The organism is Corynebacterium sp. UMB10321 (genome assembly GCF_030228725.1).
Lineage (GTDB): Bacteria > Actinomycetota > Actinomycetes > Mycobacteriales > Mycobacteriaceae > Corynebacterium > Corynebacterium pseudogenitalium.
In genome coordinates this window covers 1-57,329 of record NZ_JASOZC010000004.1, presented here as the reverse complement: position 1 = coordinate 57,329, position 57,329 = coordinate 1, and the positions used below count along the sequence as shown (strand labels likewise).

The 57,329-nt window shown below is 63.5% G+C and carries 48 protein-coding genes, 1 tRNA gene and 2 pseudogenes (1 of these 51 running past the window's edge); 23 read left to right on the top strand and 28 right to left on the bottom strand.

Going from position 1 to position 57,329, the window contains the following annotated elements; all coding sequences use genetic code 11:
• From QP752_RS05630 to QP752_RS05620, 3 genes are all read left to right on the top strand, one after another.
• Positions 1–465, top strand: partial view of an MFS transporter gene (locus tag QP752_RS05630; protein WP_070363350.1) — the end only. 768 nt of this gene lie to the left of the window's left edge; 465 of the gene's 1,233 nt are visible here — the last part of the coding sequence; the start codon falls outside the window, past its left edge; its stop codon occupies positions 463–465.
• A gap of 503 nt (positions 466–968) precedes the next feature.
• A complete protein-coding gene (locus tag QP752_RS05625) occupies positions 969–2,135 on the top strand; it encodes an ATP-binding protein (protein WP_070479061.1) in 1,167 nt (388 codons plus the stop codon).
• Between the two features lie 98 nt (positions 2,136–2,233).
• The gene (locus QP752_RS05620) at positions 2,234–2,890 is read left to right on the top strand and encodes a rhomboid family intramembrane serine protease (RefSeq protein ID WP_284804800.1); all 657 of its coding nucleotides are present in this window, start codon (positions 2,234–2,236) and stop codon (positions 2,888–2,890) included.
• Positions 2,891–3,178: 288 nt separating this feature from the next.
• Here the strand turns inward: QP752_RS05620 and QP752_RS05615 are convergent, their stop codons facing one another.
• Positions 3,179–4,582: a hypothetical protein gene (locus QP752_RS05615; RefSeq protein ID WP_284804798.1), complete on the bottom strand. Its 1,404-nt coding sequence runs from the start codon at positions 4,580–4,582 to the stop codon at positions 3,179–3,181.
• A 171-nt stretch (positions 4,583–4,753) separates the two neighbouring features.
• Here QP752_RS05615 and QP752_RS05610 point away from each other — a divergent pair, with 171 nt between their 5' ends.
• A complete protein-coding gene (locus QP752_RS05610) occupies positions 4,754–5,641 on the top strand; it encodes an endonuclease domain-containing protein (RefSeq protein ID WP_284804796.1) in 888 nt (295 codons plus the stop codon).
• 124 nt (positions 5,642–5,765) lie between these two features.
• Here QP752_RS05610 and crgA read toward each other — a convergent pair whose 3' ends face one another.
• Genes crgA through QP752_RS05570 form a run of 8 tightly spaced genes read right to left on the bottom strand, consistent with a single transcriptional unit; the run spans position 5,766 to position 15,246 of the window.
• Complete coding sequence (gene crgA / locus QP752_RS05605) at positions 5,766–6,035, bottom strand: cell division protein CrgA (protein WP_070363346.1); 270 nt, start codon at positions 6,033–6,035, stop codon at positions 5,766–5,768.
• A gap of 52 nt (positions 6,036–6,087) precedes the next feature.
• Positions 6,088–8,142 carry a Stk1 family PASTA domain-containing Ser/Thr kinase gene (pknB, locus tag QP752_RS05600; RefSeq protein WP_284804794.1) on the bottom strand — a complete coding sequence of 685 codons (2,055 nt, stop codon included), beginning with the start codon at positions 8,140–8,142 and terminating at the stop codon, positions 6,088–6,090.
• Entirely contained in the window at positions 8,143–9,666 is a 1,524-nt protein-coding gene (locus QP752_RS05595) for a serine/threonine-protein kinase (RefSeq protein ID WP_284804793.1), read from the bottom strand. It abuts the gene before it with no gap.
• Positions 9,663–11,120, bottom strand: coding sequence for a penicillin-binding transpeptidase domain-containing protein (locus QP752_RS05590; RefSeq protein ID WP_256008380.1), 1,458 nt, complete (start codon positions 11,118–11,120; stop codon positions 9,663–9,665). The genes QP752_RS05595 and QP752_RS05590 overlap by 4 nt, the downstream gene beginning before the upstream one ends.
• Entirely contained in the window at positions 11,117–12,469 is a 1,353-nt protein-coding gene (locus QP752_RS05585) for an FtsW/RodA/SpoVE family cell cycle protein (protein ID WP_070975486.1), read from the bottom strand. Before QP752_RS05585 ends, QP752_RS05590 begins: the two co-directional genes overlap by 4 nt.
• A gap of 2 nt (positions 12,470–12,471) precedes the next feature.
• The gene (locus tag QP752_RS05580; RefSeq protein ID WP_070975487.1) at positions 12,472–13,860 is read right to left on the bottom strand and encodes a PP2C family serine/threonine-protein phosphatase; all 1,389 of its coding nucleotides are present in this window, start codon (positions 13,858–13,860) and stop codon (positions 12,472–12,474) included.
• The gene (locus QP752_RS05575) at positions 13,857–14,312 is read right to left on the bottom strand and encodes an FHA domain-containing protein (RefSeq protein ID WP_070975488.1); all 456 of its coding nucleotides are present in this window, start codon (positions 14,310–14,312) and stop codon (positions 13,857–13,859) included. The genes QP752_RS05580 and QP752_RS05575 overlap by 4 nt, the downstream gene beginning before the upstream one ends.
• A gap of 28 nt (positions 14,313–14,340) precedes the next feature.
• Positions 14,341–15,246, bottom strand: coding sequence for a DUF3662 and FHA domain-containing protein (locus tag QP752_RS05570; RefSeq protein ID WP_070479048.1), 906 nt, complete (start codon positions 15,244–15,246; stop codon positions 14,341–14,343).
• 159 nt (positions 15,247–15,405) lie between these two features.
• On the opposite strand from QP752_RS05570, the gene QP752_RS05565 reads away from it, so the two are divergent.
• Positions 15,406–15,489, top strand: a tRNA-Leu gene (locus QP752_RS05565).
• A 428-nt stretch (positions 15,490–15,917) separates the two neighbouring features.
• Here QP752_RS05565 and QP752_RS05560 read toward each other — a convergent pair.
• Positions 15,918–16,313 carry a hypothetical protein gene (locus QP752_RS05560; protein WP_070975491.1) on the bottom strand — a complete coding sequence of 132 codons (396 nt, stop codon included), beginning with the start codon at positions 16,311–16,313 and terminating at the stop codon, positions 15,918–15,920.
• Between the two features lie 512 nt (positions 16,314–16,825).
• Between QP752_RS05560 and QP752_RS05555 the strand changes: the two genes are divergently transcribed.
• The 4 genes from QP752_RS05555 to QP752_RS05540 are packed head-to-tail and all read left to right on the top strand — an operon-like array spanning position 16,826 to position 21,204.
• Positions 16,826–17,419: a hypothetical protein gene (locus QP752_RS05555; RefSeq protein WP_256008379.1), complete on the top strand. Its 594-nt coding sequence runs from the start codon at positions 16,826–16,828 to the stop codon at positions 17,417–17,419.
• Positions 17,419–18,417: a S66 peptidase family protein gene (locus QP752_RS05550; RefSeq protein ID WP_284804788.1), complete on the top strand. Its 999-nt coding sequence runs from the start codon at positions 17,419–17,421 to the stop codon at positions 18,415–18,417. The genes QP752_RS05555 and QP752_RS05550 overlap by 1 nt, the downstream gene beginning before the upstream one ends.
• 9 nt (positions 18,418–18,426) lie before the next feature.
• Positions 18,427–19,893, top strand: a complete 1,467-nt coding sequence (locus QP752_RS05545) for an MFS transporter (RefSeq protein ID WP_284804787.1) — start codon at positions 18,427–18,429, stop codon at positions 19,891–19,893.
• Complete coding sequence (locus QP752_RS05540) at positions 19,894–21,204, top strand: copper oxidase (protein ID WP_284804785.1); 1,311 nt, start codon at positions 19,894–19,896, stop codon at positions 21,202–21,204.
• Between the two features lie 23 nt (positions 21,205–21,227).
• On the opposite strand, the gene QP752_RS05535 is transcribed toward QP752_RS05540, so the two are convergent.
• Complete coding sequence (locus tag QP752_RS05535) at positions 21,228–22,532, bottom strand: multicopper oxidase domain-containing protein (RefSeq protein ID WP_284804782.1); 1,305 nt, start codon at positions 22,530–22,532, stop codon at positions 21,228–21,230.
• A 127-nt stretch (positions 22,533–22,659) separates the two neighbouring features.
• Here QP752_RS05535 and QP752_RS05530 point away from each other — a divergent pair, with 127 nt between their 5' ends.
• Genes QP752_RS05530 through QP752_RS05520 form a run of 3 tightly spaced genes read left to right on the top strand, consistent with a single transcriptional unit; the run spans position 22,660 to position 24,904 of the window.
• Positions 22,660–23,496: a hypothetical protein gene (locus tag QP752_RS05530; RefSeq protein ID WP_141742254.1), complete on the top strand. Its 837-nt coding sequence runs from the start codon at positions 22,660–22,662 to the stop codon at positions 23,494–23,496.
• Positions 23,497–23,552: 56 nt separating this feature from the next.
• Positions 23,553–24,209 (top strand): metalloregulator ArsR/SmtB family transcription factor, encoded by a 657-nt coding sequence (locus tag QP752_RS05525; protein ID WP_083290936.1) that lies wholly within the window; start codon positions 23,553–23,555, stop codon positions 24,207–24,209.
• Entirely contained in the window at positions 24,206–24,904 is a 699-nt protein-coding gene (locus tag QP752_RS05520) for a metalloregulator ArsR/SmtB family transcription factor (RefSeq protein WP_284804781.1), read from the top strand. Before QP752_RS05525 ends, QP752_RS05520 begins: the two co-directional genes overlap by 4 nt.
• Here the strand turns inward: QP752_RS05520 and QP752_RS05515 are convergent.
• Positions 24,876–26,036 (bottom strand): globin domain-containing protein, encoded by a 1,161-nt coding sequence (locus tag QP752_RS05515; RefSeq protein ID WP_070479037.1) that lies wholly within the window; start codon positions 26,034–26,036, stop codon positions 24,876–24,878. The two genes, QP752_RS05520 and QP752_RS05515, sit on opposite strands and share 29 nt — an antisense overlap.
• 78 nt (positions 26,037–26,114) lie before the next feature.
• On the bottom strand, positions 26,115–27,542 hold the full coding sequence (locus QP752_RS05510; protein ID WP_284804778.1) for an ATP-binding protein: 1,428 nt from the start codon (positions 27,540–27,542) through the stop codon (positions 26,115–26,117).
• 75 nt (positions 27,543–27,617) lie between these two features.
• Here QP752_RS05510 and QP752_RS05505 point away from each other — a divergent pair.
• The 4 genes and pseudogenes from QP752_RS05505 to QP752_RS05490 form a co-directional block, all read left to right on the top strand.
• Positions 27,618–28,859, top strand: a pseudogene (locus QP752_RS05505) (glutaminase); the annotation flags it as partial.
• Complete coding sequence (locus QP752_RS05500) at positions 28,851–29,273, top strand: SRPBCC domain-containing protein (protein WP_255366105.1); 423 nt, start codon at positions 28,851–28,853, stop codon at positions 29,271–29,273. The pseudogene QP752_RS05505 and the gene QP752_RS05500, both read left to right, overlap by 9 nt.
• A gap of 314 nt (positions 29,274–29,587) precedes the next feature.
• Complete coding sequence (locus tag QP752_RS05495) at positions 29,588–31,297, top strand: bifunctional 3-(3-hydroxy-phenyl)propionate/3-hydroxycinnamic acid hydroxylase (RefSeq protein WP_284804776.1); 1,710 nt, start codon at positions 29,588–29,590, stop codon at positions 31,295–31,297.
• A 97-nt stretch (positions 31,298–31,394) separates the two neighbouring features.
• Positions 31,395–32,045 (top strand): DUF6198 family protein, encoded by a 651-nt coding sequence (locus QP752_RS05490; RefSeq protein ID WP_284804774.1) that lies wholly within the window; start codon positions 31,395–31,397, stop codon positions 32,043–32,045.
• Between the two features lie 63 nt (positions 32,046–32,108).
• On the opposite strand, the gene QP752_RS05485 is transcribed toward QP752_RS05490, so the two are convergent.
• The 7 genes from QP752_RS05485 to QP752_RS05455 form a co-directional block, all read right to left on the bottom strand.
• Positions 32,109–33,506, bottom strand: a complete 1,398-nt coding sequence (locus QP752_RS05485; RefSeq protein ID WP_070363329.1) for an MFS transporter — start codon at positions 33,504–33,506, stop codon at positions 32,109–32,111.
• Positions 33,507–33,537: 31 nt separating this feature from the next.
• Entirely contained in the window at positions 33,538–34,239 is a 702-nt protein-coding gene (locus tag QP752_RS05480) for a putative quinol monooxygenase (RefSeq protein ID WP_070363328.1), read from the bottom strand.
• Positions 34,236–35,303, bottom strand: a complete 1,068-nt coding sequence (locus QP752_RS05475) for a VOC family protein (RefSeq protein ID WP_284804772.1) — start codon at positions 35,301–35,303, stop codon at positions 34,236–34,238. The genes QP752_RS05480 and QP752_RS05475 overlap by 4 nt, the downstream gene beginning before the upstream one ends.
• A 15-nt stretch (positions 35,304–35,318) precedes the next feature.
• On the bottom strand, positions 35,319–35,879 hold the full coding sequence (locus tag QP752_RS05470) for an aromatic-ring-hydroxylating dioxygenase subunit beta (RefSeq protein WP_256001448.1): 561 nt from the start codon (positions 35,877–35,879) through the stop codon (positions 35,319–35,321).
• A 36-nt stretch (positions 35,880–35,915) separates the two neighbouring features.
• Entirely contained in the window at positions 35,916–37,307 is a 1,392-nt protein-coding gene (locus QP752_RS05465) for an aromatic ring-hydroxylating dioxygenase subunit alpha (RefSeq protein WP_070363325.1), read from the bottom strand.
• 359 nt (positions 37,308–37,666) lie between these two features.
• Positions 37,667–39,958: a hypothetical protein gene (locus QP752_RS05460; protein WP_284804770.1), complete on the bottom strand. Its 2,292-nt coding sequence runs from the start codon at positions 39,956–39,958 to the stop codon at positions 37,667–37,669.
• A gap of 33 nt (positions 39,959–39,991) precedes the next feature.
• Entirely contained in the window at positions 39,992–40,567 is a 576-nt protein-coding gene (locus QP752_RS05455; protein WP_070479017.1) for a TetR/AcrR family transcriptional regulator, read from the bottom strand.
• Positions 40,568–40,617: 50 nt separating this feature from the next.
• Between QP752_RS05455 and QP752_RS05450 the strand changes: the two genes are divergently transcribed.
• Positions 40,618–41,787, top strand: a complete 1,170-nt coding sequence (locus QP752_RS05450; RefSeq protein WP_070363322.1) for an alpha-amylase family protein — start codon at positions 40,618–40,620, stop codon at positions 41,785–41,787.
• A 13-nt stretch (positions 41,788–41,800) separates the two neighbouring features.
• Here the strand turns inward: QP752_RS05450 and QP752_RS05445 are convergent, their stop codons facing one another.
• Positions 41,801–42,328, bottom strand: coding sequence for a hypothetical protein (locus QP752_RS05445; protein ID WP_070363321.1), 528 nt, complete (start codon positions 42,326–42,328; stop codon positions 41,801–41,803).
• Positions 42,329–42,369: 41 nt separating this feature from the next.
• Positions 42,370–43,690 (bottom strand): annotated as a pseudogene (locus tag QP752_RS05440) (M20/M25/M40 family metallo-hydrolase).
• A gap of 51 nt (positions 43,691–43,741) precedes the next feature.
• Between QP752_RS05440 and QP752_RS05435 the strand changes: the two are divergent.
• Both QP752_RS05435 and QP752_RS05430 read left to right on the top strand, forming a co-directional pair.
• Positions 43,742–44,329 (top strand): TetR/AcrR family transcriptional regulator, encoded by a 588-nt coding sequence (locus QP752_RS05435; protein WP_070479015.1) that lies wholly within the window; start codon positions 43,742–43,744, stop codon positions 44,327–44,329.
• Between the two features lie 14 nt (positions 44,330–44,343).
• The gene (locus QP752_RS05430; RefSeq protein WP_083290935.1) at positions 44,344–44,967 is read left to right on the top strand and encodes a TetR/AcrR family transcriptional regulator; all 624 of its coding nucleotides are present in this window, start codon (positions 44,344–44,346) and stop codon (positions 44,965–44,967) included.
• A 5-nt stretch (positions 44,968–44,972) separates the two neighbouring features.
• Here QP752_RS05430 and QP752_RS05425 read toward each other — a convergent pair whose 3' ends face one another.
• Positions 44,973–46,265: a dicarboxylate/amino acid:cation symporter gene (locus QP752_RS05425; RefSeq protein WP_070363318.1), complete on the bottom strand. Its 1,293-nt coding sequence runs from the start codon at positions 46,263–46,265 to the stop codon at positions 44,973–44,975.
• Positions 46,266–46,349: 84 nt separating this feature from the next.
• Positions 46,350–47,420, bottom strand: coding sequence for an ROK family protein (locus QP752_RS05420; protein WP_284804768.1), 1,071 nt, complete (start codon positions 47,418–47,420; stop codon positions 46,350–46,352).
• Positions 47,421–47,553: 133 nt separating this feature from the next.
• Here QP752_RS05420 and QP752_RS05415 point away from each other — a divergent pair, with 133 nt between their 5' ends.
• Positions 47,554–49,245: a DUF885 domain-containing protein gene (locus QP752_RS05415; RefSeq protein WP_070363316.1), complete on the top strand. Its 1,692-nt coding sequence runs from the start codon at positions 47,554–47,556 to the stop codon at positions 49,243–49,245.
• A 4-nt stretch (positions 49,246–49,249) separates the two neighbouring features.
• Here the strand turns inward: QP752_RS05415 and QP752_RS05410 are convergent, their stop codons facing one another.
• Complete coding sequence (locus QP752_RS05410; protein WP_070363315.1) at positions 49,250–50,275, bottom strand: AbrB family transcriptional regulator; 1,026 nt, start codon at positions 50,273–50,275, stop codon at positions 49,250–49,252.
• 25 nt (positions 50,276–50,300) lie between these two features.
• Between QP752_RS05410 and QP752_RS05405 the strand changes: the two genes are divergently transcribed.
• The gene (locus QP752_RS05405) at positions 50,301–51,047 is read left to right on the top strand and encodes a TSUP family transporter (RefSeq protein WP_252931184.1); all 747 of its coding nucleotides are present in this window, start codon (positions 50,301–50,303) and stop codon (positions 51,045–51,047) included.
• Between the two features lie 7 nt (positions 51,048–51,054).
• Positions 51,055–51,645 carry a TetR/AcrR family transcriptional regulator gene (locus tag QP752_RS05400; protein WP_168156206.1) on the top strand — a complete coding sequence of 197 codons (591 nt, stop codon included), beginning with the start codon at positions 51,055–51,057 and terminating at the stop codon, positions 51,643–51,645.
• A gap of 16 nt (positions 51,646–51,661) precedes the next feature.
• On the opposite strand, the gene QP752_RS05395 is transcribed toward QP752_RS05400, so the two are convergent.
• Positions 51,662–53,125, bottom strand: a complete 1,464-nt coding sequence (locus tag QP752_RS05395; protein WP_070479009.1) for a basic amino acid/polyamine antiporter — start codon at positions 53,123–53,125, stop codon at positions 51,662–51,664.
• A 53-nt stretch (positions 53,126–53,178) separates the two neighbouring features.
• Between QP752_RS05395 and QP752_RS05390 the strand changes: the two genes are divergently transcribed.
• Positions 53,179–53,862: a Rib/alpha-like domain-containing protein gene (locus QP752_RS05390; protein ID WP_070479007.1), complete on the top strand. Its 684-nt coding sequence runs from the start codon at positions 53,179–53,181 to the stop codon at positions 53,860–53,862.
• Here QP752_RS05390 and QP752_RS05385 read toward each other — a convergent pair.
• Complete coding sequence (locus tag QP752_RS05385; protein ID WP_070479006.1) at positions 53,828–56,020, bottom strand: ATP-dependent RNA helicase; 2,193 nt, start codon at positions 56,018–56,020, stop codon at positions 53,828–53,830. The genes QP752_RS05390 and QP752_RS05385 overlap by 35 nt on opposite strands.
• Positions 56,013–56,579, bottom strand: a complete 567-nt coding sequence (locus tag QP752_RS05380) for a sugar O-acetyltransferase (RefSeq protein ID WP_070363310.1) — start codon at positions 56,577–56,579, stop codon at positions 56,013–56,015. Before QP752_RS05380 ends, QP752_RS05385 begins: the two co-directional genes overlap by 8 nt.
• Positions 56,580–57,329: the final 750 nt, after the last annotated feature.

Here is a 57,329-nt window from a genome sequence, read left to right as displayed (position 1 = left end):
ATGCCCATCGCGTTCTCCGGCTTCATGACGGTCGTGACCCTCGGCTGCGGCGTCGGCGTCCAGATGCTCGGCCGTGTCATCGATACGAGTAGGTCCGCCCGCGCGTCCGCCGTCGCGATGGCCGTGATCACCGTCGGCTGCATCCTTGCCGCCGAGGCGTCCCGGTCGCTGTCGCTGCCAATCGGCGTTGCGGCTGCCGCCATCATGGGCGCCGGCTACGGCCTGGCCCTGGTCGCCGGACTTTCCGAGGTCCAACGCATCGCCAACGCCGACGAACTCGCCGGCCTGACCGCCGTCTACTACTCGGTGTCCTACACCGGCTTCTTCATCCCGATGGTCTTCAGTGCCGCCGCGCCCGTCGTCGGCTTCACCACCCTGTTCGTCATCGGCACCATCCTCGCCCTGTGCTGCCTGATCAACGTGGTCCTGGGCTGGCGCGCCCACCTGCCCGGCCCGACCTGGTAGGCGGCTGCCCCGGCTCTCTGCCGCCTCCGGCCCTCAAATCTGCTCGTAGCGTGCGCTTCAAAGCGTGCGATGCTGGTCGCACATTTCCACCCACCCCGGCCGATTTTCAGCGACCAGCGTCGCACTCCTTGAACACCTCGACCGGAACGGATTACAGCAAGCAGCGCGCTATCTCCACAGCGCCATTCATGATCAACCAGGCTTGTAATCAGCCTCGGCGCACCTCACACCTGCTCGTAGCGCGCGCTTCAAAGCGTGCGATGCTGGTCGCACATTTCCACCCACCCCGGCCGATTTCCGGCGACCAGCGTCGCACTCCTTGAACACCTCGACCGGAACGAATTTCAGCAAGCAGCACGGCCCCAGCCCCCAACCCCCAGCCCCAGCACACCCGTCTATCCTGAAATATCCATAAAGATGTGCCCAGATGCGAAAAATCAGATACGGGGACATCTGGGCACATCTAGCCGGATATTTCACACATTTTCGATTATTGTGAACCCATGGACCAAACACTGAACCCGTATTCGCCAGGTGCCGGCTTGCGCCCACCTGCACTAACAGGGCGCGAAGCGGAGCTCGAGCTTGTCGAGGCGATCATCACAAGGACCCGCAGCGGATTGCACAATCGCGGCGTCATCCTGAGTGGCTTGCGTGGAGTGGGAAAGACGGTGCTGCTGAATGAGATCGCATCGCGAGCAGAAAATGCGGATTGGCTGACGGTGCAGCTTGAAGCAAGCGCTGACCGGTCAGGGGCGCTGCGGGTTCGGAAGCGTTTGGCCCGTGAACTGGCGTTGAGTGCTCGGAAGGTGTCGTTGCGTAAGCGGTGGAAGCACTTCAAGGATGCACTGCCCGCGATTGCTTCGTTTGCATGGCATGTCGGCGGTATTGACGTCGCACTGGAAGTACCTGCTCAGGCGGGCATTTCTGATTCGGGGGATATCGGGATGGATCTCGAGGAACTTGTGCTGAGTGTCGCAGAGTCCGCGCAGAAGGACGGGAAGGCGATTGCGTTTTTTATTGACGAGATGCAGGACCTTGATGCGGAATTGATGTCGGCGGTGATTACCGCGCAGCACCAGGCGGGCCAGCGTGGTTTGCCGTTTTATGTGTTCGGGGCGGGCCTACCTACGTTGCCTCAGAAGCTGGCGGAATCTCAGTCGTACGCGGAGCGTCTGTTCGAGTACCGCAAGATTGGTCCATTGTCAGATAGCGCGGCGGCGGCCGCACTTGAGGATCCGGCTACCAGGCAAGGGGTGCTGTTTACAACAGCAGCGTTGCGGAATCTTGTGGACGCCGCTCTGAATTACCCCTATTTCCTTCAGGAGTACGGGAAGGCGATCTGGAACGTTGCTCCTGCTTCGCCGTTTACCGAAAGTGATGCGCAGCTTGCGGTGGCGGAAGGCAATGCGGCCCTTGACGCCGGGTTCTTCCCGAGCCGTTGGGAGCGTGCGACGCCTGGTGAGAAGCGCTATTTGCAGGCGATGGCTGCGCATTCTGCGAAGCAGGTTCCCACGAAGGACATCGCGGATTCGCTTGACGTTTCGGTGAATTCGTTGAGTAGTAACCGGAAGCACTTGATTGAGAAGGGTCTCATTTTTGCCCCTGACCACGGTGTTGTGCAGTTCACGGTCCCTGGAATGGCGGACTATATCAAGCGTCTCTCCTGAAATATCCACAAAGATGTGTCCAGATGCGAAAAATCAGATACGGGCACATCTCACCGGATATTTCGCAATAATTGCAGGCCGCCCCGTACCGTAGCCGTATGCAATTCGTTCGCTCACTCTTCCGCGGCGCGCCCGCAACCGCGCTGATCACCGTCGTCTGCCTGGGCGTTTTCGTGATTACGGCGCTCCAGTCGCACTCGATTAGCAACGTGGTGTGGGGCTCCAGCCTCGCTGAGAACATGGTGCTCTTTGGCCCATTTATCGACGCCCCCTCCGCCACCCTCCGCACCCTCCTGGCCGGCTTTCTGCATGTGGATATCTCCCACGTAGCCGTGAACATGATCACGTTGGCGTTGTTGGGCCCGCAGCTGGAGCGTCGCCTGGGGACTGGGCCGTATTCGCTGCTGTACGTGGCGGGCGTGTTGGGGTCGTCGGCATCCGTGTTGGAGTGGAACTACGACGTGCCCACGGCCGGCGCGTCCGGCGCCCTCTACATGCTGATGGGCGTGCTGCTCGCCCTGTCGATGCGCCAGAAGGTCAACGTCCGGGCGCCGTTGGCCCTGGTCGGCGCGAATCTTGCTTACTCGGTGCTGTCCCCGGGTATCAGTCTGTGGGGGCACCTTGGCGGTTTGGTGGTGGGCTTGTTGGCGGGCTGGCCTGTGACGTCGGTGAAGAAGCGCGTCAGGTGGCTCGCGTCCGTTCTGGCGGTGGTGGCCGCTGTGGCTGCTGTGGCGTTTGTGATTGGTGTTGCCTAGTTTTTCACACGTTATCCCCAAGTTTGTACACCGGTGGAGAACTCCACAGACTTGTCCACATTGTGGATAAACACAACCGTGTAATTTCTAGAACACCGCTAGAACATGTCAGCGATTCACAACAAAAAACGCCTGGCGAATGGGCATCATTGCAGCTCATTACGCCAGGCGCTCGATGTGCGAATAGGTTGTGCACAGAGTTATCCACAGGTGTGGATAACGGTCCTCTCCACAGAACCACCCACAACCTGTGGATAACTTGGCACTACGAATTACACACAATGCTCCCTAGAAGGTGCCCTTCAGCCAGCGGCCGAAGTCGGACACGGTCACGTCGCGGGAGTCGACGTTCTGGTCGTTCCACTGGGAGACGTCGCCGGCCAGGCGGCTGGTCTGGGTGACTGTCATGTAGTTGTGCAGGCGGCCTTCCTTGGTCTTGCCGTCGCCGAAGCTGAACGCGCCGAGCAGCATGTCGTCACCGGCATTGACCGGGTTGGACAGCGTCACCTCGAAGATGCGCGCGCCCTTCTTGGCGTTGTAGCCGAGGTCACGGATGTGCGAGCCGTTCGCGCCAGTCGTGGTGATCAGGCGGTCCACACCCTTCGGGCCGGACTCGGTACGCACCTCAACGCGGAACGTCAGCGCCGGGAACTCCGCCCAGTAGCGCTCGGTGCCCACGTTCTTCACGCGCAGCGCCACGGACCCAGCAAAGCCGGAAGCTTTCCAGGAGCTCGTCGTGAAGTATGGCACCAGGTCGAGCGCAGGTGCCTCCGCATTATCGACGACCTCTTCGATCTCAGTGTTCTCCTCCGACGTCGCCTCATCCGACTCCTCATCCGTGATCACCGCGGCGGTCTCGCCGTCGATTTCCACGTTGGTCACATTGGCTTCATCGTTGTCGTCGATGGTGGTGACGTCGTCAAGATTCTCACCCTCGGTGATTTTCTGCACGTCCTCGTTGTACGCCGGGTTCGGGTTCTCTACCGTGTCAGTGACCTGCGCGCCGCGGTTCGGTGCCCACGAACCTGCAGGTGTGGAGTAGTTCTTCACGCGAACCTCGTTCTTGATCGGCATGTTTGCGACCCACGCTGTCGGCGTCGCCCACGTGCCGTTCGGGCGGCAGCGCTGCTGCGTGCCCGTCATGGTGACGGTGCGGAAGCCGTACGTCGCTTCGCCCGTGTTGCCCGCCGGAACCTCGTACGGCCCGATCTTCTGGCCGACGTTCCAGCTCAAGCTTCCCGACACCGACCAGCCCAGCATCTTCGCCAGCGAGTAGCCGATGTTGCCCTGCAGCCCATCCTTCGAGCCCGACCCACCAATGTTGATCGTCTCAGTCTTCGACCCGTTGACCGACGCCGAAATCGTCTGCGTCCGCGCCAGGTCCTGCGTCAGCGGGATGGTGTTCTTGGTCAGGTTGGTCGTCGAAATCGTGCCGACCGGCAAGAAGTTGTCCTTCACCTTGTACACGATGGTGCGGTAGTCCTCAGTGGAGTTGCACACTGGGCGCGGGTTGAGCACGTTCGCCTTCAAGTGGTCCGATCCCCTGTAGGTGTGGATGATCGGCAGCGCATCATTGGTCGCTGGGGTTTCGGGGTACGACTCCTCAAGCGTCTGAGCCGTGGCTGGGGTCAGCGTACCGGCAGCTAATGCCAAGGCCGCTACAACGCCCGTCATGGAACGAATAAACCGCATGACTATACCTTTCATAAGGTGACAATAGTAAAATAGCAGGTCAGGGCCTTTCTGGCCCTGTTTCTATGTGTACACCTTCTGTGCGCGGATTGTTCAACAATCCACCCCCGTGCCACCCCGCTACCGAACACCTGTGGGGAACCTGGCGGCTTTCCTGTGCGTCTAAACCTCATGTTGGAAAACACTGAACTTTTCGCATCCATCGTGGACACGCGCACGCTCCGTCACCGTCTGCACAGCCCCGAGTACCGACGCCTCAACCGGACGCAATGCATCCCGTCGCGCACCTGGGGGCAACTCAATGCCTGGCAGCGGCACCTCGTCCGCGCTTATGCCACCGCCCGCGCCATGACCAAAGGCTGCCTCGTAGGCAGGACCGCTGCCCGCATCCACGGCATGTGGGTCATCAGCCTCACCGAAGAGATCCAAGAAGTAACGACGCCCAGCCGCCGCGGCCCCGCGAAACACCTCGTGGAGCCCGATGTCCGCTACCGCACCTCCGCTCTCACCGCCGCCGAGGTCACTACCGCGTACGGCATCCGCCTTTCCACACCTATCCGTACCGCAATCGATATCGCCCGCTACCACGGGTTTCAGGAAGGCCTCATCGCTATGGACTGGCTGCTCTCCATCGCGCACGTGGAGCGCAGCGACATCCTGCTGCACATCGAGCGCATGGGCCGCGTCCGCAACTGCGGCGTGGCGCGCGACGCCGCCCGCGCCGCGGTCTACAACGCCGATTCCCCCATGGAGTCCCTCGCCCGCGCCGAGTTCCTCCTCCGCGGCGTCACCGGCTGGAAGTTCCAGGCGCCGGTGCAGCGCTACCGCGTCGACTTCCTTTTCGACGACTCCGTCATCCTCGAACTCGACGGCGACACCAAACACGCCTCCGACCCCCGCCGCAGCCTCCTGCAGGAGCGCAAACGCGAACGCGAGCTAACCAACCAGGGATACACCGTCCTACGGTACGACTTCACGGACGTGCTCCACCGCATGGACGAGATCCTCGCCCGAATCGAGCTGGAACGGGCCCGCGCAAAGGGCCGCGCGGCCCGCTAAAACGCACGTCAAAACGCAAATGGTAGTAACAGGATGGTAGTAATCCCCGAAATCGGGCCCAAAATCGGGATTACTACAATCCTGTTACTACCATCTACGAAAAATCCCGGAAAAACGCCAGAGGCTAGCGCCACCCCATGGTCATGAGCAGGCCGAGGATCATGCCTGCGAAGCCGATGCCGTAGTTCCACGGGCCGAGCTCGGCGAGGAATGTCAGCTGGTCGCCGGCGATGTAGTAGAAGATAATCCAGCCGAGGCCGAGCAGCATCAGGCCAAACATGATGGTCTTGTACCAGATCGGGGTGCCGCCGGTGTTGATCTTGACCGGGGTGCGGGACACGCCAGTTGGGGTTGATACGGGGCGGTGGTCCTTGGTGATTTTTGCCTTTGGCATTATGTCAGTCCTTTACAAGCAAGTGCGGTGGCTTTTCCAGCTATCAGGGTTTTTACCTTATCAGGCGTTCGGCGGTGAACTGCCAGAGGTTGTAGCCGATGGCGGCGTCGCGTCGGACGGTGTCGCCCGCGTTGACTTCTTGGTGTCCGATGAGGCCGTTGTCGACGAGGGCGCCGGTCGGGACGGTTGGACCTTCGACGAGGCGTCCGCTCCAGCCGGCGTCGCGTAGCGCTTTGTCGGCGTCGGCAGGTTTCATGCGGGTGATGTTCGGCATGACCATGAGCATGCCGTTGGAGACGCGCACTTCGACGGTGGTGCCCTTGGCTACCTCGGTGTTTTCGCCGGCGACTGCGATGACTTCGCCGTCTGGGCGTTCGGAGTCGACCTTGTTCACGGTGACTTGGAGCCCCATGGAGCCGAGGGTGGCGGACGCTTGGTTGACGTTGACGCCGGACAGCGACGGTACCTGGGCCATTTCGGGGCCGTCGGACACCGTGACGGTCACCTTGGATCCCTTGGAGATCTGGGTGCCGGCTGCGGGGTGCTGGCTGATGATCTCGCCCTTCGGCACGTCTTCGCTGGCTTCTCGACGCAGCTCCGCATTCAGTTCCAGGTCGGCATCTTCGAGGACCTTTGCGGCTTCTTGGGCGTCCATGTTGGTGACGTCGGGGACGTCGGTAAGCTCGCGCCCCGAGGAGACGTTGACGGTGACGAGTGTGCCGCGCTGGAGTTCGGACCCGGCGATCGGGTTGGTGTCGATGACGTTGCCGCGCTTGATGTCGGGGCTGGGCTCGTCGGAGACGGCGACCTGGAAGCCGAGGTTTTCGAGTTCGGCGACGGCTTCCGCGCGCGGTTTGTCGGCGAGGTCCGGGATGATCACCATCTGGGAGGTCTTGTTGGTTTCTTCGTTGTTGGGGGAGAAGTAGGAGTAGGCGAGCCAGCCGGAGGCGCCGATGATGGCGGCGCCGAGCCCGATGGCGAGCCATTTCATCCAGGTTGGGGTGGTGGTTTCGTGTTCGCGGCGGTGTGCTGCGTAGCGCCCGGCCGCCCCGGCACCAGCGCCAGCACCGACCGCACCGGCGGCTGCCTTCTCCGGCAGTTGCCCGACGGGCCGCTCGGGGCGTGGCGCGCGGCGTGGCGCATTGCCCTGGACGGTCTCGGAGACCATGGTCTCGGAGACCATGGTGGCATCATCCGTAGGGTCGGCGTGGTCGCCGCCGGGGGAGGCGAGGTGGCTGCGGGCGGCGTTGGTCACTGCGCCGCGCTTGAGGAGCGCCAGGTCTTCGCCCATTTCGGTGGCGGTTTGGTAGCGGTCCGCCGGGTGTTTCGCCATGGCGGTGAGGATGACGCTGTCCAGGTTGACGGCCTCGTTGGGGGTCAGTTCGCGGTCAGCGGGGACGCGTTCGCTCGGCGGGATGGGGTCTTCTTGGACGTGCTGGTAGGCCACGGCGAAGGGCGATTCGCCTTCGAATGGCGGCTTGCCGGTGATGGCTTCGTACATGACGCAGCCGAGGGCATAGATGTCGGAGCGGGCGTCGGCAGCTTTGCCGCGGGCCTGCTCGGGGGAGAGGTATTGCGCGGTGCCGATGACGGCGGAGGTTTGCGTCATGGCCGAGGTGGAGTCATCCAGCGCGCGGGCGATGCCGAAGTCCATCACTTTCACCTCGCCGGTGTTGGTGATCATGATGTTGGCTGGTTTGATGTCGCGGTGGATGATGCCGGCGTCGTGGCTGGCTTGGAGCGCGTGGGTGACGGGCAGCAGGAACGCGGCCGCTTTTTGGGGGCTTAAGGGCCCTTCGGCGCGTACGAGGTCCCGCAGGTTTTGCCCGGTGACGCGTTCCATGACGATGAAGGGGACGTCGACACCTGAGACTTCTTCGGTGCCGGTGTCGTAGACGGCGACGATATTGGTGTGGTTGAGCCGCGCCGAGTTTTGGGCTTCTTTGCGGAAGCGTTCGCGGAAATTTTCGTCGCGCGCCATGTCGATTTTGAGCATTTTGACGGCGACGTCGCGGCCAAGCACGGTGTCGGTGGCTGCGTAGACGTCGCTCATGCCCCCGGTGCCGATGACGGCGCCGAGTTCGTATCGGTTAGCGATCGTTGTCATTTACGCATTTCCTCCGAGGATGTTTGGCAGATTGTGCAAGTCTAGTTCACCATTGCCGATTTCCCCACCAACCGGGCTTTCGCTGGGTACCTGCGTCGTGGGCGCCTCATTATTTATCGACGTCCCCTCCGTCGGCCGCTGCTCCGGCACCGAAGAGCGGGTGTGGGTTGGCTGCGTTGGCGTTTCGTCCTCGATGGTGAGCGTGGCCGGGGCGCTGCTGTGCCTACTGGGCTTGCTGTGTTCAGTGGGCGTGTCGGGGGCGTGCGTGGTCGGCTCCTCGACGGGTTCCTCGTAGGTCGGTTCGGTTTCCACGGTGGTGGTTTGGGTGACCACGCTTTGGCGCGGGGCGGTGCTGCTCGGGGTGCTGCCGCCGAGAGTGCCGTTGTTGAATGCCCAGGCCACGCCGCCGATGACGGCGAGGGTGATCACGCCGAGCGCGATGCCGACCCAGTAGCCGGCGGTGCTGCGCCGCTTCCCAGGAGCAGCAACGTCAGCGGGCGCCGGGCGCACAGGCATCGCTGCGCGCGCCGGGGCCTGCGGTGGCACGGACGGGCGGCGCCGCGGCGCGGCGGGCCGGGCCGTGGTCGGCCGGGACATGTCGGCGAGCATCTGGGTGGACGCGGTCGGGGAGGGCTCGATGGCGATGACGGCCGTGTCGCCGCCGGGCTGCGTCGGGCGCATCCCCTGGCGGACCTGTTCGACGGCCAGCTGCATCTCGTTGCCGTCCCGGAAGCGCTGGGTTGGCGTTTTGCGCAGGGCGATCTCGATGAGTTCGCGCGCCGGGGCGCTCACGCTAATCGGCAGCGCGGGTGGTTCGGCGGAGACGTGCGCCAGCGCCACGGAGACGGAGGAGTCCCCGGTGAACGGGCGTTTCCCGGCGAGCATCTCGTAGCCGACGACGCCGAGCGAGTAGACGTCGGACGCCGCCGTGACCTTCTTGCCTTGGGCCTGCTCGGGGGAGACGTACTGGGCGGTGCCCACGACCATCCCGGTGCGCGTCAGCGGCACGGCCGCCGCCGCCTTCGCGATGCCGAAGTCCGTGATCTTGATCTGCCCGTTCTGGGTGATCATGAGGTTGCCGGGCTTGATGTCGCGGTGCACCAGCCCCATGCGGTGGATCACGGCGAGGCCGTGCGCGGCCTGCTCCAGCACGTCAAGCGCCATGTCTTCTTTGAGCTGGCCTTCGCGCGCGATGAGGTCGGCGAGGGATTCGCCGCGGATGTATTCCATGGCGATGAAGCACATGGGGAACCCGCCGTCGGTCTTCACCTCGCGGTAGTCATACGTGGCGACCACGTTGGGGGAGTTGATCCCCTCCGCCGAGTTGGCCTCGTTGCGGAAGCGGGTGAGGAACTCCTGGTTCGCGGTGAACTCCGGCCGCAGTACTTTGAGGGCTACTTCGCGTTCGTGGCGGACGTCGTCGGCAAGCCAGACGGTGGACATGCCGCCGTGCCCGATGATCCATTGCAGCTGGTAGTCGGGCCCGATGAGCTTCTGGAGTTCGTCTTTGTTTTCGTAGTTCATCGCGCGTTGGTTCCTTCCTCATCAGCTGGCGCTGCGGGTGCCGCGTAGAGCACCGCGCGCCCGAGTGGTGCGGAGACTTGCCCGCCGGTCGCCCCGGTGCCCAGGCCGCCACCATTCTTGACGACGACCCCCACCGCCACATCCTTCACCGGGTCAAAGGCGACGTACCAGGTGTGCGGCGCTGCGCCTTCGGCGTGCTCGGCGGTGCCGGTCTTGGAGGCGAAGCCGTTGCCGTCGTAGCCCCAGGTGTCGCGTTCGGAGCCGAACATGAGGTCCTTGATGGTGTTTGCTTCCTCGGGTTTGATGGAGTCGGAAAGCATGCGGGGTTTGGTGGTTTCGATTTCGCGCAGGTCCGGGCTGAGTACGCGGTTGACCACGTACGGCGCCATGCGGCGGCCCTCGTTGGCGACGGTGCCCGCCATGACGGCGGCCTGCAGCGCGGTCATGGTGACGTCGCGCTGCCCGATCGCGGACTGGCCAAGTTCGGCGTCGCCGGGCAGGTCGCCGAGCGAGCCGGTGGCGTTGGGCATGCCGAGGTCGTACTGCTCGCCGATGCCGAATCCGTGGGCGGCCTCACGCAGCGCGTCAGCGCCGACGGCCATGCCCATCTGCACGAACGCCGTGTTGCAGGACAGTGCGAACGCGGTGCGCAGCGGCACCTGGCCGCCGCCGGCGCAGGCCTGGCCCGCGTAGTTGGTCAGGGGCACGGTCGTGCCCGGCAGGGTGATGGACGGCGCGCCCGTCAGCGGGGAATCCGGCGTGTAGCCGTTGCGCAGCCCGGCGACGGTGGTGACGATCTTGAAGATCGACCCCGGCGGCAGCTGGTCCTGCGTCGCGTGGTTGAGCAGCGGCTTGCCGGGGTTGTTGTTCACCTCGGCCCAGGCGCCCTCGGCGGTGTCAGGGTTGGAGATCGCGTTCGGGTCGTACGAGGGCGTCGACGCCATCGCCAGCACCTGGCCGGTCGACGGGCGTAGCGCCACGATCGCGCCCTCGTAGTTGCGGTTTGAAAGCTGCTCGTAGGCCAGGGCCTGCAGGTGCGGGTCGATGCTCAACTCAACCGAGTTGCCCACCACGTCCTGCTCCAGGCCGGTGCGCAGGAAGCGGGAGGACTTGCCGGAGCCCGCCCCGGTCAGTTGCCCGTTGTAGCCGGCCTCGATCTGGGAGGTGCCGTACTGGTCTGACACGTAGCCGAGCACCGGCGCAAAGGACCACGGCATGTTCGGGTACGTGCGCTGGTAGGAGCCGTCCTCGAGCGGGTGGGACTCCGCCAGCACCTGCCCGCCGGCGCTGATCTGGCCGCGGTTGATCTGGCGCAGCTCCACCACGGTGCGCGAGTTCAGTGGGCTCTGCGCGTACTTCTCCTCGCGGAAGCCCTGCACCACGGTGAAGTTCACCAGCAGCGCCACAATCAGCAGCAGGGCAATGCCCGCGCCTAAGCGAATAGACTTGTTCATCGTGCGCTCACCGCCTCCGGTGCCTGGGCACCCATCGCCGAAGCATCAAACTCCGCTGGCTTGTTCGCCGCGTTCGAGATCCGCAGCAGCAGCGCCAGCAGCACGTAGTTCGCCATGATCGACGAGCCACCAGCGGACATAAACGGCGTGGTCAGGCCCGTCATGGGCAGCATCGCGGAGATCCCTCCGGCGACCACGAAGATTTGGATAGCGATGGTCGTCGCTAAGCCTGCGGCCAACAACTTGCCGAACGTGTCACTGACCTGCAGCGCCGCCGAGTAGCCGCGGGTAATGAAGATGGCGAACAGGCACAGCACGCTGGCCACGCCCACGAGCCCGAGCTCCTCACCAATCGCCGCCAGGATGTAGTCCGAGTGCGCCACCGGCACCATCTCCGGGTGGCCGTAGCCCAACCCGGTGCCGGTCAGCCCACCCCAGGACAGGCCGAACAGCGCCTGCGACGGCTGGTAGCCCGTGGTGTCAAAGTTGGCCAGCGGGTCCATGAAGTTGGCGACGCGGTCCTGGATCTTCTCACTGACCTGGTACACCGTGTACCCGCCAACAGCCACCAGGCCTGCACCGATGACCAGCCATGACGTACGCCCCGTGGCGAAGTACACCATGCCCAGCACCGTGGCGAAGAGGAGGAGGGCCGGGCCGAAGTCGTTCGACACCGCCATGATCGCAATCGCGATCGCCCACACCGCCAAAATCGGCGCCAGGTCGCGCAGGCGCGGGAAGCTCATCCCCAGCAGCGTCTTGCCCGCCACCGTAAACAGGGCGCGCTTCTGTGCCAACAGCTGTGCGAAGAACACCAGCAGCAGGATCTTCGAGAACTCACCCGGCTGGATCGAGAACGGTCCCAGCCAGATCCAGATCCGCGCATCCGCGAACCCAGGCGGCTGCGGCCACACCAGCGGCAACGCCAATAGCACCAGGCCAAGCAGGCCCAGCAGGTAGGAGTAGCGGGCCAGCGCCTTATGGTCGCGCACAATCACAAGCGTGCACACCATCAGCACCACACCAGCCAGCGACCACATCACCTGCCGCTCCGCGAGCGGCGGGTAGCCAGCGCGTTCCGCCAGGTCCAGGCGGTAAATCACCACCAGGCCGATCGCGTTGAGCAGCGAGACCAGCGGCAGCAGCAACTGGTCCGCGTGCGGCGCCGCCAGCGAAATCGCCACGTGGGCAATCGCATAGACGCCCACGAACCCGCCGACCAGGTAGAACATCTCCGTCGACATCGTGCGGCCCTGGCTCAGCTCCAGGCCAAACAGCATCAGCAGCAGCAACCCCGCCGAGCACAGCAGCAGGAACAGCTCCTTCGCACGCCGAAACACACGAGACATCGCTACTTCACCTCCCGGCACGCGCCCTGCGGGGCGTCCTTCGCCGCATCATTATCGACGCACACCGGCAACGCCTCACCAGCCAACCGGTTCAGAATCCCCAGCACATCGTCATACGTGCCGCCCTTGAAGTTCTCCACCGTGTTCAGCTGGCTCTCCGGCAGGTCATTGATACCGAAGATCACGCAGTCCTGCGGCACCGAGTTCGACGACACAATCTGCAACTTGTTCTGCTCATTAATGCACGCCCGCTGAATCACCTCGCGGCGCGGCTCCGAAAACAACGACGTCCCGACGGCCCGCTCAATCGCGAAGTGGCCGTCGTTGCCGTCGGTGCCTAAAAAATAGCGGTCGTTGAGCCTATCGTTCGTCCACAACACCGCCGCCAGCGACAACATCAGCACAATCACCAACGCGGAGAGCACCCACGGCCAAATATTCACCTTGCGGCGAAACCGCTGGTCATCCTCCTCATCCGCCGACGCGTCACCCGCGCCGGGCTGCGACCCATCACGGCCGCCCTCACGATTATGGTTCGGCGGAATCGTCTCCGACTTGCGCATCAATGCCGCCGCCCTCGAAGCGGAAGAGTCCGGGTGCGTCGACTCGAACTCCGGCGCCAACGCGCCCGCCATCGCGGGGGCCGTCGGCAAGTCGGGGTGCTCCTCGCCGTCTTTGACCTCCACCACATCAGCGATGACTACCGTGATGTTGTCCGGCCCACCCGAACGCAGCGCCAACTCAATCAGCCGTTGCGCCGCCACCGACGGGGTGCCCTGCGCGAGCGCCTCCCCAATCGTCGACGCCGTCACCGGATCCGACAAGCCATCCGAGCACAACAGCACCCGATCCCCCGCGCGGACCTGAACCATCTCCAGGTGCGGCTCCACCGGGTTGCCCGTGTACGCCTTCAAAATCAACGACTTCTGCGGGTGACTCGACACGTCCTCCGGGTCCAGCTTCCCCTCGTTGACCAGGGACTGCACGAACGTATCGTCCTCGGTGATCTGGCGAAGCTGGCCGTCGCGAAGCAAATACCCGCGGGAATCGCCCACGTGAATGAGGCCGAACTCCGCGCCGTTGAACATCAACGCCGTCAGCGTCGTGCCCATGCCCTCCTGCTCCGGGTGCTGCGCCACCGAACGCTCAATCGTCGCGTTCGCATCATCCGCAGCCGCCCCGAGCAACGCCAACATGTCAGCGTCCTCCGGATCCCGGTCGAGGTGCTCCATGTGGCTGACCATCAACTGCGACGCAACCTCGCCCGCCGCGTGGCCACCCATCCCGTCCGCCAACAGCAGCAGATGCGGGCCCGCGTAGGCGGAATCCTCATTGTTTCCACGCACCAGACCCTTGTCCGATGCCGCCACATAATTCAACCGCAGCGTCATGGCATCAACCTCACAATCGTGCGCCCCATCTTGATATTCGTCCCCACCGACACCCGCTCCGGCTGGTCAATGCGCATACCCTGCACAAAGGTGCCGTTGCGGGAGTCTAGGTCCTCAATGAACCAGTCACTGCCACGGCGGAACAGTCGCGCGTGCCGCGAGGACGCAAAGTCATCCCCAAGCTGGAAATCATTATCCGGCGAGCGGCCCAGCGTCACATGCTCCACACTCGCAATCTCCATGTGAGAGCCCTGCAGCGGCCCCTCAACGACCGCAATCTGCCGGACCTTCTCACGCGACTGCAGCGGTTTCCCCGCCTGCTTCACTTGTCGACGCCCAGCTCCACCCACCTCACGCACATTCTTCCGCTGCACCCACAACACCAGCAGAATGAACAGCCAGAGCAGTGCGAGCAGGCCAAAGCGTGCGCTCAGGATCACCGCGGAATCCAACAAAGGAGCTCCTTCAGGTCAGGGCTTGTTAGGCCTGGAAAAATTCTGTCTGCGGGTGCGACGCCGCATCCGTGTAGCGCGGCGCGCCCTCCTCCGGGTCCGGCGTCGCCGGGGTCGATGCCCTCGGCTCCACGATGCGCACCTCAATGTGGGAGTGCCCGAGGGTGATCACGTCACCGTCGGCAAGCATCCAGTTCTCCACCGGCTCATCATTGACCGTCGTGCCGTTCGTCGACTGCAAATCGACCAACACCGCAACCTGGCCATCCCACGTAATCTCCGCATGCTGCCTCGACACACCCGTGTCCGGCAGGCGGAAATCCGCATCATTCGAACGGCCCAAAATATTCGAGCCCTCATGCACCAAGTAAGTGCGCGACGACCCGTCCTGCAACAGCAGGCTCACAGTCGCTTCGCCGCCCTCAACCGGCGTCATCGTATTTGGCTCATGCATGTGATCCTCCTGATCCCGGTTTGCCGCATGACGGTGCCGACCGCCCTTCGACCGCTTCGTAGGCTCCGCCACAATGGCATCAAACCCACTCGCGACCTCCGGCTGCGGATCAATATAAGAACTGACCCGCAACTGGCCCGTACGCAGCCCTGACTCCTCCGCGATCCGCACAACCGCCGGCCCATCAAAGAACCAGCCCTGGTTGCGCACATACCGCGTCAGTTGTTCCGCGAGGTGCACCGGCAGGTCACGCTCCTGCGACAAGTTCTCCAAATCCTTCGAAGAAACACCCACCGCGAACACATTCGGCACCACAAACTCATCATGGTCAGTCACCACAACAGAGTCCTGCGCCTCCTGCTTCAGCAGCTCCTCGATCTCAGCCGGAACCACCTTGCCGCCAAACAGCGCCGCCATCGAATTATCCAGGCCACGCTGCAACGAACTGTCCAGCTTTGCCAATCGATCCATGACTCCCATCCGCATGCACCTCCTTTCTTACCGATTACTCATCGTCTTCTTTAACCCCGTTAGTATAGGTGCGCATTCCGACACAACCTAGCGTGAAACACCTTTACGTCCCATGACATGCGGATTTGGCACTTCTCTATGTAAGGGTGTTATATTGTTCCAGTGCCCGCCCGGGTGGCGGAATTGGCAGACGCGCTGGCTTCAGGTGCCAGTGTTCGCAAGAACGTGGGGGTTCAAGTCCCCCCCCGGGCACAACCGGACCGGCTCTCTTTCGGGAGGGCCGGTTCTTTTTGTGTTTGGGTTCTTGCAAAGGGATGCGAGTGCCAAAAGACGCAACCCGATTTGGTCCGGTCATTTAAAGTGCCAGTTCAGAAAAGTGCTAGATGTTAAACGATGTCAGATTTGGCACTCCTGCGAGTTTCCTGTGCACCACAATCCCCGTTTTCGAGCAACCCGAGCGGCGTTTCCCCAGGTCGCGAAAATGCAAACCCGGAATCTGGTGCAAAGGCCCGCGAGTAGGTGAAAATAACAACAACCCCAGGCACTTGACCCGGGGTTGTGGGGTATGGTGCGTCAATCTACATCGACGCTCTGTGGAAAAGGATAACATTAGCGACGATGCTCGGGGCTGCTCGCTTCGAGAAGTATTTCACTACCCGCACCCAACGGCCTCCAGTTCGTTACTTCGGCCGTGACATAAGAGACGAGAAATTAACAGTGCTGATAAAAGACCGAGGCCACTCCTCGTCGTCGGTCAAAAGCATGTCCTCCCACAAACGTGACACGGCTGCCCCGGGCTCAATAGGCTCATCGATCGTCCCTAGTGCGGTGGAATAGCTATACATATTCCATTCATCCTCGTTAACCGGTTCATCACTCTGAGCCTGGAGATCATGGAGCAAGTTTTCTTTCACGATTGGGTTAACCTCGTAAAACTCCACATCAGCAACCAGATAGACGGTTGTGAACTGCTTTACGCGCTCCACTCGTTCAAGATAGCGCTGATAGCACCGAGGAAGATCCTCCTCTTTGGCAAGGAAGTAGGTTCTAGTCAGAGTGATTTCGCTGAGTGTCATTTAGGGTTCCAATTCGTGTCATAGGCACCCGAAGGGCGGTACTTTCTCTGTGGGTAGCAATGCCTCTTCTAGACATTGTTGAACTTGTTCACGTACAGGTTAGCTTCTTTTCCAGTGTTGTCAGGGTGCGATGGATGGTTGCGGAATTGAACCATCAACCGCTAGAGCATGAGTTGCCGCGATGGACCAAGTTCGAAAGTGGGCGAGGAGAGGGGTACGGCGCCGGAGGCGCCAGTGCCAAAAGACGCAACCCAATTTGGTCCGGCCGTTTAAAGTGCCAGGTCAGAAAAGTGCTAGATGTTAAGAAGGGTCAGATTTGGCACTCCTGTGAGTTTCCTGTGCACCACAATCCCCGTTTTCGAGCAACCCGAGCGGCGTTTCCCCAGGTCGCGAAAATGCCGACCCGGAATGTGGTGCAAAGTTCCAGATGGAGCGTCCACGCCCCATATGAGCAGCGCGCACCTAGTAAGGTGAGCTGCAGTAATGTTGCATATCCCTGAAGGAAGCCCCTCATGACGAACCCGTACCAGCCCGACGACACCCACCCTGGCACCAACGAGTGGGCGACCCAGCAGCAACAGCAGTACCAGCAGCCGTACTACCAGCAGCCGTATCAGCCGCAGCCCCCGTATCAGCCACAGCAGAAGAGCAATACGGGCTTGATTGTGGCGTTGTCGGTGTTGGGGACGCTGGTGTTGTTGGCACTGGCTGGCGCGGTGGCGTTTTTGTTCGTGCGTTCCGATGGGTCGAATGGGGAGCAGCAGGATCCGGTGATCGTGACGGAGATTGAGACGGTCGCGCCGGAAGCCGGCAACAACGGCAGCCAGAACAACCAGGGCAACAAGCCTAATGTGAACCGGCGTGAGCCGATGGGGTCGAGCGCGGGGTTCTCGAACGCGACGGCGGAGACCGGGAATACGTCGTCGGAGTTCGCGGGTAATGTGTTGGCTGTGTTTAATGAGCGGGCTGCGGCCACTGGTGAGTTCCCGGGGTCGTTGAGCGTGTATAGCCCGGTGACGGGGCAGACGTACACGATGTCGTGCTGGCCGGCGGGTGGGGGAGCCCGGTGCCAGGGCGGTAATAATGCGTCGGTGTATTTGTACTAATGGCGTTGTATCCTCGCCCGTTGTCGGTGGGCGATCATGTGCGTGTGGTGGCTCCGGCGCGTTCGTTGGCGTATGTGGAGCAGGGGCCGGCGGGTCGTTTTGTGGCTGAGTTGGCCACGCGGCGCCTGGAGCAGCTTGGCTTGTCGGTGAGTTTTGGGGCGAATGTGCGGGTGTCGGACATGTTTTGGTCCGCGCCGGGCAAGTTGCGGGCTGAGGATCTTATCGACGCCTACTCCGACCCATCCGTCGACGGCATCATGAGCGTGATTGGCGGCTTTACCAGTAACGAGATTCTGCCTCACCTGGATTTTGATGTGATTGCGGAGCATCCGAAGTTCCTGTGTGGGAATTCGGATGTGTCGGCGTTGGCGAATGCGGTGTATGCGAAGACGGGCCAGGTGGTGTACGTGGGTCCGCATTGGTCGACGTTGGGGATGCGTGATTTCGGCGAGGTGACGCGTGATGCGTTTGTGCAGGCGGCGTTTACTGATGGGCCGATCGTGTGGCAGCCGGGGGACTGGTACACGGACGATGACTGGTTTATTAACCAGGACGGTCGTGTGCAGGAGCCGGATGATGGCTGGTGGGTGATCCAGGAGGGCCGCGCGGAGGGGATTGCGCTTGGGTCGAATTTGGGCACGTTGGGGTTGTTGTCGGGCACGGAGTTTATGCCGTCCCTGAACGATGCGGTGTTGTTTGCGGAGGTGACGGGGAAGTACACCGTGATGGATTTCCGGCGTGAGCTGGTGTCGTTGTTGCAGGCCCCGGATGGTCACGGGATTGAGGGTTTGGTGATTGGGCGTTTCCAGACCGCGAGCCGTGTCACGAGGGTGATGGTGGAGGAGATGGTGGCGTCGATACCTGAGTTGAGGGGGAAGCCGGTGGTGGCGAACGCATCGTTTGGACACACGAACCCGTTGTTGACGTTCCCGGTCGGCGGGCGTGTGGATGTTTCGGTGGAGGGGGGAGAGGCGTCGATTAGTTTTCCTAGAGTGTAGTTTGTCCCTATGACTGATTCGACGCCGGGTCAACGTTGGACCTTCTTTGCAGTGATTTCGCTCGGTCTGCTGATGATCGGGCTGGACAATTCAATTCTGTATACGGCGTTGCCGGAGCTCAACGAGCAGCTGCACACCACCCCGACCCAGGGCTTGTGGATTATTAACGCCTACCCGCTAGTGCTGGCGGGGCTGCTGCTGGGCACGGGCACGCTGGGGGACAAGCTGGGGCATCGCCTGATGTTCATTGTTGGGCTGGTGGTGTTCGGGGTGGCGTCGCTGGCGGCGGCGTTTGCGCCGTCGGCGTGGCTGCTCGTGGGTGCGCGCGGGCTGCTCGGCATGGGTGCTGCGGTGATGATGCCGGCAACGCTCGCGCTGATCCGTTTGACGTTTTCGGACGAGCGGGAGCGCAACACCGCGATCGGCATTTGGGGGTCGGTGGCCGTGGTGGGTGCGGCGCTGGGCCCGCTGGTCGGCGGCGCGCTGCTGGAGGCGTTCTGGTGGGGCTCCGTCTTCCTCATTAACGTGCCGATCGTGCTCATCGCCCTGGCCCTGACGTTCTGGTTAGCCCCGGAGAACATGCCGAACCCGGCGAAGCACTGGGACTTCATTTCCTCGGTGTACGCACTGTTCGCGCTGTCGGGCCTGACCATGGCTATCAAAGAATTGGTGAACCCGAACTCCGGCTGGGCCCTGTTCGTGGTGGCGGTGGTGCTGTGCGTCGTCGGCGCGGTGCTGTTCGTGCGCCGCCAGGGGAAGCTGGCGGACCCGCTGCTCACCTTCGACATTTTCAAGTCCCGCATGTTCACCGGCGGCGTCGTCGCAGCAGCCGGCGGCATGTTCTTCATGGCCGGCGCCGAGCTGATGACCACGCAGAAGCTTCAGCTTGTCGACGGCTTCTCCCCCCTCCACGCCGGGGCCACCATCATCGCGATGGCGGCGGCCGCGATTCCGGCGTCGACGCTTGGGGGCGCCTACCTGCACAAGATTGGCTTCCTGCCGCTGATCGGCGGCGGCTTCCTGGGCGCGGCTGCGGGTGCCGCGGCCCTGATCTGGGGTTCGGACGCGGGCAGCCTCGGCATCGAGATTGCGGCGCTGGCCGTGATGGGCTTCTCTGCGGGCTCGGTGATGAGCGTGTCCTCCATCGCGATTATCGGCGCCGCGCCCCTGCACCGTTCCGGTATGGCGGCGGGCGTCGAGGAGGTCTCCTACGAGTTCGGCACCCTTGTCACCGTCGCGGTGACTGGCTCGTTGCTGCCGATGTGGATGGTGCGCAACCTCCCGGCTGAGCTGCAGCCCATCGGCATGGACGCAATTTACGACGCCTCCACCAACGCGCTTGCCGCCCCCGCCTACGCCGGGGCGTACCACAATGTGCTTGTGATGATCGCATGCTCGGCCCTGGTCTTTGGTGCGGTGACCTGGTGGTGCTTCCGCGATAACCCGAAGTCCGGCGACGCGAAGGTGGCGGCGTAAATGAGCGCACGCAGCTGGCACCGGAAGGCGTCCAAGCCGGTGAGCATCTGGATGTGGGTGTTCATCTTGATCGGGCTCACCCACACGCTGTTCCCCGAACCGGCGTGGCTGCTGATTCACATTTTCACGCTCGGAATCGTGGCGAACTCGATCGTGCTGTGGAGCGTGAACCTGACCGAGCGTTTCCTGCAGCAGCGCCTTCCCGAGGAGGCGCGCCCGGCCCAATTGCGGCGCACCTGGGTCCTGAACGTCGGCGTCGTGTTGGTGCTGGTGGGCCAGGTCCTGGCCAGCTGGTGGGAACAGCACTGGCTGGTCACCTGGGCCGGCGGGTTGCTGGTCGCAGGTGCGGTGCTGTGGCACGCGGTGGTGCTCGCCCGGCTGGTGCGTGATGCCGGCCCGGAGAAGCGGCACCGGCCCGCCGCGGTCGGGTACGTGGCGTCGGCCACTTGCCTGCTCGTCGGGGTGTGCTTTGGTGCGTCGCTGTCGATGGGCCTGCCCGGCACCTGGCAGGAGCAGATCCGCCAGGCGCACCTGTTCGCAAACGTCGCGGGCTTTGTGGGCCTGGCCGCGATGTCGAGCCTGAGCGTGCTGTTCCCAACGATGTGGCGGATCAACGGCATGCGCGACCGAACCCGCGCAGCCATTTGGGGCGCGGTGGCCGGGATTGCGTGCGCGGTTACCGGCGCGCTGCTGGGAATTTCGCAGGTGGTTGCGGTTGGCGCGTTCGTCTACGTCGGCGCGTGGCTGTGGCTCTTCCAGGGCTTCGTGGTCAACGTGATCGACGTCCTGCGCGACCCACGCGACCGCATCACCTACCCAGGCCTGTCCGTCTTCGTAGCGATGTTCTGGCTGATCGGCGCGATGCTCTGGTACGCCGTGGGCCTGGTGCGGACCGTCCCGGAGATCCCCACGCTGGCGCTCCTGCTCGGCTTCGTGGCGCCGCTGCTCATCGGTACGATGAGCTACCTGCTGCCCACCACGATGGGCGGCGGGCCGAAGGCGGTGCGCGCCGGGCTGCTGGAACTGTCCCGGGGTACCTACTTCCGGGTCGTGCTGTACAACCTCGCGCTGGCGGTGTGGCTGCTGACGGAGCAGTCCTGGCTGCGGGTGGTGATGAGCCTGCTCGTGTTCGCCGTACTGGTGGCGTACCTGCCGCTGCTGCGCAGGGCGGTGAAGGCCCAAGTGGCGGTGCTGCGGGGGCAGCGCGAGGCCCCGGTGGCGGGCGCCCACGTGGAGCGCCCCGCTGGGCAGTCCGCCCTGGCGTTGGCGCTGGTGGCGGCGATTGTGGCGTCCTTCGGCGGGATTGCCTGAGCAGGATCGCTTGAGCCGAGCTTCTAGGGCGTGACCACGAACTGGCCGCGCTGTCCCTTTTCGGCGTCGGTCATCTGGTGGTTCACGAAGGTGTAGGTGCCGGGTTCGTCGAAGGTCATCTCAACAAACCCGCCCTGGGCGGCGAGGAGCCCGAGCGCCTGCGAGCCGGTATCTGTGGCGCTTCGGATCTGGTACTGGCCTTCTTTGAACACGGTGTCGAAGATTTCGCCGACCACGTGGAAGCTCAGTGGGTTGTCGGGGCCGACGTTGAAGAGCCACACCCGGACGGTATCGCCGACGCGGGCCGGAATCGGCCGCTGCTGGTACTGGTTGGGGTAGCCGTTGAACGCGGTGAGGTCGTAGAGCCCGGCGGCGACTCGCTCGGGGTCGGCGCCGTCCTCGCCGAGGAAGACCTCGTGTGAGAGGAGGACGTATTCGGCGTCGACAGGCGTGAGGTCCGGTGGGTCGATGACGACGGCGCCGAACATGCCGTTGGCGATGTGCAGGCTCATCGGCATGGTGGCGCAGTGATACATCCAGATCCCGTAGCGGCGGGCTTCGAACTCGTACGTGAGCGATTCACCCGGAGCGATCTGGGCCATATTTGTATCGGGGTTGACCTCACCCGCGTGGAAGTCGATGGAGTGCTCCATTGTGCCGTCGTTGACGATGGTGATGCGGAACAGGTCACCGACGCGCCCGCGCAGTACTGGACCTGGCATTTTTCCGTCGAAGGTCCACACTGGCTGGGTGACGCCGGGCGCAACCTGGCGCTCGCTTTCGGCAACGTGCCAGGTGTGCTCGTGGACAGCCACATCGGGCGCGGGAGGCAGCGCCGGATCACGGTAGACCAGGCCGTCGTCAGGCCCATCCGCGGCGACTACCGGTCTGGGCGCGGCGCTCGGTGTTGTGCTCGGGCTAGCTTCTCCGACGACGACGTCGAACACCATCCCCATCGCCTTGTGGCCGGCGATCGTGCACCAGCCCTGCGTGGACTCGGTGAAGACGCCGAAGTCGTGGACGACGGTGTCGCCGGGATCGATGCGCCCGGTGTACTCGCTACCCAGCTTGAGGTCGTGCTGTTGGTCGTCGGAGTTGGTGATGGTGAGGATGAGGCGGGTACCGGAGGGGACGTCGATACGATTCGGCGTGAAGGCCATGCCGTGGATGTCGACGTCGAGGGTGGTGGCGCCGCTGGCGTCGATTGGCGCCGAGCTGCCATCGTCGCCTGCGGTCGAGCTCAGCGCGCTGAACACCACCATGAGCGCCACGAATACGGCGATGATGGCCCACGCCAGGCCGTCGGAGGTCTGCCCTTTTTTATTCACGGTCTCGATCGTAATAAATATGGTTCGAAATAGGGAAAGCTCGGCACCCATAGAAAAACCCTCGGGGGAACACAGAGTCTATGTCTGTGACCCAGATCCGAGGGACTACGTTGGCTACAATAGCACAATGACGTATCCAGTGCAGCCGCCTACAGGGCGCCACCACCTGTTATGGGGGTCTATTTCACCTGCTCGGATGGCGACATTTCTATCACACACGTCTCATCATTGCGCCGATGAGGCGCTTGAACTTTATGTATGGAATCGCGATTTGTCCATGGCCTTTATGGCCGATTTAGCGGTCCTCGAAGTTGCGTTACGTGAGGCTATTCATGCTGTTCTGACCGAGAAATGGGGCGTGCAGTGGTATCAGGAAATGCCTTTGGACGACCGGTCGCGAACGGCTTTGGCTAGTGCTTGGGAACGTCTGCCTGCTCACGTGAGATTGAACTCGGAACGTGGGGATTTACCAGGGAGACTAGTGGCCAACTGCATGTTTGGCTTCTGGACGAATCTGTTTGATAAAGGCGGTTATACCGGCCGAGGTCCTTGGCGCAGAAAGGTTGACAATGAGCGGAACTGGCCAGTTCTAGCAAAAGCATTCCCCGGCGGCAGGCGAGAAGCTGCACGTCAGCGGGATGAGCATCCTGAAAAGGCGAGAGCGATAACTTTTTCTCGTGTGTGGGTTCATCAGTTGTGCCAAGAGATTAATGAACTTCGAAACCGTGTTGCGCATCATGAACCGTTACTGAATGGTGTCCCACTTCGTGGACAAACGCATCGAAATGAAAAAAGAAGGAGAACAGTTGAGGAGGCATTCGCGCAAATCTTGTCCCTCGCCCGCATGATTGACACTGACCTGGCTACGTGGTTGGTGGCCAATAGTGAAGTACCAGGTGTTATGGCGAGAAAGTGCGAAATAACCTCTTCGTCACGTTCTTTCAATAAATACGGCCTGGAATAGGGAAAATCGGCGATTTCGGTTTAAGCTGGTAAAGAGCTCTGACCGAAGGAGGACACGTGAATTCGGCGACCCCGCCTCAACCGACGACGGACCTGATGGACCGCGCCGCCGAGTTGAGCGTGAAGCAGCGCGAGGTGCTTGATCGCCTAGCTTTGCACCCGCATGGGGCGCAGGTCGGCGACCTTGCCAAGGAGATGGGGATGCACCCCAACACGATCCGCGGGCATTTGGATGAGTTGTTGGCGCGGGATTTGGTGCAGGTCACCACGGCTCCGAGCGAGGGACGCGGCCGCCCGAGCAACATTTTCCACACGCGCACCCCGCACCACTCGACCGTGACTCGCGAGTACATCGGCCTGGTCAGGACGATGGCGGAGTGCCTCACCGAGGGCGATACGGAGAAGGCGCGCGAGATCGGCCGTCAGTGGGCGCGCCAGACCCACAACGGCCGCGAGGTGCAGTCGGATGCCTCCGGTGCGTCCCAGCTCAACGCCTTGATCGCGATCCTGCGGGACCTCGGCTTCGATCCCTCCTACCCAAACCAGTCCGGCAACATTGGCCTCAACGCTTGCCCGTTCACGACGGTGGGCGTCAGCGCGCCAAGTTCGGTCATCTGCGCCCTGCACGCCGGCTACCTGGATGAACTCAGCGGCGGCATCGTGCACAAGCTGCTGCCGTATAGTCGCCCGTCGCAGTGTGAGATCGAACTATGACTATCGACGACGCCGCCGCCCCCCTGCCCACCGCGGAACTTATGCGCCGCGCGGCAGAGCTGAGCCCGAAGCAGCGTGAGGTCCTCGATGCGCTCGATTCCTTCCCGGAGGGTGCCTTGCTCAGCGAGCTGAGCAAGGAGCTTGGCATCCACGTCAATACTGTGCGTGGCCACATCGATGAGCTGGCGGAGCGCGGTTTGGTGGGCTGGCGCGTGGCCAGCCGCACTACCCGCGGCCGCCCCTCGCACGTCTACCATGCGCGCACCCCGCAGCATCACGCTGTGATGCACGAGTACGTCGCGCTCGTCGAGTCGCTGATTGAGTCGCTCGCCGGCTTCGATCTGGACGCTGCCCGCGACTTCGGGCGCGTGTGGGCGCGGCGCAACGCGGACCGTTTCGGCGAACCACCCGAGGACTTCGAAGAGCTTGCCGCCGCGGTGCTGCGCTCCCTGCGCGAGATGGGCTTCGACCCGCTCGTCCGCGAGGCTGACGGCGACGCCTCTGTGGAGGTCGGCCTGCAGGCGTGCCCGTTCGTCGCCGCCGACGGCACCCCGCCCGCAGCCACGATTTGCGCACTGCACCAGGGGTTTATCGACGCCACTATCGGCCCCCACCACCTCGACTTCATGCCGTTCGACGCGCCGGGGCAGTGCGGGGCCCGGCTGGTTAACCGATCAGCCAGTCGTTCGGACTAAACAGCTCGAAGTACACGTTCGCCGGGTCGAGCTGTGCCAGGTCGTCGCGGATGGACTGCAGGAAACCCTCGCCGCCGCACAGGTACACATCCGCGCCGGAAACGTCCAGGTCAGCGACGTTGAGGCGCTGGCCCTCGGCACGGAAGTAGGGGTGCAGGGAGGCGTCGTCAAGCTTCTCGACGAGCATCCGCATCTCATCTGCCTGCGCCCACGACTGCTGTGACTCGTCGGCGTGTGCGACCGTGACCTTGCGCGGTGAGCCCTCCGCCGCGAGATGCCCCAAGATGCCGGTCATCGGCGTGGATCCGATGCCGGAGGAGATCAGCACCACTGGGTTCGAGCCCGGCTGCAGTACCAGGTCGCCGGCGGCGAGCGTGGCGTCGACGGTGTCGCCGACGTTGACGTGGTCGCGCAGGAACGTGGACACTTCGCCCTCGGTCTCCACGGCGATGCGGTAGTGGGAGGCGTCGCCTTCGATGATGGAGTACTGGCGCAGCTGGCGCGCGCCGTCCGGCAGCTTCACGCCGACCGACGTGTACTGGCCTGGGCGCGGCGCAGTGAAGTCACCCTCCAGGGTGTAGGCGTAGACAGTGTCGCTGAGCTGGGTTTTCTCCGTGACGGTGGCGGTGCGGAACACGTCGCCTGCCTCCACGCCGTCCGATTCGTAGAGCTTGCCTTCGTGCTTGATCAGGACGTCGGCCATCAGCCAGTACACCTTGTCCCAGGCCTCGGCGACTTCTGGGGTGACGGCGTCACCAAGCACCTCGACGATGGCGGCCATCAGGTTGTCGTGCACGATCTGGTACTGGTCTGCCGTGATGCCCAGCGAGACGTGCTTGTGCGCGATGCGGTCCAGCATCATCACTGGGTCCGGTGCCTCGGGGTCCACCAGCTGCGTGGCGAACGTCGCCACCGACGCCGCTAGCGCCTTCTGCTGCGCGCCCTGCTTCTGGTTGCCACGGTTGAACGTGTCCGAGATGAGCTCGGGGTGGGCGGTGAACATCTTGTTGTAGAAGGTCTTCGTGATCGTCTGGATGTTCGCGCCTACCGGCGGGAGCGTTGCCTTGATGATCTCGGCGTGCTCGTCGCTTAGGTAGGCCTGCTTCGGGTTCGGTTTCTCGTCAATGAACATAAACACGAATATACTCGTGTTTAATCGGATGCCCTACATACCACCCAACATCCCACATGTGGGATGTTATGTGGGATGTTATGTTGCGCGGTAGCGCTGGCGGGGGCTCTTATGAGGCTCTGTTCGCTCCGCCTCTCCGGCGTCTACCAGGCGATTGAGTGCGTTTTGGACCGCTGTTCGGCTCAGCTGCGTCTCCGTTACGAGCTCGGTCGTGGACCAGGACTCCTTCGTGGCAAGGAGATCTTTCACTTGGTCGATGGCCGTCCCGTGCCGCTCTGCTGCGATGATTCTGCGTTTGTGGAAGGTGATCGTGAAGTGCGTGAGCGAGTTTGCATACGTCGGTGGGGGCATGAGCGCTTTGGCAAGCGCTTGTTCGATCACGGCGATTCCGGAGCCACGGTTTTCCGCGACGGGTCCGCCGTCGTCGAAGCGCAGTTCCTCCAGGAACGTAGAAAGCCGCTGGTTGCGTGAGTTGCTGACCCCGGCGTCGCCAAGGTTTTCCGTGGTGACTCCGCCGTAGAGGCCCCCAGGATTCGTGATCTCCAGACGGTCGGCGAACATCATAATCTGGACCTGGCCCCCACGCGCGGCAGGGGAGTAATCGCGGTGCATGACGGCATTGACCAGCGCCTCGCGTACTGCCTCCACCGGGTAGTCCGGCATGTCTTTCCTGTACACATCGCCGATGACGCTCGCGGTGCGCATGTTCTTCTTCACAAGTTCGACGCCCGCTTCGACCATTTCGGGAATCGTGCCGGTGAGCGTCGCGTTGTCCAGGAACCGAATTCCTTCCGCGACCTCCCCGATCTCAGTGCCTGGCAAGAGAGTAAACGTAATGGTCAAGCGTGGGAAGAACTGCTGTGGGTACTCGCCCATCGTGAGAAGCGCAGCGAGTGTGGGGTGCTCACCGTCGAGGATGCGCAGGCGCTGCATTGCGGTCACATCACCTTGCTTGAAGGTGCGCGGCCGCAGTGATTTCTGATGGGAGAGGTAGGGGGTGAGCAGGTCGGTATCCAGGTCGTCCGGGGAGGCGTCTGCAACTGGTTCTTCATCCCACGTGGGTTGGGTGCGTTCCTCGAGCAGGCGGTCAATTTCGTAGGGCTCGAGGCGTCGCTCGCCTTCCCCGGTGCGGGTGAAACTGCCCTTGTACATCCCTCGTTCCTTGACGTAGCAGGGCTGCTCGCGCGGGGGAAGGGCGGGCACCTCGACGACTACAATCACGGCCCCTTCGAACGGAACTGGCGTCACAAGCGGCCGAAGCACTGGTGAGAGCTGGTCACAGCGCGACGCGACCGCATCCTGGGCGCGCTGCGCATCGAACCTATCGAGCGGGGCGAAGGATGCGTCCTCGCTCAATCCGATCAAAATGACTCCGCCCTGCGTATTCGCAAACGCCGAGAGCGTCTCCAGAATGCTCTTCCCGACGTTCGATTTCACCTCAACTCGCGGGGTCTCACCAACCAACCGCAGATCTGCGACGATCTTCGATACTTCTTCTACCTGCATAAACTCAACATACCACCCAACATCCCACATGTGGGATGTTATGTGGGATGTTATGTGGGAAGTAAGCTGGTCGGCATGCCAACCCCAGTGCCTGCGTACCTCGATAAGATCCTCGACCTCGTCCGCGACGACGACGCCGGCGAGCTCGCCGACTACATCGAGTCGCTGCGCACCGCCGACCCGGACAAGCTCGGCCTCGCCGTGTGCACCACGTCCGGCCACCTGTACTCCGTCGGCGACGACAGCTACGAGTTCTCCATCCAGTCGATCTCGAAGCCGTTCGTGTACGCCCTCGCGCTCGAGGAGCTCGGCGCGCAGGAGGTGCACAAGGTTGTGGGGGTTGAGCCCTCAGGGGAGGCCTTCAACGCCATTTCTCTTGACGACGCCACCAACCGGCCCTCAAACCCCATGATCAATGCGGGCGCCATCGCCGTGAACCAGCTCATCAACGGGGCGGATTCGAGTGTCGAAGACCGCGTCGAGAAGATTCGGTCGTTCTTTTCCCGCCTTGCGGGCCGTGAACTGCGCATCGACCAAAACATCCTCGACGACGAGCTGGCAACCGCGCACCGCAACCTGTCCATCGCGCACTTGCTACGGGAGTTCGGGATGGTGCAGGACCAGGCCCACGACGCCGTGAACTCGTATACGCAGCAGTGCTCCATCCTGGTCACCGTCCGCGACCTCGCCGTGATGGCCGCCACCTTGGCCAACGGCGGCGTCCAGCCGATCACCGGCGAGCGCATCATGTCCGCTGCGGCTAGCCGGGTGACACAGGCCGTGATGACGTCCGCCGGCATGTACGACGGCTCCGGCCGCTGGATGGTCAACGTGGGCATCCCCGCCAAGTCGGGCGTGGCCGGTGGCCTCATCGGCACGATGCCGGGGCAGCTCGGCATCGCGTCGCTCAGCCCGCGCCTGGACAAACAGGGCAACTCGGTACGCGGCGTGAAGATCTTCCGCGAGCTTTCCGAATCCCTCGGCCTCAACCTGATGAGCGCCGACTACTACGCGGCGCCAGGGATCCGGACGGTGGATCGTCGAGAAGCGAAGACCGTCGTGCAGCTCCAGGGCATGATCAACTTCACTGCCGCCGAGAAAATCCTCCACGACCTCGGCGAATACCGCCTCGCCGGCAACCGCCTGGTGCTCGACGTCTCCCACGTCACCTCCTTCAACAAGGCCGGGCGCCTGCTGATTAAAGAAGGCATCAAGCAGATCCGCGACCAAGGTTTCGACGTCTCCATCTACGACCCCGACGGCGCCATGCCCGACTACGAGTTCTCCGACGGCACCAAATTCCGCGCCGTGAAGGACTTCTCCACCTCCTTCGAGGTCCCGGCGAGCCGCACCGAAGTCTTCCGCGCCATCACCAGGCCACAGGAGTGGTGGGACGAAACCATCGAGGGCTCCGCCGACACCGCCGGCGGCGAGTTCCACTTCCAAAACGACGACCAATTCGCCGAGCTCTACGTCTCCGAAGCCGAGCAGGGCGACCGCCTCGTCTGGCGCGTCGAGCCCACCGGCAACCTGCTCGAGGACCCCGAGTGGGACGACACCGACATCATCTTCGAGCTTGAAGACGCCCCCGACGGCGACACCCGCGTCAAATTCACCCACCGCGGCATGCACCCGCACGAGGAAGGCTACGAGGAGGCCGCCGCCGACTGGAAGGCGCGTCTCCGCGACAAGTTGGAGCCGCTGATCAAGCGCGAGAGCAAATCTGAGTAGACTGCGCACCAAATTCCCTCACGTACCCTAGGTGACCTGGTCTTTTGCAAACCCGACTCCCCAAAATCCCGGAATTTGGTGCAAAGCCGGGGCGCTATGACACCAAATTCCCTCACGGCCTTCTCCTGACCTGCTAAAACGTCGAGCACCCCGAGAAAATTAAGGAATCTGGTGCGCGCACCCACTCTCACATGTTCCGAAAAACGGAATTGGAGATGCGTCAACTTGCTCCTGTGATTAGAACTAGAAACACATGTGAAAGTGAGGTGACTCACTGCGCTGGATCTATTGTCGAAAGTCAAGGAGCGAACACCATGGGAGAGTTGAAAGCAGACGTTGATGTGCTGGTCATCGGTACGGGACCGGTTGGCCTAGCGCTGGCGAACCTGCTTGGCATCCGTGGTGTTTCGGTCGCGGTCATGGAGAAGCGTGACCAGCTGATTGACTACCCGCGCGGGGTGGGCCTCGACGACGAGTCCATGCGCACTATCCAGGCGATGGGCCTGGCGGAGGAGTTCCGGCCGTACACGATTCCGCATCACATCATGCGCTTGGTCGATGGTGCCGGCAACGTCATCCTGACGAATAACCCGCAGGGTGAGCCGTATGGGTGGCCTCGTAAGTTTGGGTTCCTGCAGCCGCTGGCGGATAAGGCTTCCTTCGATGGGTTGGCGAGGTTCCCGCACGTCACCACCACGTTTGGTCGTGAGCTGGTGAAGATCGAGGAGGTCGATGGTGGCGTCCGCGCGACCTTTGAGGTCGTGCGTGGTGAAGAGGGGGAGGAGCGCACGGGCGAGCAGGAGCAGATCACCGCGAGGTACCTCGTTGGTTGTGAGGGCGGCCGTTCGTTTACTCGGAAGTGGATGGGGACGGAGTTTGAGGGGAAGTCGCCGTCGACAAGGTGGGTTGTTGTTGACGTCAACAATGATCCGCTGGGCGCCCCGAATGTGTACCTCGGTGCCGACCCGAACCGCCCGTACGTGTCCATTGGCCTGCCGCGCGGGGTGCGTCGTTGGGAGTTCATGCTGTTCGACGACGAGCCGACCGAGAAGGTCGACGAGGATGCCTTCATTGAGGAGCTGCTGTCGGAGCACATCCCGGAGGGCACGAAGCTGGACGTGATCCGCCGCCGCGTGTTCACGCACCACGGCCGGATGGCGCGGACGTTCCGGAAGGGCAACGTGCTCATTGCCGGTGACGCGGCGCACTTGATGCCGGTGTGGATGGGCCAGGGGTACAACTCGGGTATCCGCGACGTGACGAACCTGTCGTGGAAGCTCGCCGGCGTGCTGCAGGGCAACTTCAGCCCGGAGTTGCTGGATACCTACGATGTCGAGCGCCGCGACCACGCCAAGGCCATGATCGATTTGTCGATGACGTTCGGCACGGTGATTAAGCCGACGGATAAGAAGGTGGCGTTCGTGCGCGACACGGCGGCGAAGCTGATGAACCTTTCGCCGCGTGTCAAGGAGTACTTCGCGGACATGAAGTTCAAGCCGGTGCCGCGCTACGGCCGTGGCGCGGTGGTGGATCAGGCGACGTTGAAGCCTGGTGTTGCGGATCGTTCGAATGATCCGTCGCATCGCCCGCGCATCGTCACGTCGCGCGTTGCGGTGAACAAGATGTCGCCGGTGGGCCTGCAGATCATCCAGCCGAAGGTCGAGTACAACGGCGCCGAGGTGCTTCTCGACGACGCCTTGGGCCTCAACCACGCCGTGGTGACCTGGGGCGTGGACCCGGCCTGCCTGTTCACGCCGGAGCAGCTCGCTGAGATGGCAAAGGCGAACGTCAAACTGGTGTGTGCGGTCAGCCCGACGCAGGTCGAGTGGGCGAAGGAGTACGCGTCGGCGGACACCGAGGTTGTCTCGGACATCACGGGTGCGCTGAAGGGCTTCTTTGATACCCGCGCGGTTGGTACGGTGCTTGTCCGCCCGGACAGGTTCGTTGCGGTGGCAACGCTCAACGCCCAGGCAAGTAAGGCGTGGGAGGCGTACAAGCAGGCTGCAAGCATGCGCGTGCAGTAATTACTACTGACTACTTCAGGGGCACTCAGACAGGAATGTTTGGGTGTCCCTGGTGTTTAACAAGTCCTTAACAAGCCTTAACAAGGAGGTATCGCAAGTGAGCGACTCGAAACACTCGGCGCGGCCGAGAGACTACGCATATTCAGTGTTCGCCATTGTGGTGATGATGGCCGGTACCGCCCTTGTGACGACCAGTCAGCTCGGGACGCCGCCGGTCTCGTCACCGGTGTACGCGATGACGCTGATCGGTGGGCTGAGCTTTGGCGGGTGGACGTTTGCGCTGAACCTGTTCCTCATTGCGGCGCAGTGGGTGATGCTGCGCCAGGACTTCCCGCGCAGGTACTGGCTGCAGCTGCCCGCGCTGCTTGTCGGCAGCGTGAGCTTGGACTTGTGGATGTATGTGTGCCGCCCTTTGGCATCGACGAATTACGCGGCGCAGGTTGCGCTCGTCGCGGTCGGGTTGGTGGTGCTCGGCTTTGGCGTGGCGATTCTGGCTACTGCCAACGCCGTCTTCCTGCCGGGCGAGGGCTTCGTCGCTACCGTTGCGACGCTGCGTCGAAAACCGTTCTACAAGGTCAAGCTAGTCTTCGACATCGTGTGTGTGTTGCTGGCGTTGGTGCTTTCCGTCGTGTGGGTCGGCCATTTTGAAGCTGCCCGTGAGGCGACGATCGTCTCGGCGCTGACTCTCGGGTTTATCGTGGGGGCGTTCACCCCGGTTGCCCGGCGGCTGGTGAAGCCGGTCGACTAAGGCAATAAGAAAATACCCCAGAGTAGCTCCGGGGTATTTTTTCGTGCTGTGTGAGCCCTTGACCTAGCCCTTGAACATATTCGTCTTGGTGAAGCGCTCCGCGTGGCCCATGCTCTGAGCGGTTTCCTTGGAGAAGTAAATCGCCAGCGAGGAAATCACGAAGAGGACCGAGATGATGATGGCCAGCGGGGTCAGGCCGGTCTCCGGGGAGACGAAGCGGGTCGCGACCAGCGGTGCGGTACCAGCGCCGAGGATGGACGCCGCCTGGTAGGTGATACCGGAGCCGGTGTAGCGCAGCTCGGGGACGAACTTCTCGGAGATGAATGCGCCGATCGGGCCGTACTGTGCGGGCTGGACCACGCATACGAGCAGGACCATGCCGATCCAGATCTTGGTTGGGTCACCGGAGTCGATCATGTTGAAAACGATCCAGATGCCGATGATGGAGACCAAACCACCGGCCAGCATGACGCGGCGTCGTCCGAGGCGGTCAGACAGGGCGGCGAGGCCCGGCATGACGAAGATCGCGATGGCGGAACCAACGGTAACCATCATCAGCGCAGTCGAGCGGCCGACTGGCGTTTCAGTTTCAGCGGTCGCGTTCACGATGTACGGCACCATAAACGAGCCCTGCAGACCTTGCACGAACAGTGCGGCGGTGCCGGCGAGCGCACCGAGGACCAGCTCGCGCGGAGCCTCCTTCAGCATGCGGACCAGCGGCACACCGGTATGCACCTTGCCGGCGCGCCGGGCGGCTTCGAACTCTGGGGACTCTTTCACGTTGGCGCGCATGAACAGGCCGACGATGACGATGGCTGCGGAGAACAGGAACGGAACGCGCCAGCCCCAGTCGGTGATGAAGTACTGCTCGGGGTTGGCGAAGTTGTCGCCGGAAGCCTTCGCGAAGATCGCGAGGACCAGCGTCGACAAGATGGCGCCTGCTGGGCCGCCAGCGATAGCGACGGAGGCGCCGAAGCCCTTGTTCTTGGCGGTGGAGTTCTCCATGGCCATCAGGGTGGCGCCGGCCCATTCGCCGCCGATCGCCATGCCCTGGATGATGCGCAGGATGACCAGCAGAATCGGAGCGGCCGGCCCAATCATCTGCGAGGACGGCATCAAACCGATCGAAATGGACACCAGACCCATCGTCATGAGCGTGATGACCAGCACGTTTTTACGGCCGTACTTGTCGCCGAAGTGGCCGAACGCCATCGAACCAATCGGGCGGGAGAGGTAGCCGGTGAGCAAGATGACGAAGGAGAGCATCGTGCCCAGCTTCGGGTCGATGTTCGCGAAGAAGAGCTGCGGGAACACCAGGCCAGCTGCGGCTGCGTAGAGCAGGAAGTCGTAGTACTCCACGGTGGAGCCGAGGAAGGACGAACCAAGGGCGAGGCGCCGCTCTTTCGGCGTGCGCTCATGCTTCGCGAGGTCTACCGGCGGGGCATGGGTGATGTTAGTCATGTGGGTCTCCTGAAAGGGATGGGGTGGTCAGCTAGCGCGCGGACCACGCAACGGAGTGGGAATAGTTTTCGGTTGCCTCAGGGAGGAGGCGTCCGTAGTGGTACTCGAAGGGCTGCTGGCGGTAGAACTCGCGGGTAAGTTCTCCGCGCTGCGGCGTGGCGGCCTCGCGTCCGGAGTTGCCGCGGTACTCGCCCGTGGCCATGCGCCCGAACCAGTGATGGTCGTAGATTGTCTGGTCCGCCCACACCTCAAGCAGCATGAGGTGATTGGGCAGTTCCAGGTTCTCCATCCACGCGTAGTAGAGGCAGCCCGGCTCACGGCGGGTCTCGGTGATTTCCTGGGCGGTCAGCGCGCGCATCTCAGGGTTTTCGACGAAAGCGTTCTGGATGACAATGCTGACTGGCCCGCGCGCCGGCCACATGATGCGGGCGTCGTAGCCCGCTTCTGGGGCCCACACGCCGTCGGCGAGGACGTACTTGGACTGCTCGTAGATCTCCGTCGTGCCGTCCTGCACGAATGTGTGCAGGTTCGGGAGTTCCGGCAGCTTCTCGACGATCTCTGCGTAGTCGGACACGTTCGCCGCGAGAATCGCGACGGCGTAGTCCTCGTCCTCGACCGCCAGGGTTTGATAGGCCTCGGCTTCCTTGATTCCGTCGCGCTGGCGGAGGGATGCGACGTCGTGAAGAAGCTTTTCTGGAGCGTCGGTGGCTCCGCGATGAACGATGCGGATCATACGAGCTCCTCGAAGTCGACGATCCAGTCGGGTGCGGCGAACTCCGGCTTCGGTGGCTCGCGGCGCGCGACGATCTCGATGAGGTAGCCGCCGAGCGCGTCGAAGGTGTCGAAGTAGCCGAACTCGGCGGCGCCGCCGCGCAGGTTAGAGCCCATGCACAGTGGGTGGCCAGCCTCGGTCATGGAGGCGACGACCTCGTCCCACTCGGAGTCCTCCGTGGTCATCCACGCGAAGTAGTGGTGGATGCCCGGGCCGCGCTCATCGAAGAATTCGCGGTTGTAGTGGCAGTCGCCGTGGTTGACGGAGATGATCTCGAAGCCGAAGTCACCGGCGGTGCCCTGGGCGGTGAAGTAGCCGGTGTCGCCGTCCTTGCCACGGTAGTACGGCTTGTCCAGGCGGCCGAAGCCGGTCTCCCACGTCTTCATCTCGTAGCGCTGGATGCCGAAGACGTCGCGGTAGTGCGGCAGCGCCGCCATGACGTCGTGCACGAGGACACCGAAGTGGTACATGCCCTGCACCGGTTGAGTCGGGCGGGTGTCGGTGCTCACCTGGGCCGGGTCGGCGGCGGTTGCCGGAAGCATCTCGACGAGGAAGCCGCCCAGGTTCTCGCGCGTGTCGTAGAAGGTGCGCGTGGCGCCGTCGACAGTTGCTGTGTAGGCGATGTCGTAGCCGAGCGCCTTGAAGTGCTCCGCGACCGCCTCGTCGTTGGCCGCGGTGGAGCGGACCTGCAGGAACGCGATGCCTTCGCGCTTGGTGCGCAGGAACTCGTTGAAGGGGCTCTCGCCGCCGGTTGGTTCGATGAGCTCGAAGGTAAGGCTCGACGCCGGGCGTCCGCCTGGGCCCTTCTCGCCGTTGACGGCAGGGGTGGTGCCGACGGCGCTCCGCCAGGTGCCCGGGGTCGTCGCCAGGCGTCGACCGTGCGCTACTGCGTCGGTTGGCGCGTGCTCGGCGATGTCCCAGTCGGTAATGCCGTAGATGCGGGAGTAATCCTTGATTTTGGCGTCGAGATCATAGACGACAACGCCGATGCGCAGGAGGTTCGTGGTTTCAATCTGTGTACTCAAGAGCGTTTCCTTTCTTTAGTAGAACAGAGACAAGTTCTTGACGAGGATGGTTGCCATATCGAAGCGGATCTCACGTTCGAGCACCAGGAATCCGTAACGCGATTCCGGTGCCCGCACGATGACATCGCGGCGCTCACCTGCGATGGTGTCCTCGTAGCGCTCTCCACGTGAGCGATAGATGAGGAAGTTCGAACGAACGGCGAAGGCGCCGTCGCTACGCTCGTCAATGCGCAGGTTGGTGAGCATGTGGCGTGAACGTGACGGCGGCTCCTCGGCCCACGCCATGTTGGTTTGCAGACGGACGACGCGCTGGCGCAGGAACTCCTTGGATTCCTCGAAGTAGACCGACGTCCCTTTCGGGTAGAACTCTTCCTTACGCTCACGGGCCACACGGTTTTCGCGGACCGGCGCCCAGTAGTCGACGTCGTCGTGCATGCAGTCGAGCCAGTCTTCCCACTGCATGTTGTCCATCATTTCGGCTTCGTCGTACAGGAAGCGCGCGATGAGGCGCTCATCTTCCGCACCCGCAGGGGCCTGGGTCACTGCCTCTGACGCTTGCGTGTTGTTGCTCGCCATGGGTTTCTCCTTCAAAGGTCGTGTAAAAGCTAGGGACTAATCGACGTTGCCTTCGTAAGCACCGTCAGAGGCTGCAGCTGCCGCTGCTGCTTCCGGATCCATCACCTTGGTGAAGTCTCGCTGGTCAACCTCCGGAACGCCCCCTCGTTCGGCCTTGAGCTGTTCCCAAGACTTGTCTTCCATCAGGTCGCGGTAGAAGCCGTACATGTTCAGCGCGGCGTTGTCCGAGTAGACATGTGCCGTGGACGCGCCTGGGTAGCCGTCATCGTCGTAGCTGACGGGGACGCGGCGCATGTTGTAGGTGAAGCCGGTCTCGCGGGACTTCGCGCCGCGGAGGATGTGCTGCATCTCCTCCCAGTTCTCGGCGTCGTCCTGCTCGAACATGCCGCCAGGGGAGAAGGTGCGCATGACGTCGACACGGATGGCTTCCTTGACCTCTTCCGGCGCGTCCTTTGGCACGAACGCCCAGGACCAGATCTCCATCTCGTTCGGGCCACGCGGGTGGGTGACGCGGAAGGTGTAGTTGCCCAGCAGCATGAAGTTGGGGAAGACGTTCATGTGGCCGCGGACCTCGCGGAACTCACCGAGGCGCTCCACGATGGAGTCGCGGATGGTGTTCTCCCACTCGATCAGCGCAGGGCCGGTGTTGGGGATCTCCGCGTCACGCTTGCCGAAGAACGCACCGCCGTGACCGTACGGGCTGAGGAACTGGCGGCCCTCCGGGACCTTCTTGCGGCCGGTCTTGCGGTCGAAGGTGTCCGAGCCGGAGCTGAGCGCCTCCACCGCGGAGACGTGGGAGATCTCCGAGTGCTGCATGTCGGACGTCGGCTGCTCAACGTTGAACTTCCAGTTCGCCGGCAGGACCCACTTGTGTACAGCGATGGCTTCCATGCCGCCCTCGTAGCGGTCCATGTAGCCGTCCAGGTAGTACTTCGCGTTGCCCAGGTACTCCTCCAGCGGCGGGATCGTCTCATCCCAGGAGCCGAAGATGAAGCCCTTGTAGTTCTCGATGCGCGGCACCTTGATTGCCGACAACTTCGACTTATCGATGCCCTCCGGGTACGCATTGTTCTCATGCGGGATGTTGGTCAAGTTGCCCTCAAGGTCGTAAGACCAGCCGTGGAAGGAACACATGAAGGACTTCGCCTGACCGCGGTCAGCGCGGCAGATACGCATACCGCGGTGGCGACACTGGTTCAGGAACGCCTTGACCTCGCCGGACTTCTGGCGCACAACAATGACCGGGTCCTCACCAATGTAAGTCTGGATGTAGGACCCGCGCTTCGGCAGCATCGACTCGTGCGCAAGGAACACCCAGGTACGCTGCCAGACGGTCTCCAACTCCTGGCGGTAGATGTCCTCGTCGGCGAAAATCTTGCCGGAAACGTATCCTCCGACCGGATCAATGAGTTCTGCGATCTTACTCATAGCCACTTCCCCTCTGTGATCTGTGTCATCTGTGGGAGTGACTTTAAACGGAAGAATAATTGGCTAAAACCCACGTTCCAGTCAATGGAACACCCCCGGCGGGCATAAAAGGAGGGGCCTCGGGGCTCAAAGTTCAGCCTGGGGTAGTCTTTCCGACTCTTCCCGGGAGCCAGTGCCAAAAGACGCAAGCCTAAACATCTAGCGCTTTTATTACCAGCTAGTATGAATAGCTAGCCCAAAAGAGGTTGCGTCCATTGGCACTCAGACCTTCTCTATGCACACCAAATTCCCTCACTCGCCTCCCGCGACCAGGGCTTTTCCAAATCCGCCTGCAGAAAACAAGGAATCTGGTGCGCGCGCTACATCCTCGGCAGTCGCACGCCCGGAATCAGGTCCGCGTACGCCGCACCGCCGAACCCAAGCGCCAGCAGCAGCGGCAGGATCAGCCACAGCCAACTACTTGCCGACGACCCCTCCGCCCCACTCGCAGCCCCTTCCGTCTGCTGCGTTGGTTTGGCCTGCTGCGTAGTTTCCGGCGCCTGGCTAGTTGTCCGCGGGGCGGAACTTTCAGCAGTGGGTTCTGTCTCCTCCGTTGTCCGCGCGGCGGACACCTCCGATGAGGTCGGGGCAGACGTTGTCGCTGGTGTTGAGGTTGCCGCGGACACCTCAACACCTGGCTTTGCGGCTTCAGTTGTCCGCGGGGCAGACTGCTGGCTCGAAGGGATTTCAGTCGGGGTTGTCCGCGCGGCGGAATCTTCAGCGGTCGGTTCTGTCTCCTCCGTTGTCCGCGCGGCGGACACCTCGGACGAGGTTGTAGGGGCCACGGCTACCGTGGACAGCTTTGCCGAAGTGGTTGTCCGCGCGGCGGACACCTCCGAGGTTGGGGTGGACGTTGTCGCTGGTGTTGAGGTTGCCGCGGACACCTCAACACCTGGCTTTGCGGCTTCAGTTGTCCGCGGGGCAGACTGCTGGCTCGAAGGGATTTCAGTCGGGGTCGTCCGCGCGGCGGACACCTCCGATGAGGTCGGGGCAGACGTTGTCGCTGGTGCTGGGGTTGCCGCGGACACCTCGGTCACGGTCGTTGGAGTCACCTCAGTCTCGGACGGCTCGGTTGTCTCGGCTTCAGGCTTGTTGATGTACTGCTGCAGCAGCTTCTGCAAATCGAGCATGTCCTGCTCGAGTTTCTTTGCCTCGTCGAGGTTGTGGGTGAGCTCGTCGATATCGATTTGATCTTCGGGTTCGGCGGAAGTGTCTGCAGGTTCAACGCTTTCGGAAGCTTCGGGTGTCCGCGGGGCGAACTCCTCCGGAGTTGAAGTAGACGTTGTCGCTGGTGTTGAGGTTGCCGTGGACAGGTCCGTAGTTGGCTCTGTTGTTTCCGGTGTTTCCGGTGTCCGCGGGGCGGACTCCTCTGAGGAGGTTGCGGGAGATTCAGGGGTAGTAGGCGCTTCAGATTCCGACGGTTCCGGTGTCCGCGGGGCGGACTCCTCGGTCGGCTCGGCAGCCGCAGAAGGCTCTACCGTCGCAGAAGGCTCGGCAGTCTCGGTCTCAGAGGGCTCAACACCCTCCGGCGCCGAAGGCTCGGTCTCCGCGGGCGCGTTCTTCAGTTCCTCCAGCGCGGCGGCTTTGTCGGCGATGCGTTTGGTGGCGTCGGTGATTTCGTTGTCCACGGCGCGGAGGGCGCGTTCGAGGGTCCACTTGTCGGCGTTGTGCCAGAAGCCGGTGAATGGGTTGCGCTCTTGCCATCCGGTGAGTGCGGCGAGGTTGGCTTCGATGTTGGCCTTGCGGTGGGTGGCGGCTTCGAGGGTGCTGTTGGCGAACTCGAGCTGTCGAGAAGCGTCGTCGATGTTGGTGGGGGTGGTGGCGTCGTAGCGGTCGGCGCCGTGGCCCTCGTGCGAAGGCGTTGCTGCTTCGACGGTTTCGAAGAGTTCGATGGAGCGGGTGATGTTGTCCAGGCGGGCTTGTTCGAGGTCGAGTTTGGCTTTGCGGGCGTCGCGACGGTTCTTCAGGCCCTCGAGCTCCTTGGTGTTGGAGGGGGCGAGCCAGCTGAACCAGCTGGAGTCGACTTCTTTTTTGCGTTTGGTGTAGGCGGAGTCGGCTTCGTCGAAAAGTGCTTGGCGCTTGGCCACTGCCTCCTGCTGCGCGGTGATGCTCTCAAGGGCTTCGCGCAGGTTGGTGGGCAGGGCGACGGGTTTGATGTCGGGTTCGGGGGCGTCTTCGTAGGCGGATGGGTCTTTGCCGTTGAAGTCCTCGAGCTGCTTCTTGGTCACGGCGAGTGTTTTGCGTGCGGCGTCGAGGGAGGTCTTGGTGGTGCGGACGAGGAGTTCGGCGGAGTCGACGAGCAGTTTCTGCTGGTCGTACTCGGCTTGCTTGGCCTTCTTGTTCTCCTCGCCGATGGCGAGGACGACGCCCCAGCGCTTCATCTCGAGGACAGCCTGCGCGCCCTTGAGCGCCAGGTCGGCTTTCCATAGCTGGGATTCGAGTTCGGCGACTTTGGCTTCGCCCTTTTCGACGAGCCCCTGCAACGCCTGCCCGCCGAGGCCGAGGAGGCCTTGCGCTTCGGCGTAGTGGGCGGTGGGGTTGATGGTGGCGGGGACGGTGACGGCGGTGCCGGTCAGGGCGACAACGAGGGCGCCGGAGGTCAACTTGTGCATGCGCAAAGTTTAGGGGATAGACCTCTCGAAGTGCTACTTCTGTGTAGCGGCGAGTGCCCCCGTGAGTGCGCCGATGGCGGTGTCGATGATGTCGTCGCGTTCGGGGGCGGGGCAGCTTTCGTCGACCCAGTCGATGCAGACGGCGTCGAGGAAGCCGAGCATCCCGGATGCGGCGCGTGCGGCGTGCTCGTCGTCGCGGCCCAGCAGGGAGCACAGCGTTTCGACGGAGGCGTCGCGCATCTCAATGCGCAGGTTGATTGCCTCGGTGGGTTCGGCGCCGCCGCGGCGACCGGCCAGCCACACGAACGGGTGCTCGGCGACGTGGTTGAGGTAGCGCTCCAGGGTGCTGCGCAGAGCCTCGTGGGTGTCGGTGTTGGGGTCGAGGTGGTCGTCGAAAAGCGGCTGGGTGTGTGCCTTGAGGAAAGCGGTGTAGAGCCCTGCCTTGGATTCGAAGTAGTGGAAGAGGAGGCCTTGGGACACACCGCAGGCGTCGGCGATGTCCTGGGTGGAGACTTCCACGTAAGGTGTGGTGGAGAAGATGTCCGTGGCAGCGGCGAGGATTTCTTCCTGGCGTTGCTCGACGCTGAGCCTCCGTCGTGGTTGTGTCATGGACACCACCCTACAGTACTGAGCTTTGCTCAATAGAAAGTGTGAGGAACTTGTCCACGTCAGACATTATCTGGTGGCACGTCTACCCGCTGGGCGCCACGGGCGCACCGATCCGCGAGGAGCACGACGAAGCGCCGCGCCTGCGGCAGCTCGAGCCCTGGTTGGACTACCTGATCGAGCTCGGCTGCAACGGGCTGCTGCTCGGCCCGATTTTCAAATCGGTGTCCCACGGCTATGACACGCTGGACCACTTCCAGATCGACCCCCGCCTGGGCACCAACGAGGACTTCGACCACCTGATGGCCGCCTGCCGCGAGCGCGGCATCCACGTGATGCTCGATGGCGTGTTCAACCACGTCGCGCGCACCCACCCGCTGGTGGCGCAGGGCCTGGCCGGCGACACGGACTGGGAAGGCCACGGCGAGCTGGCCACCCTCCACCACGAGGACCCGCGCGTGGCGGACCTGGTCACCGACGTCATGTGCTACTGGCTCGAACGCGGCATCACGGGCTGGCGCCTGGACGTGGCGTACTCGGTGCCGCCGGAGTTCTGGCGCACCGTGCTGGCGCGCGTGCGCGAGCGCTTCCCGGACGCGCTCTTCCTGGGCGAGGTCATCCACGGCGACTACGCCGAGATCGCCGCGGCGGGCACCCTGGACACCGTCACTCAATACGAGCTGTGGAAGGCCCTGTGGTCCTCCATCAAGGACGTGAACTTCTGGGAGCTTGACCACGCGCTGGGCCGCCACCGCGACCTGTGCGAGCACATGGTGCCCAACACGTTCGTCGGCAACCACGACGTGGACCGGATTGCTTCGAAGGTGGGGCAGGACGGCGCGCTTGTGGCCACGGCGCTGCTCATGGCGCTGCCCGGCATGCCCAGCATCTACTACGGCGATGAGCAGGGCTTCGAGGGCCTGCGCGGGGAGGGGTTCGCCGCCGACGACCCCGTGCGCCCGCCGCTGCCAGCCAGCCCCGCGGAGCTTTCGAGTCTGGGGCAGTGGATCTTCGAGGAGCACAAGAAGCTCATCGCTTTTCGACGCCGCCACCGCTGGCTCGAAACCGCCACCCTCGAGGTGACCGACAAAACAAATGAGGCGATCACCGTGGCGCTCGAATCCGGTTCGGAGCGCGCGACGGTGACCGCCTGGCTCGACCCCGCGCCGGGCGTGCGCATCACGTCCGGGGGCGAGACCTGCTACGAGTGGTCTGCTGTCTAACCGCTAGAACGGCCTAGAACGGCAGGGAGGAACCCGGTGCGTACTTGGCCAGCAGCTCCCGGGCAATGACGGACAGGTCCGGCAGGCGCAGCGTGACCGCGCCCGCGACCGGCATGTCGAAGGTGGGCACGTTGGCGGGTGCCAGCGTGATCACAGGTGTGCCCTGCGGTGCGGGTGCGGGGGCCGGCTGGGCATTCTGCTGGGCAGGCTGCGCTGGCTGCGCGTTCTGCTGGGCAGGCTGCTGCTTATTTGCAGGCGCGCCCGTGGTGCCGCGCAGGCCGCAGCGGTTGGCGGCTTCCTCCACGCGGCCGAGCGCGGCCTGGATCTGCGGGCCGCGGCGGTCGAAGGCTGCGATGGTCTGGGCCTGGCGCTTCTTGGCGTTGAAGTCGGCGTCGTTGGTCCAGTAGCGGGATGCCTGATCGCAGGAGATCTGGCCTGCGGGAAGCTTTGCCAGGGCGTCGTCGATGGCGTCAGCGGAGGCCACGCCGGTAGAAACGGTGGCGGCCATGAGTGCGGTGAGTGCAGCTGTGCGAATTTTCATAGCCGCCAGTATGTCACATCAGCCCCATCTGTCACACCCGGTTAGGCGTCGAGGAAGCGCCGAATCAGGCTGCGGTAGGCGTCCACGGTGAGGTGAACGTCCTCGATATCCACGTATTCGTCGTGGCCATGCAGCAAATCCAGCACCTGACCCAGGTGACGCTCACGGGCGTGCATCGCAAATCCGTAGCCCACCCCGCCCTTGCGGCGCGCGAAGCGCAGGTCCGAGCCGCCGGCGGCGATAGTTGGGACCACCACGGCGTCGGGGAAGAACTCGGCGTAGGTCTCGCAGATCGCCTGATAGAGCGGCGAGTCGGTGGGGGAGATGGTGGCGTCCTCGGTGATGAGGTGCTGGATCTCCACCTCGCTGGCCAGGTCGCCGAGCGCCGTGCGCAGCTGCTCGTCGATCCACTCCTGGCTCTGGCCGGGCAGCGGGCGGATGTCCAGCTCCATGTAGGCCATGGACGGCAGTACGTTGATGGCCTCGCCCGCGCGCAGCACCGTCGGTGCGATGCTCAGGTGGCTCATGGCGTGCGAGTAGCGCGCCAGGTCGCCGAGCGCCTCGTAGCCTTCGCCGCGCAGCAGGGCGGCCTCGGTCTCGGGGTCGAATTTCCAGGCGCGGATGTAGTCCGGCCACGGCTGCTCGGTGGTCACGGAGGGCTGCACCGACGCGATACGGCGAGCAACCTCACCAATCTTGGTGACGGCCATGTCGCGGTCGTGCGGGGCGGAGCCGTGGCCGGCGTCCCCGCGCACCACGAGGCGGCGCTGGGCCGCGCCCTTCTCACCAATCACCACGACGATCGCGTCCGAGCCGTCGCGCACCGGCAGGTGGGAGCCGCCCTCCTCGGAGAGGCAGTTCTTCCAGCTGAACGGCTCCGGGTCGAGCTGCGAGAGGTAGCCGGCGCCGAGCCCGCCGCGCGCCTCCTCGTCCGCCACGCCCACGAAAGTCAGTGTGCCGCGCGGGCGTTTGCCGCTCAGGGCCACGTCGCGGGTGGCGGCGGCCATCGCGGCGGTGATGTACAGCATGTCGGTGGCGCCGCGGCCGTAGAGTCGGCCGTCGATAATTTCGGCGCCGAAGGGGTCGTGCGTCCACTGCTCCTTATCGACGGGCACTACGTCCGTGTGGCCGAGCAGCGTGAGGGGCTCCGCGGAGGGGTCGGTACCCTCGATGGTAAACGCGATAGACACCCTCCCATCTGTGGGTTCATACTTTTGGATGCGCACGGGAGCGCCGTCGAAAAACGATTCGAGCGTGGCCGCGTTGCGGTATTCTCCCCCCCGAAGTTGGGGTAAGGTCGTTGACACACGTATTTTGGATAAGGGTTCGTAAGAGATCCACTGTTGCGCTATGTAGGTTCATGTCTGGCATATTAGGTGCTTTTGTGGGCATCCAGAGAGGAGTTGGTGTCGTATGGCTCGAAGAGAACTCAGCCAGGACCCCCGCGCTGTGAAAACGCGGAACGCGATCATCAAGACAACTACCGAGTTGTTGAATGAGCACCGGGTTGAGGACATCACGGTGTCCCAGATTGTGAACGCGGCAGGGATGAGCCGCCAGGTTTTCTACGAGCACTTCAAGGACCGCGACGCCGCCGTCAAGGCAGCAATCCAGCGCGCGCTGGCCCCGGCGGTGAACGATTACATCGAGACGTATAAGAAGACCGGCGAGATGCCTCCTGCGCTGGAGGCGCTGTTCTCGCAGCTCGCCGAGGTTCGTTGCCTCTTGAGCCACGTGATTAACGGCCCGGCCCACGCCACGCTGATGGCTTGCTTTACAACGCCCGAGATGCCAATGCTGCACGACATGGTGACGGCGATGCGCGCCGAGGTCGTCCCGATGACCGACGAGGAAGCTGCCGACGTGGCTTCTTACCTGTGCTCCGGCGCGTTTTCGATCTTTATGAAGTCGGCGACTGAGTCCGAGAATTACGAGGAAGCCGTCAAACGCGCAATGAGCGTGTTCGGAGTGTTCGGTAGGGCAATGAGCTTGCCTCAGTGAGGTATCCTGCATTCATGACACCACGTGAACTTAGTATGGACCCGCGCGCGGTTCGTACGCGCACGGCGTTACTGAACGCAACGAAGGAACTGCTGCTCCATTACCGGGTGGATGAGCTTTCGTTGTCCCAGATTGTGAAGTACGCGCAGGTCAGCCGCCAGGCCTGCTACGAGCACTTTCACGACAAGGACGCGCTCATCCTGGCTGCGGGGTGCGACATTTGCCTCCCTGCCTACGAGTCTTTCGTCAATGACATCGTGATCGACGAAACGTACCCGGACCAGGTGGCGCGGCTGGTGAAGCACCTCGAGCGCTACGACAAGGCGGTCAAGCATCTGATCAACTCCTCGGTGCACGGCCATCTCAACGACAAGATCTGCAACATTCTGGCGGACGCCTACCTGAAGAAGATCTACACCCAGATCGAGTCAGGCGAAGAAATTGCTCTGACGGAGGAAACGCTGCGCGACACGGCCCGCTTCATGGCTGCCGGAACACAGGACATCCTGATCGACGGCATGCTGCGCGACCGCGAGCATGAAGAAACCGCGCAACGCGTAGAAAACGTTCGCGCGGCATTAGATCTCGTGATCGGCGCGCTGCGCGCCACCAGTGGTGGGGCAGCGGACGAGCAGTAGCATCGCTATCCTCGCTGGGGAGCTGGGGCGCCGTCTTCTGCGGCGTCCCAAATTTTTTCGTCCAGGATGCCTTCGCGCTTCGCCACGATGGCGGCGACGACGGCCTGGCCGGTGACGTTGACGGCAGTACGCCCCATGTCGATGATCGGCTCGATCGCCAGCAGCAGGCCCACACCCGCCAGTGGCAGGCCCAGGGTGGACAGCGTCAGCGTGAGCATGACGGTCGCGCCCGTGGTGCCCGCGGTCGCCGCGGAGCCGAGCACGGCCACGATCACGATGAGCAAGTAGTCCGTCGCGCCCAGGTCGAGGCCGTAGAACTGCGCGACGAACAGGGCCGCGATCGCCGGGTAGATGGAGGCGCAGCCGTCCATCTTCGTGGTCGCGCCGAGCGGCATTGCGAAGGCCGCGTACTCGCGCGGCACGCCCATCGACTCCTCGACGGTGCGCTGGTTCACCGGCATCACGCCCATGGAGGAGCGGGTGACGAAGCCGAGGGTGGTCACCGGCCACACGCGGCGGAAGAAGCCACCGACCGGCACCTTATTGACGGCCAGTACCGCCGGGTACAGCACGAAGATCACGAGCGCGAGGCCCACGTAGATCGCCAGCACGAACTGGCCGAGATTGCCCAGAGCCTCCCAGCCGTAGGTGGCCACGGCCTTACCGATGAGCGCCGCCGAACCGATTGGGGCAAGGCGGATGATCCACCACAGCACCACCTGGATGACCTCCAGGAAAGAGGCGGAGAACTGCAGGAACGGCTCCGCGGCCTTGCCCGCCTTGATGGCGGCCACGCCGATGAGCAGAGAGATCACCAGGATCTGCAGCACGTTGAAGTTCACCGAGGCGCTCGTCTCCGAGACCTTGACACCAAGCCCGAAGAAGTTCGACGGGATGACGGTGTTCAGGAAGCCGAGCCAGGAGCCGGAGCCGCTTGGTTCGGCGGCGGAGGAGGCGTCGACAGACGAGTTCGCGCCGGGCTGCATGACGGTGCCGACGATGATGCCGATGATCACCGAGAAGAACGCGGTGATGGCGAACCACAGCAGGGTCTGCCAGGCAAGGCGCGCGGCGTTGGTGACCTTGCGCAGGTTCGCGATAGAGGTGACCACCGCGGTGAACACGAGTGGCGGGATGAGTAGCTTCAGCAGCTGCACATAGGCGCTGCCGACCCAGCTGAGCGTCTCGCTGAGCCAGGTGATGTCGTTGGCCGCGGCGATGAGCCCGAGGATGAGGCCGATGATCAGGCCGGCGATCACTTGGGCGCCGAACCCGGTCATCCACTTTGGAAGGTGCATGAAGTTCTCCAGGTGTAGATTTATAGACTAATCGGTATTAAACGAAGCTAAATTCTACACCTATCCTCTAGAAACGCGTCAAATCTAAACTAGACAGAGCGGTTCACGTAGCACTTTATCCAGTGCAACCGCGCGCGCGATGTCCCGCACGATCTCGCGGTGCGAAGGGATCATGCGCAGCTTCGGGGCGCGCTCGGCCTCGCTGACCACCGTGCGCGCGAACGTGGCGGGCGCCTGCGGGTCGTCGATGAAGGCGCTGCCGGCGACGACGACGGTGCTGGGGGTGTGGGCGTCGGCAAGCGTGGCCACGAGTGAGCCGAGGCCGCGTGCGCGCTGGTCGAGCGCCTGGCGCGTGGCCGACTGCTGCTCCGCGAGCGCGACGACCTCCTGCAGTGACTGTACTGCCGACTGTCCGATGGCGTTGAGGAGCCCCTGCGTGGTCAGGTGATCGCTGGCGACGTCGATGGCCATCACGCCGGTCGGGGTGGACATTGCGCAGGCCAGCGAGTCATCGGCGAACAGCGCCATCACCGGCGGGGTGTCGATGTCCAGGCTCGACTGCATCTCCGAGCCGACGATCGCCTGGCTGATGGAGACGACCTCGACGGGCACGCCGAACTGCTCCCGCATCTGCTGGCGGATCGGCACCCCGTGCCAGCCGAGGTTTGCCGCGGTGACCTCGCCGTCCTTGTTGACGGTGCCCGAGGTAGTCACGCCGACGGTTGCGAGCGGGCGGCCCATCCCGGCGCTGAGGCGGTGTAGCCCGGCCATGATGTGCTGCACGAAGTCATCCGGACTCATGTGTGCGACGGGGATGTCCACATCGATGCTGCGCAGGGTGCGCCCCTTGAGGTCGAACAGCGCGATGTAGGTGCTCAAGGTGCCGACGGCCACCCCGGCGTACAGCGAGTTCGGTTCCCCGAGCTCGAGCGGCATGGTGGGCCTGCCCCGGCCGGTGGACTCGGACAGGTCGCCGCGTTCCACGATGTAGCCGGAGTTTGCCAGCGCGGTGACGGCGCGGGTGATGGTGGGCTGCGAGAGGCCGGTGGCTGCGATCAGGTCTCGTCGCACGCACTGTTCCTGCAGGCGAATGAGGTGCAGGCACTTGGCGGCGGGGGTTGTTGGGTGATGGAACGCTGTCCGTGTCGCAGGCATGTGAATATATGTACCGGTAGTAGACCGCTTTGTCCAGTTATCGAGCTAGAGTGGGCCGTCTCGGTAGACAATGCGGTTTGTATGGGGTGTAGAGGTGCACATTCAGCGTGTCCCTCGGTTACACTGCCTACCCATGACCAATCCTTTGCTTGAGGAGCACGCATCCCAGTCAGAACGCGAGCCTTCGCTACTCGACGCCACCTGCGAAGACTTTCTCTACGACCTCGCCGAGCTGATCCCTACCCTGGCAACGGAGATCGGCCTCGAAGGCCACGACTGCGACCTGCAGGACTTCAGCCCCGAGTACTACGGCGAAGTCGCCGACCGCATCCGTGACGTCGTCGCCGACGTCGACGCGCTCAACGACTCCACGGACGCCTCCGACGACGAAGACGACTTCGACGACGTCGACAATCTCACCGCTTCGCTGCTGCGCGACCGGATGGCATTCAAGTTGGAGCTGCACCACCAGGGCGAGGACCTGCGCCAGCTCAACAACATCGATTCGCCGGTGCAGACCATCCGCGACTCCTTCGCGCTGATGCCGAAGGTGAGCAAGGAGGACTTCGAACACATTGAGGCGCGCCTGTCCAAGGTGCCGGCGGCGCTCGCGGGCTATCGCGCGTCGCTTTCGGAGGCGGCGTCGGCAGGCAATGTGCCTGCGTACCGCCAGATCGAAGCCGTGATCAAGCAGTGCGGCGACCTCACCGACGACGACAGCGTCTTCGACCAGCTGGGTCTGCCGGAGGACTCGGCCGTCGTCGAAAAGGCGAAGGCTGCATTCGACGAGATGGCCACCTGGCTGTCCACCGAGCTCGCGCCACACGGCCGCCACGACGACGCCGTCGGCCGCGACCGCTACGAACTCTTCTCCGAGTTCTTCTTGGGCCGCGGCATCAACCTCGACGAGGCCTACACCTGGGCCAAGGAGCAGCTGAAGGAAACCGTCGCTGAGCAGCGCGCGCTCGCGCAGAAGCTCTACGGCCCGGACGCCACCATCCTGGGTGCGTACAAGCGTCTCAACGAGGAGGAGCGCTACACCCTGCGCGGCACCGACGCCCTGCTGGAGTGGATGAACTCCGTCAACGAGCAGGTCATGCGGGACCTCGACGGCGTTGACGTCACCATCCCGGAGGGCCTGCACAAGGTAGAGTGCGCGATTGACCACGCCGGTTCCGGCGGCATCTTCTACACCCCGCCGTCCGACGACCTGATCCGCCCCGGCACCATGTGGTGGTCAGTGCCGGAGGGCCAGGAAGTGTTCCACACCTGGCAGGAGCTCACCACCGTCTTCCACGAGGGTATCCCGGGCCACCACCTGCAGATCGGCACCGCGCTCATGCAGCGCAACGACCTCAACCTGTGGCGTCGCACCGCGTGCTGGAACTCCGCACACGGCGAGGGCTGGGCGCTCTACGCCGAGGAGCTCATGGGGGAGCACGGCCACTTCGACGACCCAGGCTTCCGCATGGGGCTTCTCGACGCCCGCCGGCTCCGCCTCGCCCGCGTCATGATCGACATCGGCGTCCACCTCAAGAAGGCCACCCCGGACGGCACCGGCGTGTGGGACGCCGCCTACGCCAAGGCGTTCCTGCGCGACAACTCCGCCATGCCAGAGTCCCACATCGCCTTCGAACTGGACCGCTACCTGGGCTGGCCGGGCCAGGCGCCGAGCTACGCCATCGGCTACCGCGACTGGTGCTCACTGCGCGACAGCGCCCTGGAGCAGGGCATGACGCTGCGCCAGTTCCACGACAAGGCGCTCAAGTTCGGGTCGATGCCGATGGACATGCTGGCCCACGAGGTGCTCAACCACCACGACTAGCCTGCTAGCCGTTGCGTTTGCGATTCTGCCAGTTGACCAACTTCGGCAGGTAACCCGCGAACAGCAGGATGCAGATCAGGCGGATCAGCTGGACCGCCACGACCGCCGGGCCCACCCCGCCCTCCGCGGTGAGTGCCAGCACCGTCTCGAGTGCGCCTGGCGTGGTGGCCAGGTACCCCTCGTAGAAGCTGATATTCAGCCACAGCGCCAGCAGCCAGCCCAGTCCGGCGCAGGCTGCCATGAGGGCGGCGATGTAGACGATCGTGATGGGCAGCAGGCGGGAGAACTGCTTCAGGGCAGGTACGGATAGGCCGCCGCCGCACGCCCAGCCAATGCACAAGAACGCCGCGATGTTCAGCGGCTCCGGCGGAACGATGACCACGTCCATGAAGGAGCCGACCACTGCGGTGACGATCATCGGGCCGAAAATCGACGGGTTCGGGATGTGCAGCACCTTCGCGATCGGCTGCCCAACCGCCACCAGCGCCGGCACCAGCAACCACATCCACCAGTAGGGCTCCAGATGCTCCGTGGCGGAGGCGTGCTTGGTAGTGAGCAGCCCCGCCACCACCGGCAGCGTCATCGACACGACGAGCAGGCGCAGGTACTGCGTCAGAGCGACGTAGCGGACGTCGGCACCAATCTCCTTCGCGATGACCGGCATGAGCGACGCACCGCCCGCGAGCAGCGACAACACCCCGGTTTCCTGCGAGATTCCCTTGCGCGCGAGCACCGCGCCGCCCACGTAGGCCAACCCGATCATGCTCGCCGCGGCCAGCAGGCCGGGCAGCAGGAACGGCAACAGCGTCTTCGGGGGGATGCCCACCAGTGGCAGCGCCGCCAGTACGCCGATCACGCCGCGGGTGCACGTGAACAGGAGCTCGTTGATGGGAAGGTCGCGCCCGCTGCGCAGCGCCACCGCGCCCGATGCGACGATCGCCCCCAGGATCCACGCGGCCGGAAGGTGCAGCGCGCTGAAGGCCCAACCGAGCGCGATTGACACCGGGACGACCACACACCAACGAAGCATGGCTGTTGATATTACTCTTTAGTGCATGATTGTCGCCCTGCTGATTGCATCACTGACCGCCGGCTGGATTGACGCCGTCATCGGCGGCGGTGGCCTGGTGCTCATCCCTGTGCTGATGTCCACCACCGGCATGCCTGCCGCCGCCGTCCTGGCGACGAATAAGTTCGCGGCGTTCACCGGCACCTCCTCCGCCGCGGTCACCATGGTGCGCAAGGTTGGGGTTCCGCGCTGCACGTGGGGCTTCGCGCTCGCCGCGATGTGCGCCTCCGCGGGCGGTGCGCTGGCCGTCGCGCTCGTCAGCGACTCCGTGATACGCCCACTCATCATTGTGTTACTGCTGGCAGTGGGCATCTTCGTGGTGTGTAAGCCCTCGTTTGGGTCGGAGGGCAACCGCATCATCACGCCGCGCCGGGTGGCGCTCGGCGTCGCGGTGGCCCTGCTCGTCGGTGGGTACGACGGCGTCTTCGGCCCCGGCACCGGCATGTTCCTCATCATGGCGTTTACAGCTGTGTTCTCTCAAACCTTCCTCGAGTCCGCGGCGATGGCGAAGGTGGTCAACACCGCGACGAACATCGGCGCGCTCGGAGTGTTCATCGCCGGGGGCTACGTGGACTGGTCGCTGGCAATCGCGCTCGCGATCGCGAACGTCATCGGCGCGCAGCTCGGCGCGCGCACCGTGCTGCAGGGCGGGTCCAAGTTGGTCCGAATCGCCTTATTGACGCTCGTAGTTGTTCTATGCGCGCGGCTTGGGTGGCAAGAATTCGTGCAATAATGGCGGCGTGGAAAAGCAGCAGAAGATTCTTAGGCCGGCCCGTAGGGCAGCAACCGAGCAGAAGATTTTCGCGTCGGTGCTCAGCATCGCCCGCGATCGCGGATTGCACTCTGTAACGATCGACGAGGTTGTGGCGGATTGTGGTGTCGCAAAGACGACGATCTACCGCCGCTACGCTGACCGCCGCGAGATGATCACCGCGGCGCTGGACTCAATCGCGCTCCAGATCCCGATCTACCTCCCCACCACGCGCGCAGAGTTCGTAAAATACATGATTGACCTGCAGCGCTACCTCGACGAGACGCTGGGCGTGAGGCTGATCGGCTCCATCATCGCCAGCGCAGAGCCTTTCGTGTCGCAGTGGCGTCTGCGCCTTGAAACCGAAATCCTCGAACGGATGGTGGAGGGGATCCGCAAGGGGATGGACGAGGGCCTGTATAACCCGAACATCAACCCGTACGCCTTCGTGGGCATGCTGCTCGGCGGCATTGTTATGCGCCAGGCGTTCAGTGAGGCCTCCGCCGAGCGGCACGCCGAAAATACCGCGACGGTCCTGTGGCCACAGCTAGCTGTGGACCCGGACCGCCGAAACGATTAGAGCTGCTGAGAGCTGACTAGAGCTGCAGAGAGCCGTTGGCCAGGCCGACCACGGCTGCGATAGCGCCCGCGATCACGATCGCCACCACAACCCACTCGAAGCTGTTGAAGAGGCGCTCCTTGTTCGCGATGCGCGTCCACACGTACGGGATGATGCCCGGAACCACGGCGAGCGCGCCGAAGAGCACGTAGACCGGGTCGGCGGCGTAGATCAGCCACATCGAGTACACGAAACCGACCGCGCCGACGATGAGGTGGCGCTGGTTGTCGCTGCGGCTGACCTCCGGACCGGAGTCGTCGAAACGCACGCCCGCGTTCGGGTGGTTAAGCCCCTTGCCGCGCACCGCGAGCAGGATGAGGTACAGCGAGGAGAAGATGTACGGCAGCAGGTACATGATGGTCGCCAGCTGCACCATCGCGTTATAGGACGTCTCGTTGGCGAAGAAGATGATCACGAACAGCTGGATCACCACGGTGGAGATCAGCTGCGCGCGGAACGGGGAGCCCGCTTTGTTGGCCACGCCGAGCGACTGCGGCAGCAGGCCGTCGTTCGCCATGAGCACGATCGGCTCGGCACACAGCATCTGCCAGGATACGTACGCGCCCAGCACCGACAGACACAGGCCGATTGAGATGAACACGCCGCCCCACGGGCCGACGACCGCCTCAAGCACGGCACCCATCGAGTTCTCCGGCAGCGCCGCCAGCTCCTCCTGGGTGAGCACGCCGTAGGAGAGCGTGGACACTAAGACCAGCAGCAACAGCACCGACAGGAAGCCGATGATGGTCGCGCGGCCCACGTCCTTGCGGGTTTTCGCCTGCTTGGAGTACACGGAGGCGCCCTCAATGCCGATGAAGACCCACACGGTGTAGAGCATGATGCCCTGCAGCTGCTGCGAGAACGGGATGGCCGAGCCCTCGCCCCAGAAGTCCAAGGTGAACTTGTCCCAGGAGAAGCCGAGGAAGGCGACCAAGACGATGAAGCAGAGGATCGGCACCAGCTTGGCCACCGTGGTGACCACGTTCATCACGGCAGCCTGCTTCACGCCGCGGGTCAGCATGATGAAGATACCCCACGTCATCACGGATACCGCCACAGCCAGCACCCACCGATTATTCAGCGGGGCGAAGTAGTAGGCCACCGTGGAGAAGAACAGGGTGGCGTAGCCCACCTGTGCCATCACGGAACCCAACCAGTAGCCCAGTCCAGAGGTGAACCCGATGAAGTCGCCCAGGCCAGCGCGTACATAGGAGTACACGCCCGAGTCCAGGTGCGGTTTGCGCCGCGCCAGGATCTGGAACACGAACGCGATGGAGAGCATGCCCACCCCGGCGATAACCCAGCCGATGAGCATTGCGCCGGGGCTCGCCACGGAGCCAATATTTTGCGGCAAGGCGAAGATGCCGGAGCCAATGGTGGAGCCAATAATGAGCGACACCAGCGTCCACATGGTCACCGTGTGTGATTGGGCATTAGTCATGGAGAATAAGTTACCTTATGATGAGAGCCGTGAAGCGTCGAAGGAGGTCGGTCATGCGTGGCCGGATTACAGCTGCTGCGTGTGCAGTCATGCTTGCCTGCACCTCCCCACATGCCGTGGCGGTAGAAACTGCGCACGGACAGGCGATCGTGCAGGGCAATTACCCCGTTACAACCGTAACTATCGGTAGTACGGAAACACTACCCCCACCACTGCCCAGGGGCCAAGCCTGGTACAGCGGCACGAGTATCCCCAGCTGGGCGCACCTTTCTGAAGCCGATGGCTCCATCGAGCTGACGCCATCTGTCGGCGTCGATCCTGGCGATTACCAGTGGCCAGTCGTTGCCCACTACGGCGACGAATCCACGGAAATCATCCCGGTCCGAGTCACTGTGGCGAACCCGGGAACGGATGAAGGCGTGGCACCGGACTTCCTGAAGCCGCTCGGTTTTGAGCAGATCACGCCGAAGTGTTCCAAGACTTCCTTGGCAGTGGGCATTCCGCTGCTGGCACTGATCCCGCTCGGCTTTGCCACCCAAATGGGGCTACCAATCGTTGCGGTGCAGGACAGCGTTAACCTGCAGATTACAAACCTGGCGAAGCCGGTGAACATTCACCTCAAGCCGCGCCAGTACAACCGCCGCAATGCGGACCTCGGCATCGCGTCGGTGCTGACGGTCGCTGGCCTTGTCGGCGGCGGCATCATTTATTCAGCGTGCGCTTCGTTCGAGCAGTAGGCGTCGCCGTCCACGGGTCCTCCGGCCACGGGTGCTTCGGGTAGCGCCCGCGCATCTCCTTACGCACGTCCTGGTAGGGCCCGTTCCAAAAACTGCGCAGGTCGTCCGTGACCGCCAGCTCGCGCCCAGCAGGGGAGAGTAGGTGGAACAGCACCCGCTGCCCGCCAATCACCGGCGAGTCCGCCAGCCCGAACGCCAGCTGCAGCTTCAGCCGCACGACGGGTCGGCCCGTCGAGTAGTCCAGCTTGCCTTGCGCGATGCGCGTCGGCGCCAGCTCGTCGAGCCGCGAAGCCTCGGGCCACGGCAGTTGCCGCATCAGCGCCTGTCGCATGTCCAGCTCTCTTATCGACGCCCCCCTGGCCAACTGCGCCACCTCCAGCGAGTAGTCGCCCTTGGTCACGTCCGGCCACGGCTCGCCGATGGTGGCGTGCAGGAAATCGAGGCGCTGCTTGAGGGCGGTGGCGGCGCTATCAAGCGCGAAATCTTCGAAGCTGATGTCGCGCAGTGCCTCTTCCACCTCGTGGGGCTCGGGGCGGATCGGGGTGGCGCTCAGTTCGATGGCGCCGATGGCTTTGACCCTGCGTGCGCGCACTTTCCCGTCCACCAGTGATGCGCGCACGTGCTCCTCGACGCGCTCCTGCGGCATCGCAAGCGGTTCCGCCGCGCGGATCACCGCACCCCGCGCAGTGCGCTGCACCTCTGCGGCCGCGATCCACTCCGGGGCGCCGATCGGCACGTCCAGCCGCGCCCTCGTTCCTGAGGCAAGCAGGTACTCGCCCCCGTCGCGCTTGGCCACCCACTGGGGGTACGCCGCCGCGATCACGTCGCCAGGCGCCACCGGCGCTGACTGGTGTACGAGTCTGGCCAGGCGTTTCGCGGGCTGGTCGGCGAGTTTGGCCACCGTGTCCGCAGCGCCCGAGCCGAACTTCACCAACGCGGCCCCCAGCCGCGGATCCACCGGCATGCGCACCAGCTTCTCACCGAGGGCGGTGATGCGGTGCTCATCGTCCAGCGCGCCGATGAGCCGCAGCGTCTCCTGTGCAGCGGCCAAGTGGTGCGCCGGGGGAGGGTCCAGCAGCGGCAAGTCTGGCGACGCCCACGCCGCCAATTGCAGCGCCGCCTGCGTGAGGTCACTCGTCGCGATCTCCGGCGCCACATCCGGTTGAAAGTGCTGGTAGTCCGTCTCCGAGTAGGCCCGCACCACCGTGCCAGGCCCCAGGCGACCGGCGCGGCCCGCCCGCTGGTCCGCACTGCTTTTCGCCGCAGAGACCGTCACCAAGCCCGTCATCCCGCGGGCATCCCGCCGCGGCACCCGGGTAAGCCCGGCATCCACCACGCGGCGCACACCCGGCACCGTCACCGAGGACTCCGCAACGTTCGTCGACACCACCACCGCAGCATCCCCGTAGAGCGCGGCGTCCTGCTCCGCGGAGGACAAGCGGCCGTGGAGCGGAGTGGCGTCGTCAAGAAAGCTGGCGACGAGCTCCACCTCCCGCACCCCCGGCACGAACACCAGGGTGCGCTCCGGCGCCTCCGCGAGGGCGGCCACATGCCGGTAGAACTCGCGCGAACCCTGCATCCGCCCAGCGTGCGGAGCATATGTGACCTCGACGGGGTAGGTCGCCGCCTCCGTGGACAGCACCTCGGCGCCCATGTGGTCGGCGAAGCGGCGCGCGTCCAGCGTCGCCGACATGGCGCACAGGTACAGGTCATCGCGCAGCAGGGCAGTCTCCATGCACATGGCCAGCACCAGGTCGGTGTCCAGGCCACGCTCGTGCACCTCGTCGATGATCACCGCGTTGACGCCCTCCAGGCCAGGGTCCTGCAACAGGCGGTTCAGCAGCACACCCGGCGTCACAAACTCCACCAGCGAACCATCCCGATGCTCACCACGAATGGAGTAGCCCACCCGCTGCCCAAGCCGCGACCCATCCAGGTCCGCCAGCCGCTTCGCCGCCGAACGCACTGCCACACGCCGCGGCGCCGTCACCAGCGTCTTCCCACACACATTTGCCACCGCCGGTGGCACCAGCGTCGTCTTACCCGTCCCAGGCGGCGCCTCCACCACCAGCGGCCCGGTGCGCGGCAGCTCCCCAATCACCTTCGCGACGGGCAGCCCCTCCCCAATCTTGCCCAGGTCAAACGCGTGCTCAGGCATCCTGCGCAAACTTTCGCTTCACGACGCCCGGCACCCCCGCCACCAAACAGTCATCTGGCACGTCCTTCGTCACCACCGTGCCGGCGGCCACCACGCAACGATCACCCACCGTCACGCCAGGCATCACCATCGCACCCGCCCCGAACCAGCAGTCCTTCCCAATCCGAACCGGCTTCGCGATCTCCCACCCCTCAGCCCGCTTCGCCGCATCCTCAACCGGGTGACCCACCGTAATCAGCTGGCAGCCCGGCCCGAACACCGACCCGTCCCCGATGGTCACCTCCGCAATATCGAGGATGACGCAGTTGAAGTTCATGAAGCACCCCTTGCCGAACCGGGTGTTCAGCCCGAACTCCACATGCAGCGGCGCGAACAGTCCCGGCACGTGCTCACTGTTGGAAAACACCTGCCGCAACAGCTCCTCCGCCCGCGGCTGATCGGTGTTGCCCAGGGCGTTGACCTGGCGCATCAACTCCCACGTCCGGGCGTGTTGGGCGTCGGCCTCCTCGCCGCCGGGGAGGTACCACTGACCTGATCGCATCTGCTCCATCGAATACATACCAGCCAGGGTACCGGGGTGTGTAGCCCCTACGGCCCTGCCTGCCGCTCGGCTTACCGCCCCCGCCCGTCGAAAAAGTTCCCCCGAGAACCGTGATGCGGGGAACGATCTTCATGGACAGGCGTCGCGAACTGGGGAAACGGCAGCGTCGGTCGACCGGAGTGGGCTCGAAATCCAAAATGGTTCCCGAGCGCGGGAACTTTTTCAAAGAGTATCGGTGCGAGCCGAGAAGGGACAGAGCATTGAGGGGTTTCGGTTGACAGGGGGACATGTCAGGGGGACAATGAGTACAACACAAAACATGGTGTTGTGATGTGTTGTTGTGTTGCAAAATAGAACCACCCTCCAGGGTGTTTGAGGACCTGGAGGGTGGCGAGGGACACACTACATGAGAGCATTCTGAAGGAGCGGCCAAACTGCTTCAGAAGCGCGGGTGAATCCAACGGTTAGCGCAAGTAACCACACCCACGGGATGCGAAGATTGAATTTCCATCTTCGCATCCCTTTCTCTTTAGTTTTCTGTGTCTCTCAATTTGGGGCTTAAGGGACATTTTGTGTGTTTTTACGGCGTGTCGCGATAAGGGACATTTTGTGTGTAACTAGCCGCGTCCAGCCCACCCTTTTCTCACGCCTAAGCTGGGTTCCACTGATGATCAATGCCGGTATCGAGGCTTAAGGGACATTTTGTGTGTAACTAGCCGCGTCCAGCCCACCCTTTTCTCACGCCTAAGCTGGGTTCCACTGATGATC

What these genes read in the sequence shown, in the direction of transcription:
- QP752_RS05625 (WP_070479061.1), top strand. Translation starts at nt 969, where the DNA reads ATGGACCAAACACTGAACCCGTATTCGCCAGGTGCCGGCTTGCGCCCA.
- QP752_RS05620 (WP_284804800.1), top strand. Translation starts at nt 2,234, where the DNA reads ATGCAATTCGTTCGCTCACTCTTCCGCGGCGCGCCCGCAACCGCGCTG.
- QP752_RS05615 (WP_284804798.1), bottom strand. Translation starts at nt 4,582, where the DNA reads ATGCGGTTTATTCGTTCCATGACGGGCGTTGTAGCGGCCTTGGCATTA.
- QP752_RS05610 (WP_284804796.1), top strand. Translation starts at nt 4,754, where the DNA reads ATGTTGGAAAACACTGAACTTTTCGCATCCATCGTGGACACGCGCACG.
- crgA (WP_070363346.1), bottom strand. Translation starts at nt 6,035, where the DNA reads ATGCCAAAGGCAAAAATCACCAAGGACCACCGCCCCGTATCAACCCCA.
- pknB (WP_284804794.1), bottom strand. Translation starts at nt 8,142, where the DNA reads ATGACAACGATCGCTAACCGATACGAACTCGGCGCCGTCATCGGCACC.
- QP752_RS05595 (WP_284804793.1), bottom strand. Translation starts at nt 9,666, where the DNA reads ATGAACTACGAAAACAAAGACGAACTCCAGAAGCTCATCGGGCCCGAC.
- QP752_RS05590 (WP_256008380.1), bottom strand. Translation starts at nt 11,120, where the DNA reads ATGAACAAGTCTATTCGCTTAGGCGCGGGCATTGCCCTGCTGCTGATT.
- QP752_RS05585 (WP_070975486.1), bottom strand. Translation starts at nt 12,469, where the DNA reads ATGTCTCGTGTGTTTCGGCGTGCGAAGGAGCTGTTCCTGCTGCTGTGC.
- QP752_RS05580 (WP_070975487.1), bottom strand. Translation starts at nt 13,860, where the DNA reads ATGACGCTGCGGTTGAATTATGTGGCGGCATCGGACAAGGGTCTGGTG.
- QP752_RS05570 (WP_070479048.1), bottom strand. Translation starts at nt 15,246, where the DNA reads ATGGGAGTCATGGATCGATTGGCAAAGCTGGACAGTTCGTTGCAGCGT.
- QP752_RS05560 (WP_070975491.1), bottom strand. Translation starts at nt 16,313, where the DNA reads ATGACACTCAGCGAAATCACTCTGACTAGAACCTACTTCCTTGCCAAA.
- QP752_RS05555 (WP_256008379.1), top strand. Translation starts at nt 16,826, where the DNA reads ATGACGAACCCGTACCAGCCCGACGACACCCACCCTGGCACCAACGAG.
- QP752_RS05550 (WP_284804788.1), top strand. Translation starts at nt 17,419, where the DNA reads ATGGCGTTGTATCCTCGCCCGTTGTCGGTGGGCGATCATGTGCGTGTG.
- QP752_RS05545 (WP_284804787.1), top strand. Translation starts at nt 18,427, where the DNA reads ATGACTGATTCGACGCCGGGTCAACGTTGGACCTTCTTTGCAGTGATT.
- QP752_RS05540 (WP_284804785.1), top strand. Translation starts at nt 19,894, where the DNA reads ATGAGCGCACGCAGCTGGCACCGGAAGGCGTCCAAGCCGGTGAGCATC.
- QP752_RS05530 (WP_141742254.1), top strand. Translation starts at nt 22,660, where the DNA reads ATGACGTATCCAGTGCAGCCGCCTACAGGGCGCCACCACCTGTTATGG.
- QP752_RS05520 (WP_284804781.1), top strand. Translation starts at nt 24,206, where the DNA reads ATGACTATCGACGACGCCGCCGCCCCCCTGCCCACCGCGGAACTTATG.
- QP752_RS05515 (WP_070479037.1), bottom strand. Translation starts at nt 26,036, where the DNA reads ATGTTCATTGACGAGAAACCGAACCCGAAGCAGGCCTACCTAAGCGAC.
- QP752_RS05510 (WP_284804778.1), bottom strand. Translation starts at nt 27,542, where the DNA reads ATGCAGGTAGAAGAAGTATCGAAGATCGTCGCAGATCTGCGGTTGGTT.
- QP752_RS05495 (WP_284804776.1), top strand. Translation starts at nt 29,588, where the DNA reads ATGGGAGAGTTGAAAGCAGACGTTGATGTGCTGGTCATCGGTACGGGA.
- QP752_RS05485 (WP_070363329.1), bottom strand. Translation starts at nt 33,506, where the DNA reads ATGACTAACATCACCCATGCCCCGCCGGTAGACCTCGCGAAGCATGAG.
- QP752_RS05480 (WP_070363328.1), bottom strand. Translation starts at nt 34,239, where the DNA reads ATGATCCGCATCGTTCATCGCGGAGCCACCGACGCTCCAGAAAAGCTT.
- QP752_RS05470 (WP_256001448.1), bottom strand. Translation starts at nt 35,879, where the DNA reads ATGGCGAGCAACAACACGCAAGCGTCAGAGGCAGTGACCCAGGCCCCT.
- QP752_RS05465 (WP_070363325.1), bottom strand. Translation starts at nt 37,307, where the DNA reads ATGAGTAAGATCGCAGAACTCATTGATCCGGTCGGAGGATACGTTTCC.
- QP752_RS05460 (WP_284804770.1), bottom strand. Translation starts at nt 39,958, where the DNA reads ATGCACAAGTTGACCTCCGGCGCCCTCGTTGTCGCCCTGACCGGCACC.
- QP752_RS05455 (WP_070479017.1), bottom strand. Translation starts at nt 40,567, where the DNA reads ATGACACAACCACGACGGAGGCTCAGCGTCGAGCAACGCCAGGAAGAA.
- QP752_RS05445 (WP_070363321.1), bottom strand. Translation starts at nt 42,328, where the DNA reads ATGAAAATTCGCACAGCTGCACTCACCGCACTCATGGCCGCCACCGTT.
- QP752_RS05435 (WP_070479015.1), top strand. Translation starts at nt 43,742, where the DNA reads ATGGCTCGAAGAGAACTCAGCCAGGACCCCCGCGCTGTGAAAACGCGG.
- QP752_RS05430 (WP_083290935.1), top strand. Translation starts at nt 44,344, where the DNA reads ATGACACCACGTGAACTTAGTATGGACCCGCGCGCGGTTCGTACGCGC.
- QP752_RS05425 (WP_070363318.1), bottom strand. Translation starts at nt 46,265, where the DNA reads ATGCACCTTCCAAAGTGGATGACCGGGTTCGGCGCCCAAGTGATCGCC.
- QP752_RS05420 (WP_284804768.1), bottom strand. Translation starts at nt 47,420, where the DNA reads ATGCCTGCGACACGGACAGCGTTCCATCACCCAACAACCCCCGCCGCC.
- QP752_RS05415 (WP_070363316.1), top strand. Translation starts at nt 47,554, where the DNA reads ATGACCAATCCTTTGCTTGAGGAGCACGCATCCCAGTCAGAACGCGAG.
- QP752_RS05410 (WP_070363315.1), bottom strand. Translation starts at nt 50,275, where the DNA reads ATGCTTCGTTGGTGTGTGGTCGTCCCGGTGTCAATCGCGCTCGGTTGG.
- QP752_RS05405 (WP_252931184.1), top strand. Translation starts at nt 50,301, where the DNA reads ATGATTGTCGCCCTGCTGATTGCATCACTGACCGCCGGCTGGATTGAC.
- QP752_RS05395 (WP_070479009.1), bottom strand. Translation starts at nt 53,125, where the DNA reads ATGACTAATGCCCAATCACACACGGTGACCATGTGGACGCTGGTGTCG.
- QP752_RS05390 (WP_070479007.1), top strand. Translation starts at nt 53,179, where the DNA reads ATGCGTGGCCGGATTACAGCTGCTGCGTGTGCAGTCATGCTTGCCTGC.
- QP752_RS05385 (WP_070479006.1), bottom strand. Translation starts at nt 56,020, where the DNA reads ATGCCTGAGCACGCGTTTGACCTGGGCAAGATTGGGGAGGGGCTGCCC.
- QP752_RS05380 (WP_070363310.1), bottom strand. Translation starts at nt 56,579, where the DNA reads ATGTATTCGATGGAGCAGATGCGATCAGGTCAGTGGTACCTCCCCGGC.